Origin of the sequence: Polynucleobacter sp. P1-05-14 (genome assembly GCF_018881675.1) — a bacterium.
Taxonomy (GTDB): Bacteria; Pseudomonadota; Gammaproteobacteria; order Burkholderiales; family Burkholderiaceae; genus Polynucleobacter.
Genome location: NZ_JACVPV010000017.1, coordinates 57,672 through 115,342 on the forward strand (window position 1 = coordinate 57,672; position 57,671 = coordinate 115,342).

The window sequence follows — 57,671 nt, forward strand, 5'->3', positions numbered from 1 at the left end:
ATTCAAACTCTTGAGCCCTTAGAGACTCTGATTGTTACCGGCTTTTACTCAGATCAAATTGAAGCAGAAATCAAATTAATCAAGCAGTTCGTAGCAAGCCCAATCACTTGGGTAAAAAATCTCCAGCCAGAATTGGGTCAAGCCTCTTCAATACGTCTTGGTCTTGAATCTCTAAGGAGTGACTACGATGTGTTGACGATTGCTTTATGCGATCAACCCAGCATAGCGAGTACTGAGATAGAGGCATTGCTAGGGCAATTTAATCAAAGAGCCGCAAACCAGGAAATCATTCTGCCAATGGTGAATGGTCAGCGAGGTAACCCGGTATTGTTTTCAAGAAGGGTGATCAATCAAATTTTATCTATTCCCGGAATGGTTTGCAGGCCCTATATGAATGAGCATCCAGAGTTGGTCAAATCATTTACAACCGATAACAAGGCCTATTTAATGGATGTCGACACGCAATCTGACATCCAGAAACTAGGGCTTGATCCTATTTAATTAAAACCAATTAAATCTCCGCAATGAGTTCAATTTCTACACAAGCACCAAGCGGGATTTGAGCGACACCAAAGGCGCTACGTGCATGTTTGCCAGCGTCGCCAAAAACTTCAAACAATAACTCTGAGCAGCCATTCACTACCAAATGTTGTTCTGTGTAGCTGTCAGTGGAGTTCACTAAGCCCATGACTTTAACGATGCGCTTTACTTTATCTAAAGAGCCTAAGTGGTTTTGTAATGTAGCAATCAAGTCGATCGCAATAGCGCGGGCAGCGGCTTTCCCAGTTTCTGTATCCATATCTTTACCGAGCTTACCGACCCAAGGCTTACCATCACGTTTGGCGATATGACCAGAAAGAAATACGGTATTACCAGTGGTGGCAGCCATGACATAGGCAGCAGCAGGAGGTCCTGGTGGCGGTAAATCGATGCCGAGGGTCTTAAGGCGTTCGTTAATGGTTGTGCTCATATGTGGTTTCTGTAATTAAATTGAAAAAGAAATCTTACTTGGAAAGTTGACGCATGGCACTTTCAAGGCCATTCAGAGTGACTGGGTACATACGATCTTTCATGAGGTTTTGCATGATGTCGATTGATTGACGGTATTGCCAGATGGATTCAGGCTCTGGATTGAGCCATGCAAAATGGGGGAAGTGATCAATCAGTCTATTAATCCAAACCGACCCAGCTTCTTTGTTGTTGTACTCGACAGAACCGTTAGGGCTCAATATTTCATAGGGAGACATCGTCGCATCTCCAACAAAGATGAGCTTGTAGTCGGGCCCATATTTATTAATGATGTCTTGCGTTGCAGTCACTTGATCGCGTCTACGGCGATTGCTTTGCCATAAATTTTCATAAACGCAGTTATGAAAATAGTAATGCTCTAAGTGCTTAAATTCAGCTTTAGCGGCAGAAAACAATTCAGCAATGCGTTGGATATGATCATCCATCGAACCGCCGACATCCATCAGTAGCAAAACCTTGACCTGGTTATGTCGCTCGGGTCGCATTTGAATATCAAGCATGCCTGCATTGGCAGCTGTTGAATGAATGGTTTTATCTAAATCCAACTCTAAAGTAGATCCCTCGCGAGCAAAGCGACGCAAGCGCCGTAAAGCGACTTTTATATTGCGTGTACCTAATGCTAGATCGCTGTCGTAATCCTTAAATTCTCGAGCTTCCCAGACTTTGATGGCCGTTCTGTTGCCAGCACTCTCGCCACCAATACAGATGCCTTCGGGGTGATAGCCGCTGTGACCAAAGGGTGAAGAACCACCTGCGCCAATCCATTTATTGCCACCGCCATGCCATTCTTTTTGCTCTTTTAAAAGCTCCTCAAGCCGCTTCTTTAAGGCATCCGGACCACCTAACTTCTGCAGCGCAGCTTTTTCTTCATCCGTTAGTACGTGTTGAAGTTTTTTCTCTAACCATTCCAGTGGAATATCTGGTGAGAGCGCAATGATTTGTTCAATCCCGTTGAAGTAGCTGCCAAATACTTGATCAAACCGATCAAAGTGTTGCTCATCCTTAACCAAGGTTAAGCGCGATAACTGGTAAAACTCATCAATCGAGGGGTTAATAACACCCGATTTCAAACCCTCCAAAAGAGTTAAAAACTCTCGCACTGAAACAGGCACCTTGGCCTCTTTCAGATTTAGAAAGAATTGAATCAACATGTCAGAAGTCTTCTGGCTAACAAGTTAGCGATGATTGCGATTCATCATGACCAAGCGCTCAAATAGATGAATATCTTGTTCATTCTTAAGTAGAGCCCCGTGCAAAGGCGGTACGACAATCTTTTCATCGCTGCTGTGCAGCGCTTCAGGCTGAATATCTTCCGCCAATAAGAGCTTTAGCCAGTCTATTAACTCGGATGTAGAGGGCTTCTTTTTTAAGCCCGGCAACGAGCGTATCTGGTAGAAGGCCTTGAGGGCAGCATCCAAAAGATCCTGTTTGATATTGGGGTGGTGCACATCCACGATGCTTTGCATCGTATTGGCATCCGGGAAGGTGATGTAATGAAAGAAGCAACGACGTAAGAAGGCGTCGGGTAATTCCTTTTCATTATTTGACGTAATGATGACAAGCGGGCGATGTTTTGCTTTAATCAATTCACGAGTTTCATAGACATAAAACTCCATACGATCAATTTCGCGCAATAAGTCATTCGGAAACTCAATATCTGCTTTATCGATTTCATCGATTAGTAATACAGTCGGCTCATCTGCTTCAAAAGCTTGCCAAAGAACACCTTTGACAATGTAGTTCCGAATATCGTTTACTTTTTCATCGCCTAATTGGGAGTCTCGCAAACGGCTTACGGCATCGTACTCATATAGACCCTGCTGAGCCTTTGTGGTTGATTTGATATGCCATTGCAACAGCGGCATATTGAGGGCAGCAGCTACTTCTTCAGCGAGCATGGTTTTGCCAGTACCGGGCTCACCTTTAATGAGAAGGGGACGCTGCAGAGCAATGGCCGCATTGACTGCCAATTTCAGATCATCAGTGGCTACATAGCTTTGGCTACCAGCAAAGCGATTTGGGGAGTGCGAGGTGGATTTACTCATGGACATACCTAAATAAAGACTGGATTAAGCGTTCAAGTATAGGTAAATAAGGGGAATTTTTCAGTGTTTCTACTGATTTTGGCCTCTGAAATGACGGGAAAGGCATCTGTCCGCTATACTCTTTCCAAATTGATCTAAATCAAACTCATTAATACTGATTTCTATGAAAAAACTCTCATTTCTTCCTCATTTGGCCGTTGCTGCAACTTTAGCTTTTGCAGGTTCAGTTGCTCAGGCTGATGAAGTTAAAGGTAATGCCGCCGCTGGTAATGCTAAGGTTTGGCTTTGCGTTGGTTGTCACTCTATCCCTGATTACCGCGCTGATTACCCATTGGTATACAAAGTGCCTATGTTGGGCGGTCAAAATGGCGCCTATATTGCTACTGCTTTGTCAGAGTACAAAAAGGGTGAGCGCAAGCATCCAACGATGCGCGCTATCGCTGCCAGTTTGTCTGACCAAGATATGGCCGATATTGGCGAATACTATGCTGCGCAAACTGCCAGCACACCGAACAACCCATTGAAGTGATTCATTGATAAAGATACATAGAGATACTTTTATGAAATTTGCACTAATTACAGCAGTTTTGCTCTCCAGCATTGGTTTGGTAAATGTAGCAAACGCTGCTAACGTAGATAAAGGTCAGGCATTGGTAGAGAAGGGCAATTGTGCTTCTTGCCATGGTGTCGGACTCAATGCCCCAATCTTGCCGGCTTATCCAAAGTTAGCTGGCCAGCATTCCGATTACTTGTATTACGCTCTGAAAGCATACAAAGTAGGTAACGGCAACCCTCAGTATGGTCGTAATAACGCCATCATGGGCTCACAAGTTCAAGCCTTTAGCGATGCTGATATGCAAGATATCGCTGCTTATGTTTCCAGCTTGCCAGGTAATTTTGTTATTAAAAAGTAAACCTTGCTAGCTCAGGCTACTTAGATTAAAGGCTTAGAATATCTTTCTAAGCCTTTATTTTTTATAGGTTTTATCTTAACGCTTCCAGCCCTTGGGCAAGGTGTTTGCGCATCACCGCTTCAGCAGCATGCTCATCTCGTTTGAGAAGTGCTCGAAGGATTTCTCGATGCTCAACTAATGAGTTTTGCAGTCTACCGGTGCTGGTTAATGAGTCTCTACGATGTAATTTAAGTACTTTACGTAGATCAGCAATAACGCCATTCATCCATTTATTGCCTGCAATTTCTTGTATTAGCTCATGAAACTTGCCATTTATCTCAAAAAACTGCTCAATATCACGGTCAGCAGCTGCTTTCTCTAGGCGGTGATGCAGGTGGTCCAGCATATTTAGCTCTGCTTCAGTCGCTTTAATCGCCGTCTCCTTAGCTGCTTGACCCTCTAAAAGGGAGAGAATCGTGAAGATTTGTTCTAGATCCTTTCTGGCTACCTCAGTCACATAGGCACCACGACGCATCTTGATCGTTATCAGCCCTTCCGAGGCTAAAACCTTGATTGCTTCACGCATAGGGGTGCGACTAATCCCAAACTGTTCTGCGAGAGATTGCTCATCCAGCCAGCTTCCTGGAGCCAATTGTTTGCTAAATATTTGCTCCCGCAGGCGGTCAGCAACATCCTCATATAAGGGCCTATTATTCAGTTTTGTATTCATAATTATGAATACATGATAGCTAGACAAATGACAAATAGTCAAGCAGAATGTAAGGATATTTCGATGCAATGCAGCAAAAATTAACCGGGAGTTTTTGTGAGTTCTAAAGAAAATAATTCATGGCCATCATTTCCAGACGCCAATCTAGAGGCCTGGAAAAAGTCAGCGCAAAAATCGGCACCTAATGGTGATGTTGATTCCTTGGGCTGGAAAACCCCGGATGGGATTCATTTAAAAGCCTTATACACATCATCTGATGTAGAAGGCCTTAATTACACCGATACATTGCCTGGATTTGAACCATTTGTACGTGGCCCTCAAGCAACGATGTACTCGGTTCGTCCTTGGACCATTCGTCAGTACGCTGGTTTTTCAACTGCAGAAGAATCCAATGCGTTTTATCGCAAGGCGCTTGATGCAGGTGGTCAAGGCGTATCCGTTGCTTTTGACTTAGCCACTCATCGCGGCTACGACTCCGATCATCCACGCGTTACTGGTGACGTTGGTAAGGCCGGTGTTGCCATTGACTCTGTTGAAGATATGAAAATCTTGTTCGATGGCATTCCATTGGACAAGGTATCTGTTTCGATGACGATGAACGGTGCTGTATTGCCGGTACTGGCTGGTTACATTGTGGCTGGTGAAGAGCAGGGCGTAAAACAGGAGCAGCTATCAGGAACTATTCAGAATGACATTCTGAAAGAGTTCATGGTGCGCAACACCTACATCTATCCACCAGAGCCTTCGATTCGTATTATTGGCGACATTATTGAGTACACCGCTAAGCACATGCCGAAGTTCAACTCGATTTCTATTTCGGGTTATCACATGCAAGAAGCTGGCGCTAATCAAGTTTTGGAATTGGCATTCACCTTGGCTGATGGTAAAGAGTATGTAAAAACAGCGCTTGCTAAAGGTTTGGATGTTGACGGCTTTGCAGGTCGCCTCTCATTTTTCTTTGCTATCGGTATGAACTTCTACCTTGAAGTTGCCAAATTACGTGCTGCCCGTTTGTTATGGTGGCGCATTATGAAATCATTCGAGCCAAAGAACCCTAAATCATTGATGTTGCGTACGCACTGTCAAACATCAGGCTGGTCCTTGACTGAGCAAGACCCATATAACAACGTGGTGAGAACAACTGTTGAAGCTATGGCTGCGGTATTTGGTGGCACGCAATCTTTACACACCAACTCATTGGATGAGGCGATTGCCTTGCCTTCTGAGTTCTCCAGTCGTATTGCGCGTAACACGCAGTTGATTCTGCAAGAGGAGACGCATATTCCTAGCGTGATCGATCCCTGGGCAGGCTCCTACATGATGGAAAACCTCACTCAAGAAATGGCTGACAAAGCCTGGGAAATTATTCAAGAAGTAGAGGCCATGGGTGGCATGACCAAGGCGGTTGAAAGTGGTTGGGCCAAGCTCAAAATTGAAGCTGCTGCTGCAGAAAAACAGGCCAAGATAGATTCGGGCTCTGATGTCATTGTGGGTGTGAACAAATACAAGCTTGGCAAAGAAGATCTTGTTGATGTATTAATGATCGATAACGATAAGGTCCGTGAAGGTCAGGTTGCACGCCTTAAGGATATTAAGGCTAAGCGTGACTCCAAAAAAGTAGAGGCTGCGTTAGAAGCGTTGACTAAGGCTGCTGAGGATAACTCTGGAAACTTATTGGAGTTATCTGTTAATGCAATTCGTTTACGAGCAACTGTTGGTGAAGTATCTGATGCATTAGAAAAAGTTTACGGGCGCCATCGCGCCGATACTCAAAAGGTGACCGGTGTGTATGCAGCTGCTTATGACTCAGCCGAAGGCTGGGCAAAACTCCAAACTGAAATTGCTGATTTTGCAAAAGACTTTGGTCGTCGCCCTCGCGTGATGATCGCAAAGCTGGGGCAAGATGGCCATGACCGTGGTGCAAAAGTGGTTGCTACAGCCTATGCTGACTTGGGTTTTGACGTGGATATCGGGCCTTTATTTCAAACTCCAGAAGAATGTGCGCGCCAAGCGATCGAGAATGATGTGCATGCTTTGGGGGTTTCTACATTGGCTGCTGGCCATAAAACATTAGTGCCAGCCATCATTGCCGAATTAAAAAGACAGGGTTCAGACGACATCATCGTATTCGTTGGTGGTGTGATTCCAAGGCAAGATTACGAGTTCCTCTACGAGGCAGGTGTAAAGGGCATTTACGGTCCAGGCACTCCAATTCCGGCTTCGGCCAAGGATGTGCTCGAGCAAATCCGCAAGTCTGTTAAACCAGCTTAGTACGGGCCATAGGCATGCTCGAAGCCGCTGATCAAGCCCTGGTGAATGATCTCACTGGTGCGCCATCGCTAAAACAGCGACGCGCATTAGCGAAGATCATTACGCTGCTTGAGTCAACTCGACTGGATCATCGTCATCGCGCTGATGAGGTGTTGAATTCTTTGTTGCCAAAAACAGGTAATTCATTTCGTCTGGGAATTTCAGGTGTTCCAGGAGTTGGTAAGTCGACCTTGATTGAGACTTTAGGCCTTTACCTCATTGATAAAGGTCATCGAGTCGCTGTATTGGCGATCGATCCTTCATCTAGCATCTCTGGTGGTTCTATTTTGGGTGATAAGACCCGTATGGAGCGTCTATCCGTTCTGGAGCACGCCTTTATCCGTCCAAGTCCATCGTCTTGTACGCTGGGTGGTGTTGCAGAGAAGACGCGTGAAGCTATGTTGGTTGCTGAAGCGGCAGGTTTTGATGTGATTATTGTTGAAACAGTCGGCGTAGGTCAGAGTGAGATTGCCGTTGCGGGTATGACAGACATGTTCTTATTAATGCAACTCCCCAATGCTGGCGATGATCTGCAGGCAATTAAAAAAGGCGTAATGGAAATTGCCGATCTGATCGTCATCAATAAAGTAGACATCGATCCTGATGCCGCAATGCGTGCTCAATTATTTATCACCAGTTCGTTACGACTACTGGGTTTCCAAGGAAATCCAGATCATGTATCCCATAACAAAGAGTTTTGGCACCCGCAAGTCATGACCTTAAGTGCTTTAGAAGGTAATGGCGTTCCGGAGTTATGGGAAAAAGTTTCTCATTTTGAATTCCTGCAAAAGGCCAATGGGAAATTTGACTCCCGGCGCAAAGAACAATCAGGCGCATGGATGTGGGATCGCATCGATGCAGGATTAAAAAACGCATTTCGTAGTAATGAAGCCGTTCAAGCGCTTCTACCAAGCTTGGCAGCACAGGTAAACCAAGGAACTATGGCAGCTTCAGTGGCGGCAAGACGGCTACTGGAAGCCATGGGGCATGAATTTTTCTAAGGAGCAAGAAATGAAGGAAATCATTCAACAACTCGAAGCTAAGCGTGAGCTTGCTCGATTGGGTGGCGGGCAAAAGCGCATCCAGGCTCAACATGCGAAGGGCAAATTAACCGCTCGTGAGCGCATTGAGCTTTTGCTTGATGCAGGCACATTCGAAGAGTGGGATATGTTTGTTGAACACCGTTGTCATGATTTTGGCATGGCTGATCAAACCGTTCCTGGTGATGGGGTCGTAACTGGTTACGGAATGATTAATGGTCGCCTCGTATTTGTGTTCTCACAGGACTTCACCGTTTTAGGTGGTTCCTTATCTGAAGCTCATGCGGAAAAGATTTGTAAGATCATGGATCAAGCGCTCAAGGTGGGCGCTCCTGTAATCGGTCTGAATGACTCTGGCGGTGCGCGTATTCAAGAGGGTGTTGCATCTCTTGGTGGTTATGCAGAGATTTTCCAACGTAATGTGACCGCATCTGGCGTGATCCCCCAAATTTCCTTGATCATGGGGCCTTCAGCTGGTGGCGCTGTGTACTCTCCAGCCTTGACCGACTTTATCTTCATGGTCAAAGACAGTTCTTACATGTTTGTAACGGGCCCTGAAGTAGTGAAGACCGTTACTCATGAAGATGTTACTGCCGAAGAATTAGGTGGTGCAGTGACTCACTCAACAGTATCTGGTGTTTGCGATTTGGCTTTCGATAACGATGTTGACGCGATCATGATGCTGCGTCGTTTCTTTAATTACCTGCCCTTATCCAATCGTGAGAAACCACCTTTGATCAAAGGTGCGAACCGTACAGAAGAGCCTGATTTTTCACTAGATACCTTAGTGCCATCCAATCCAAATCAACCTTACGATATGAAAGAGTTGATTGAAAAGATCGTTGATGATGGCGAGTTTTTTGAATTGCAACCTGATTACGCAAAAAACATCGTGATTGGCTTTGCTCGTATCGAAGGCCGTTCGATTGGTATTGTTGCCAATCAACCACTGATTCTGGCTGGTTGTTTGGATATTAAGGCATCCATCAAGGCTGCACGTTTCGTACGCTTCTGTGATGCATTCAATATTCCTGTAGTGACCTTAGTCGACGTTCCTGGCTTTATGCCTGGCACTGCACAAGAATACGGCGGCATTATTAAGCATGGTGCGAAATTGCTCTATGCCTACGCAGATTGCACCGTACCTAAGGTGACTTTAATTACTCGTAAAGCTTATGGTGGCGCCTATGACGTGATGGCTTCTAAGCATTTACGTGGTGACGTCAACTTTGCCTGGCCTTCAGCAGAAATTGCCGTGATGGGCCCTAAGGGCGCTGTTGAGATTATTTTCCGTGAAGAGAAATCAGATCCAGAAAAAATCACTGCACGTGAGGCTGAGTACAAGTCGAAGTTTGCCAACCCTTTTGTGGCAGGTCGTCGCGGCTACATCGATGATGTCATTCTCCCGCACGAGACCCGTAAACGGATTGCTCGTTCACTAGCGATGCTCAAAGACAAAGACTTGAAGAATCCTGCGCGTAAACACGGCAATATTCCTCTGTAAAGGCGCTGACAAATTATGACTACGAAAATGTTTAAGAAAATACTGATTGCTAACCGCGGCGAGATTGCTTGCCGTGTGATGATGACCGCTAAAAAAATGGGCATCAAGACTGTTGCTGTTTATTCTGAGGCAGATAAAGAGGCGCGTCACGTACAACTGGCAGATGAGGCTGTTTGCATTGGACCGGCACCTTCGCGTGAATCTTACTTAGTAATGGACCGCATTATCCAAGCCTGCAAAGATACCGGCGCTGAAGCGGTGCATCCTGGCTACGGCTTCTTATCTGAGAATGAGCAGTTTGCTAAGCGTTGCGAGGAAGAGGGCATTTTCTTTATTGGCCCTAAGCATCAATCCATCGCTGCTATGGGTGACAAGATCGCATCTAAGAAGCTTGCTTTAGAAGCCAAGGTAAATACTATTCCTGGTTATAACGAGGCGATTGACACCACTGAAGAAGCGGTCAAAATTGCTCAAGGTATTGGCTATCCCGTCATGATTAAAGCTTCGGCAGGCGGTGGTGGTAAGGGTTTGCGAGTTGCATTTAATGACAAAGAGGCTGCTGAGGGTTTTGCAGCCTGCAAAACAGAAGCGATGAACAGCTTCGGTGACGATCGTATTTTTATCGAGAAGTTTGTAGAGGGTCCGCGTCATATTGAGATTCAGGTTTTAGGTGACTCCTTTGGCAATGTGGTTTATCTCAATGAGCGCGATTGCTCTATTCAGCGCCGTCATCAAAAGGTGATTGAAGAGGCGCCTTCACCCTTTATTGATCCAGTGACTCGTAAAGCTATGGGCGAACAAGCGGTTGCATTAGCTAAGGCCGTGAACTACCAGTCCGCCGGTACCGTTGAGTTCGTTGTAGGAAAAGATAAGTCTTTCTACTTCCTGGAAATGAATACCCGTTTGCAGGTTGAGCATCCAGTGACCGAAAGTATTACCGGCCTTGACTTGGTCGAGCAGATGATTCGTGTTGCTGCAGGCGAGAAGTTGGAATTCAAGCAAGAAGATGTGAAGTTAGATGGATGGTCGATGGAGTGTCGAATTAATGCTGATGATCCATTCCGCAATTTCCTTCCATCAACTGGCCGCTTAGTGAAGTATCGTCCACCAGAATCTGTTAATGGAGTGCGTGTAGATACCGGTGTGTATGAGGGCGGTGAAATCCCAATGTATTACGATTCAATGATTGCTAAATTGATTGTTCACGGCAAGGATCGTACAGAAGCAATTGAAAAGATGCGCGCAGCATTAAATGATTTCGTGATTCGCGGCATTCATTCCAATATTCCATTTCAGGCGGCCTTATTGCAACACCCTCGCTTTGTAAATGGCGACTTTACAACTGGCTTTATCGCTGAAGAATATCCAGAGGGCTTTAAAAAGGATTCTGTACAGCCCGCTGATCCTAAGCGTTTGGCAGCATTAGCTGCGTTTATGCGCTATCGCTATCTTGAGCATATTAAGATGATTGATGGGCAATTAGCTGGCCATGAAATGATCATTGCAAAGAAATTCGTAGTGGTTACTGGTAAAAAAACCGGCTCCATGAATGATCCGTATGAAGTGCCTATTCGCGTTGAATTGAAAGACGGCATCTATTCTGTATACATCGATGATGCTGATGGTGTGAGCCGTTATGACATTGTGAGTGACTGGCGTCCTGGGCAGATTTGTCTGCACGCAACCATTAACGGTACACATAAGATTACTGCACAAGTAGAGCGTCGTGGCGTTAAGTATCTGTTAATTCTGGATGGCGCCCATTTCGAATGTATGGTTCTGAGCCCTTTGGGCGCAGAGTTACAACGTCGCATGCCTGTCAAGTTACCGCCAGATACTTCTAAATTAGTAATGTCTCCAATGCCAGGCCTATTAACGAAAATTGCTGTCAAGGCAGGTGAAGCGGTTACCGCAGGTCAGAAACTAGCCTCAATTGAAGCGATGAAGATGGAAAATACGCTATCCGCTATGCAAGATGGTGTGGTTGCTGAAATCTGCGCTAAAGAGGGTGATAGCTTGGCGGTGGATCAATTAATTATCCGCTTTGAGTAACCAGGTTAATGACTATGAGCACTAAGCCATTTAAGATTTTAGGTATTCAGCAAATCGCAATAGGCGGCGAAAATAAAGATCGACTCAAGAAGTTGTGGGTTGATATGCTCGGATTTGAATACAAAAGTACTTTTGTCTCTGAGCGTGAAAACGTAGATGAAGATATTTGTGCGATTGGTTCAGGTGCCTATGAGATAGAGGTTGATCTGATGCAGCCATTTGACATCGAAAAGAAACCAGCTGTACATCAGACACCCCTGAACCATATTGGTTTGTGGGTGGATGACCTCCCTAAAGCGGTTGAGTGGCTCTCAGCCAATGGCCTGCGCTTTGCTCCAGGGGGCATCCGCAAGGGTGCTGCAGGCTATGACATTACTTTTGTGCACCCCAAGGGGAATGACGAGTTCCCGATTAGCGGTGAAGGGGTGCTCATTGAGCTGGTTCAAGCGCCTCCTGAGGTGATTGCAGGATTAAGTTCATAATTTGGTTTTGTAATTAGCAAACAGGATTCAAATTGGCAAATATATTGGCCATCGACACCTCTTCAGCGTGGTGTTCGGTGGCTTTATCTTTAGGTGATAAAGCACCAGAGTTCAGGCATGAAGCTGTTTCAGCTGGTGCCAGCCAACTTCTATTGCCCTGGGTTGAGTCGCTGCTAGCTAATGCAAAACTGTCTTTAAAAGATCTTGATGCTATTGCTGTTGGTATTGGTCCCGGCGCATTCACGGGGGTTAGATTGGGTGTGGCTGCAGTTCAAGGCCTGGCAATTTCAAATAATCTTCCGGTCATATCCGTATGTAGCTTAGATGCAATAGCCGCGCAAATTACCAGCGCCGAGATTTATAAAAAGACCAAGCCTCAACGCTTCATGATTGCCATTGATGCACGCATGGAAGAAATTTATTGGGCGAACTATGAGTCTCAAGCTACTCAATTACCAAAACGCGTGAGTGATATTCACCTCACAAAGCCTGAAGTGCTTAACTTTGATGGCTTGCAACTCATAGCTGGTAGCGCTTTAAATGCCTACAGCAATCGTATGCCCCTATTTGATGGTCCAAAGGATGTCGAGATCTCAATCTCTGCATTGGGTGTCTTAGAGTGCGCCAACCAATCGTTTAAAGAAGGTTTGCAGGAAGATGTTCGACTGCTTGAGCCAATGTATGTGCGAAATAAAGTGGCATTTACCACTGCAGAGCGTGAAGGGGGGATGAAATAATGTCTGATATTTCCCCGGCAGGAGGTATTGCAGAGCTCTCGTTCATGCCAATGCAAGTTGTAGACTTAGATGAAGTTCTCAAGATAGAGTCCGTCTCGCACATTCACCCTTGGACAAAAGGTAATTTTTCCGATTCTTTAGCTGCTGGACATTGGGCTTATTGCATTCGTCCGCAAGTAGACCAAATGGTGAAGGGTAGTTATTTGGATCCAGCAGTGCTTTGGGCTTACTGCATCCTTTTTCCCGCGGTAGATGAATTGCACCTTCTCAATATTACGGTCTCGCCTCATTTGCGCAAGCTTGGGCTAGGCCAAAGAATGATGGCTGCGATCGAGGGTGTAGCAGCCCAACAAAAAATGCCCCGAATTATCTTAGAGGTAAGGCCAAGCAATACCGCTGCAATAACGCTCTATCAAAAATTGGGTTACGAGCAAATTGGTGTGCGTAAGAATTACTATCCAGCCAACCTGGAGACTGGATCTCGAGAAGATGCGCTCGTTATGGCCAAATCGATTAAGCTAGAGCCATGACCAATACTCATTCAGCCTTCTTAAAAGAGATGGGCATCACCGAATGGACTTCTCGGGATGTCATACAGGAGACAGCCTCAGTAACCGAGCAGACTAACGCTCAAGCCTCTCCTGAGCTTGCACAGTCAACTCCAAGAGTTTGCTATGGAATGTGGTGGTTTTTTGGTAGTGAACCACAGGGGGATGCTCAAATCTTATTTCAAAATATGATTCGTGTTTTGGGACTGGCTAAAAATGAGTGGGCTTGGAAAAATCCAGGGCATAGTCTGAGTCAGTTGAGTGCCCCTGAGATGCCTGTTATAGCAATTGCCTTCGGTGGGCCTGCTGCCCAAAAAATCACTGGTGAAAGAGATCCATTACCGCAGTTGCGTGAAACAGTTTTAGCTTTAAATACTGGCAATGAAGAAGAGATTCCAGTAATTGCTTCATTTGAACTCAATCAAGTACTTGCAAAACCAAATGATAAGGCATTGCTCTGGCAGGATATGTTGTTAGCGAGATCTGTGCTGCAAAACAGTTGATCTAAGCGTATGCAAGTCTATTGCTTGTGTTCGCCGATCAGATGCATGGAGTCATACTCCGCTTGATTTCTGGCGTGGCGTTTAATCACTAGCCACATTATTAGGCTAACAATCAAACCAAATCCGATAATCACAAATTGAACTGGTATATCCAGCCAGATCAGCAGAGAATAAATTAACAACATCACCAAAACAGAGATGTTCTCGTTAAAGTTCTGTACTGCAATGGAGTGGCCTGCAGACATCAGGACGTGACCACGATGCTGCAACAAGGCGTTCATTGGCACTACAAAGTAGCCCGCCAACCAACCTACTAGTATTAATAAAAAATAAGCAGGCAATAAGTTCAGAGATATCTGCAACTTGCCCATTGTAAGGATGCTTATATTGGGAAGCATATCTGAGTTATAGACTGCCATGACGCAGACCACTAGGCCCATAGCAATGCCATAGGGCAGTACCTTTAGGGATTTACGAAGTGGAATACGCCAAGCTGCATATACAGCACCACCGGCAACGCCTACAGCGGAAATGGCTTGCAAAATAGCCCCCTGGGATAGGTTCATATGCAAAGCCACTTGCGCCCACTTAATGACAATAAATTGCAGAGTTGCACCAGCACCCCAAAACAAGGTTGTTACTGCTAGGGAGATTTGACCTAAGCGATCATTCCAGAGTGTCTTAAAGCAAATGGCAAAGTCTTTGACCAATTCAATGGGATTGGTTTTCTGAGAAACGTATCGTGCGCCGGTATCGGGAATCCTTAAGTTAATGAGTGCGGCAACGACATAAATCATCATGATGATCAGAATTGCCGACTCAGCTGGCGTATCAATGCCAGTATCAAATGTAGGCATGTCAAGGGCTAAAAGACTTTGAGATACGGTGCTACTAATGAGAACGCCACCCAAAACGGTGCCCATAATGATTGAGCCCACCGTTAAACCTTCGATCCAACCATTGGCAGCAACTAATTTTTCAGGTGGCAGAAGTTCGGTCAGAATCCCATATTTAGCTGGTGAGTAAGCGGCGGCACCTAGGCCAACGATGGCGTAGGCCATTAAAGGATGGCTACCGAACAACATGGTCACGCAGCCAACAAACTTAATAGTATTGGTGATGAACATGACATTGCCCTTGGGGCGGGAGTCTGCAAAGGCACCTACAAAGGCGGCCAGAAGAACGTAGGACAATACAAAGAACAATTTGAGCAGCGGCGTCATCCAGGCCGGAGCTTGAAGCTGGGCCAAGAGCGCAATAGCGGCAATTAGGAGAGCATTATCGGCAAGCGACGAAAAAAATTGCGCCGCCATAATGATGTAAAAGCTACGGTTCATTCGTACAATCTAGTCATTACTGCAATTAAAGCATGAAAGGAGGGGTGAAAATGGGTGATTCAGCTAACGGCCTGATTAATAGACCAATTTTGGCATCTATTGATATTGCCGCCTTTCAGCATAATTTAAACCGAGTTCGGGAATTGGCGCCAGAATCCAAAATTTGGTCTGTTATTAAAGCCCGAGCCTATGGCCATTGTTTTGAAGCTGCGCTAAAGGGTCTGTCCTCTACCGATGGCTTTGCCTTGTTAGACATACAGGACGCCGCCTGGCTAAGGGAACATGGCTGGCAGGGGCGCATCCTCCTTTTAGAAGGTTTATTTCATGAAAATGAGCTAAGCCGAGCGGAAGATTTAGCGTGTGACCTTGTGGTCCACTGTGATGCTCAAGTAGATTGGCTGGAGCGATTTAAAGGTAAAAACCATAAGCCTTTAAGTGTTTTTCTAAAGATGAATACCGGCATGAATCGCTTAGGATTTAAGCCCGAGGTTTATCGAACTGTTTTCCATCGCTTGCATGCTACTGGTTATCACATGCATCACATGACCCATTTTGCCAATGCGGATCAAGTGGATCAGTTACCTTCAGTTGGCGGTCAACAAGAGTTATTTAATGAAACGATTGCTGGTTTAAAGGGTGCGACATCGCTAGCAAACTCTGCAGCTATTTTGTGGCATCGCCACGCCTTAGGCGATTGGGTACGCCCAGGCATCATGCTCTACGGCGCATCACCAACAGGACTGCATGCTGATATTGAGCATGCCAACCTCAGAGCGGTCATGCAACTTCATAGTGAAATTATCGATATTCAAGATCTTCAAAAAGGTGATCGCATTGGTTATGGTGGTCGTTATGAAGCGCCTCATGCAATGCGTGTTGGCATTGTGGCTTGCGGCTATGCTGATGGGTATCCACGTCATGCTAAAGATGGCACGCCAGTTTGGGTTGGCAATCGTAATCATGGGATCATTTGCCCTCTGGTTGGAAGAGTCTCTATGGATATGCTGGCGATTGATTTAAGCAATGCGCCAAATGCAGGCATCGGTAGCGTAGTTCAACTCTGGGGTGACAAAGTTCCAGTCGATGATGTGGCGCAAATGAGTGGAACCATTGGTTATGAGTTGCTTTGTGCTTTGGCGCCTAGGGTTCCTGTTGAGATCCAGTAGATAAAGAAAATGCCAAGCCAGTAAATAAAAAATCCTCCACAGCGGAGGATTTTTGTTGATATTGAAACAATCTTACTTATTCCAGAACTGCCACCATCTGCGTTCTTTTTGAACACGTTGACCGGTGATCATCATTTGACTGTCTGGGAAGTTTAATTTGAAGACGCGGGCTGAATCATTGCTGAGATCGACCATACCAAGCTTCTCATAAGACTTAGTGAGTATGTAGAGCGCTTCTTCAACTGCAGGTGCGCGATCGTAATCACGTATAACTAGCTGAGCGCGATTGGCTGCGGCCAGATAGGCACCACGTTGATAATAAAAGCGCGCAACAATCACATCCGCCTCAGCAAGAGAATTCACTATATAGCGCATGCGATCTAATGCATCTGGAGCGTACTTGCTGTCTGGGAAGCGTTCCACTACTACCTTGAATGACTCAAAGGCCTCTTTTGCGGCTTTAGGATCGCGCTCACTGAGATCCTGGCCAGTGAACTTACCAAGCCATCCCAAGTCATCATTAAAAGTAATGAGACCTTTCAAGTAATAAGCGTAATCTAGACTTTCGCTACCTTGATGTAATTTAATAAAGCGATCAATCGCAACCAGTGCTTGAGTTTGTTCTTGCGCTTTCCAGTAGCAATAAGCAGAGTTAATTTGTGCTTGTTGTGAATAGGGACCGAAAGGAAAGCGTGCCTCTAATTTTTCAAAGTACTTGCCGCACTTAGCAAAGTCAGCATCATTGAGTTTGTCAGTGGCTTCAGAATAGAGTTTTGCCTCTGACCAGATGTCTGTGTCATCTTTGCTGCCATCGCTACCTGCGCATCCACCCAAAAGCATTAATGCGAACACGAAGGCTAAAAGCAGGGCAAAAGGAGTGCCACTTATATGGAAGCTCTTTTTTTGTGAGGAAGAATTCCCAGCAAGCCTTAAACTGGCGTCTGATATTACGTCGGACATAACTGAAAGGCTCTCTAAGCGTGGCATTGCCGCAAACTCCTGAATCGAATCCCATTGATTATATCGATGATGAGGATTTCATCTCCCTAGATATCCCTTTGGAGATGGCTGGCGAGCGCTTGGACAAGGTGCTAGCAGGGTCTTTGCCTGATTATTCACGTAATCGCCTTAAGGCTTGGGTTGAAGCTGGCGCCGTTATGGTCGATGGAAAGGTTACTAAAGCCCGTTATTTGCTCCATGGCGGCGAGAGTGTTAAGGTTTTCCCACAGGAAATGCCCGAGCAGTTTGCCTTCAACCCTGAAGATATTCCCCTGGATGTGGTCTACGAGGATGAGGACATCATTGTGGTCAATAAGCCGCCTGGCCTCGTGGTACACCCAGCAGCGGGAAATTGGTCCGGAACCCTGTTAAATGGCCTCTTATTTTATTATCCTGAGCTCAAATCGCTCCCCAGGGCGGGAATAGTGCATCGCCTGGATAAGGACACTTCAGGCCTCATGGTCGTGGCGAGAACATCTCAAGCCCAAACCTCCCTAGTACGTCAACTTCAAGAAAGAACGGTGGGACGTCGCTATTTGGCTTGGGTGTGGGGTGATGCCCCCAGTCAAGGCAAAGTCCTGGCTTCGGTTGGGCGTGATCAGCGAGATCGCCTAAAGATGTCCGCAGGCAGTCCCCAAGGAAAACCAGCAGCTACTTTATTTCGACGCTTAGCCAAGGGTTTGGTTGGAGAGGCTGCTGTCACATTGTTAGAGTGTCGCCTGGAAACAGGGCGCACGCATCAGATTCGTGTTCATCTTGAATCACTCGGTTTTCCATTGGTGGGCGACCCGGTCTACCGCAAAAAGGTTCCGGGTGTAGCTAAAAATCTGTCATTTAATCGCCAGGCCTTACATGCCTTTGCTTTAAGTCTTCAACATCCGGTGAAACATGAGTTGATGACTTGGTTCCGCTTGCCACCACAGGATTTATTGGACTTATTACCGCAAGTTGGAATGAGTGACGAAGTTCTTCCGAAAGAATCTGTTGTGTTGGCCTCTATTGAAAATGAGGCACGCTGATGAGATTGGTTGCTCCTCAATGGCCCGCCCCAAAGTCGGTGCGCACAGCAGTCAGCACAAGGTTAGGCGGGGTAAGTCAAGCTCCATATGATTCTCTAAATCTGGGCGATCATGTGGGCGACCGCGTTGAAGATGTTTTGGCCAATAGAGCTATTTTTACTAAAGACATGCCGGGTGAGCCTATCTGGTTAAAGCAGACTAACCAAACAACAGTAAGCACTCCGAAAAGTCGAGACTTAAACCGGGGGCTGGCAATTGAGGCTGATGCCTCGGTTACTAATGCTCTTGAAGAGGTCTTGGTCATCATGACGGCAGACTGCTTGCCAGTGTTATTTACTAACTCCAAAGGGACTGCCGTTGGTGCTGCACATGCTGGCTGGAGGGGTCTTTGTGCTGGAATTCTGGAAAATACGATTACTGAGTTGCTCAAAATTTCTGATGGATCCACTGCGGCAGACTTCATGGCTTGGCTAGGACCAGCAATTGGACCTGAATCATTTGAGGTTGGAGAGGATGTTGTGAAGTCATTTCAAGACTCCGGCCCTCCTGTTCCAAAGAATGCATTCACTGAAATATCCCATAAACCTGGAAAGTTTCTGGCGGATATCTACATGCTGGCTCGAGCGCGTTTAGAGGCTTGCGGCATAAAAATGATTTTCGGTGGCGAATACTGCACTGTTCGAGATCAGCAGCAGTTTTTCTCTTATCGTCGTGATGGTGAGACTGGAAGATTTGCCTCAGCTATCTGGATTGAAAAATAGCTTGTGCACAAAAGCATGCGGGTTAGTACTAGCCCGTGCACCAAGCTAGGGTTATTGCGTATAACTCTATAGTGCTTAAGGGCGGAGAATGTCTCTAATTAATTGAAGAGACTACTATGTTTGCAGGCATGAATACTGGTGCAACACCATCTTTGGCACCGCATCATATGGCGCTAATTCCGCCAGAGCGTTTATCTGAAATCCAAAAAGAATATTTCACTGAATTAGCGCACATTGCAACCAATCCTGAAGCGATTGAGGTTAAAGATCGTCGTTTTGCAGGTAAGGCCTGGCACTCATCCTGGAGCAAAGTCATTGCTGCTACTTATTTACTTAATTCCAAGCATCTCATGGAGTTAGCAAAAGCAGTTGAGACGGACGAAAAGTCAAAGCAGAAAATATTATTTACTACTGAGCAAATGATTGATGCTTTGTCACCATCTAACTTTATTGCCACCAATCCAGAGGTATTAGAAAGCATTATTAGCTCCCAAGGACAATCAATTCAAAAAGGGATTGTTAATTTATTGGGGGATATGAAAAAAGGTAAGGTCTCTCAAACAGATGAATCTGCTTTTGAAGTGGGAAAAAATATTGCCACTACAGAGGGTCATGTGGTGTTTCGTAATGAGTTATTCGAGTTAATTCAATACACGCCATTAACAGAACAAGTATTTGAACGCCCTTATTTAATGGTGCCACCGTGCATCAATAAGTATTACATTCTCGATTTACAGCCTGATAACTCTGTAGTGCGTCACATGGTTAGCCAAGGCCATACCGTGTTTTTGGTTTCTTGGAAGAACCCAGATGCTTCCATGGCAGAAGTAAGTTGGGATGATTACGTAGGCAAGGGTGTTATCAAGGCAATTGAAGTCGTAAAAGAAATCGGCGATATCAAGCAAATTAATATTTTAGGATTTTGTGTTGGCGGGACCTTAACCAGCTCTGCGTTGGCTGTCCTGGCAGCCCGAGACGAGCACCCAGCAGCAAGCTTGACGCTCCTAACCACCTTATTGGATTTCACGGATACCGGAATTCTGGATGTCTTTATCGATGAAGGCATGGTGGAGATGCGCGAGAACTCTATTGGCGGTAAGGGCGGTAAGTACGGCATGATGTCAGGCCTCGATTTAGGCAATACCTTTTCATTCTTGCGTCCGAATGATTTGGTATGGAACTACGTAGTGGAGAACTACCTCAAAGGTAATTCACCCCCACCATTTGATTTGTTGTATTGGAATGGCGACTCTACCAATCTTCCTGGCGCAATGTACTGCTGGTACCTTCGACATACCTACTTGCAGAATGATTTAGTGAAGCCCGGTAAAGTAAAAATTTGCGGTGAAAAAGTGGATCTCGGAAAAATCAATTGCCCCGCATATTTATATGCATCCCAAGAAGATCACATTGTTCCTTGGAGGTCTGCTTACGAATCGACTCATCTTCTGAAAGGTAAAAATCGTTTCGTATTAGGCGCTTCTGGACATATTGCGGGTGTGATCAATCCTCCGGCTAAAAATAAGCGTTATTACTTTGAAAATAACAAGATTGCTCCAACAGCCCAGGATTGGCTAGAGGGGGCAAAACAAATTCCAGGAAGTTGGTGGCCTGATTACACCAAATGGCTTGCGCAATTTGGCGGTGAAATGAAACCAGCAGGTACTACTTTTGGAAATGCTAAGTACAAAAAAATGCAAGCGGCACCTGGCGTGTATGTAAAAGAAAAAGCAACGCCAGAACTCAATTAATAATTAACGAAGGTTTTAAAAAGGGGAAAGTAATGTCTCAAAAAGTCGCATATGTAACTGGTGGTATGGGTGGTATTGGTACCGCTATCTGCCAACGTTTAGCTAAAGATGGCTTTAAAGTGATCGCAGGCTGTGGTCCAAATTCTCCGCGTAAAGATCGCTGGATTGGTGAGCAAAAAGCCTTGGGCTATGATTTTATTGCTTCCGAAGGTAATGTTTCCGATTGGGATAGTACGGTCGCTGCCTTTGAGAAGGTTAAGGCTGAAGTAGGTCGTGTAGACGTATTGGTAAATAATGCCGGCATTACCCGTGACAGCGTTTTCCGCAAAATGACCCCAGACGCATGGAAAGCTGTGATTGATACCAACCTGAATTCCTTGTTTAACGTTACCAAACAAGTGATTGATGGCATGGTTGAAAATAACTGGGGCCGGATTATTAATATTTCCTCTGTCAATGGTCAAAAGGGCCAGTTTGGTCAGGCGAACTATTCCACTGCAAAGGCAGGCCTGCACGGCTTTACTATGGCCCTAGCTCAAGAAGTTGCCACTAAGGGCGTTACTGTAAATACGGTGTCCCCTGGTTATATCGGCACTGATATGGTTAAAGCTATCCGCGAAGATGTCCTTGAGAAGATTGTTTCTGGCATTCCAGTCAAGCGTTTGGGCACTCCTGAAGAGATTGCCTCTATCTGCTGCTGGATAGCTTCTGAAGATGGTGGCTATGCTACTGGTGCAGACTTCTCCTTAAACGGCGGTATCCACACTGGTTAATATTGCACTGCAACAATTAATTCAGTATTTGTAGTACGTGCAGTACGCAACACAGCATATTTACCTTTTGGTCAACTTAAGGCTAAACTACGCTGATGTTGCGATGCAGTAAATAGTAAGGAAAATACATGGTTACCCGCGCTAAACGAGCTGGCGAAGATCGGCTCATTAAGAAGTATCCGAATCGTCGTCTCTACGACACCCAGACAAGTACATACGTCACGCTATCTGACATCAAAAACTTGGTTATGGCTAATGAAGTATTTAAAGTAGTTGATGCCAAAACTGAAGAAGATTTAACGCGCAATATATTGCTGCAAATTATTCTTGAGGAAGAGGCTGGTGGCGCACCAGTATTTTCATCACAAATGCTTTCGCAAATCATTCGCTTTTATGGAAACTCCATGCAGGGTTTGATGGGTAACTATCTTGAGAAGACCATGCAATCATTTGTGGACATTCACAATAAGCTTGGCGATCAAACGAAGGGTCTCAGTGCTGGCAGTACACCAGAGGCATGGTCACAAATGATGAATCTCCAAAACCCGCTGATGCAAGGCTTGATGGGTAACTACATGGAGCAAAGTAAAGATCTCTTTATCAAAATGCAAGAACAGGTGCAGGGTTCTCAAAATATTTTTGGAAACTTTCCATTTACCCCTCAGCCCAATAAAACTGAAAAAGAATAGTTGTGGCTGGGAAAATTGGATTTGTATCCTTAGGATGCCCTAAGGCGCTTGTAGACTCTGAACTAATCCTGACGCAATTGAGTGCTGAGGGATATGAGACTGCCAAGGATTATTCTGGCGCTGATCTTGTAGTTGTGAACACCTGTGGCTTTATCGACTCCGCCGTGGAAGAAAGTCTTTCTGCTATTGGTGAGGCGCTCGCTGAAAATGGCAAAGTCATTGTGACTGGTTGTCTGGGTGCGAGAAAAAATGCTGACGGTAGCGACCTCATTTCAAGCATTCACCCCAAAGTCCTCGCCGTTACAGGCCCTCATGCTACCGACGAGGTAATGCAAGCCATTCATTTGCATCTGCCTAAGCCGCATGATCCCTTCACGGATTTAGTTCCCCCGGCTGGTGTCAAGCTCACCCCTAAGCATTACGCCTATCTCAAAATTAGTGAAGGCTGTAACCATCGCTGCACTTTCTGCATCATTCCCAATATGCGTGGTGATTTGGTTTCACGGCCGATTGGTGAGGTGTTGCTTGAAGCAAAAAGATTATTTGAGTCTGGCGTAAAAGAGTTGCTAGTTGTTTCTCAGGATACAAGTGCCTATGGTGTTGATATTCAATATCGCACTGGCTTTTGGGATGGCAAACCAGTCAAAACCAAAATGTTTGATTTGGTCAATTCGTTAAATCAAATTGCGCGTGAACATCAGGCCTGGGTCAGATTGCATTACGTTTATCCATATCCACATGTGGATGATGTTTTGCCTTTGATGGCGGAGTTCTCAGAGCATGGTTATGGTGTTCTTCCGTATTTAGATATTCCACTGCAGCATTCGCACCCAGATGTCCTCAAGCGCATGAAGCGTCCTGCGAGTGGTGAGAAGAACTTGGAGCGTATCTTGGCGTGGCGCGAAGCTTGTCCTGATTTGGTTATTCGCAGTACCTTTATTGCAGGCTTCCCTGGAGAGACCGAAGAGGAGTTTGAACACCTTCTTAATTTCTTGGATGAGGCGCAAATTGATCGGGCCGGTTGTTTTGCCTACTCTCCTGTTGATGGCGCTACTGCAAACCAATTAGATAATCCAGTTCCTGCTGAATTACGAGAAGAGCGGCGCGCTAGGTTTATGGCTAAAGCCGAAGATATTTCCATCAAACGGCTTGCTAAAAAAATAGGCAAACGCATTCAGGTCATCATTGATCGGGTAGATGAATCTGGCGGAATTGGCAGAACCATTGGCGATGCCCCAGAAATTGATGGTCTAGTGAGGGTTTTGCCCCCTAGCAAGCCTTCTAAGCGCTATCGTGCCGGTGAAATCATCAAGGCTACTGTGATTAGCTCCCAAGGGCATGACCTAATAGCCGAAACTTGACGAATGCAATAAAACTGATAGTAGGATTACTTACTTAGTACAAAGTCAGCCCAACAATTGGGCTTAGCAAAGGGGATTGATATGAGTCGTGATGTCGTTGTCTTAAGTGCAGTTCGCTCCGCAATTGGTACATTTAACGGTGCTCTGAGTAGTTTTGAGCCTTCCGAGCTCGGCGGTATCGTGATGAAAGAGGCGGTAGCACGTTCAGGCGTAGATCCTGCTTTGATTAATTACATTACTGTGGGCAACACCATTCCTACAGATAGCCGCTATGGTTATGTAGCACGGGTTGCATCTATCCAGGCTGGCCTGCCAATGGAATCAGTGGCAATGGCATTAAATCGTTTGTGTAGCTCTGGCTTGCAAGCAATCGTTACAACTGCACAGCAAATTATGTTGGGTGATTGTGACTATGGTGTTGGCGGTGGCGTTGAAGTTATGTCCCGCGGCATGTATGGCTCTCCAGCGATGCGAAGTGGTGCACGCATGGGCGATACCAAAATGATCGACTTGATGGTTGGTATTTTGACTGACCCATTTGGTGTTGGTCATATGGGCGTTACAGCAGAAAATCTCGTTGAAAAATGGAAGTTAACACGTGATGAGCAAGATGCTCTAGCCATGGAATCTCATCGTCGTGCTGCCAATGCAATTAAAGAAGGTCGCTTTAAATCTCAGATCGTGCCAATCACTATTAAAACTCGTAAGGGTGATGTAGTGTTTGATACCGATGAGCATGTGAAGCCTGAAACTACGATGGAAACGCTTGCCAAGATGAAGGCAGTGTTCAAAAAAGAGGGTGGTTCCGTAACGGCTGGTAATGCATCGGGTATTAATGATGGTGCCGCATTCTTTGTATTGGCTGATGCTGAAACTGCAAAGAAAGCTGGTCATAAGCCTATCGCTCGCTTGGTGTCTTATGCAGTTGCTGGTGTTCCAAACCACATCATGGGTGAAGGCCCAATTCCTGCAACCAAAATTGCGCTTGAACGTGCTGGCTTGAAATTAGATCAAATGGATGTCATTGAATCTAATGAAGCCTTCGCAGCACAAGCTTTAGCGGTTACCAAGGGCTTAGGTTTAGATCCAGCCAAGACTAACGTCAACGGTGGTGCAATCGCTTTGGGTCACCCAATTGGCTGTTCTGGCGCTGCGATTGCTACTAAGGCAATCCATGAGTTACACCGCGTTCAAGGTAAATATGCTTTGGTAACAATGTGTATTGGTGGTGGACAAGGTATTGCTACTATTTTTGAACGCCTGTAAGAGCAACGCGCGCAACAATTACCCTGATCTCTTGGGTAAAAGCTTAAGAGATCAGTAGTAAAGCAGCATCTAAGCCGACTCGGTCAAAAGCCGCGTCGGCTTTTTCTTTGACAACAGGCTTTGCTTGGTAAGCAACGCTGATGCCTGAGCCATTCATCATTATCAGATCATTGGCACCATCACCCATGGTGATGGCATTTGCTTTTGTGCAGCCAAGGCGAGCACAAGCTTCGTCTAGATGAGCGGCCTTCGCTGCGCCATCGACAATGTCGCCAAGAACCTTGCCGGTAAGATTGCCATCGATGATTTCTAGCGTATTCGCCTGAGTTTGCTTGAAGCCAAGCTCTTGACGTAATTTTTCAGTAAAGAAAGTAAAGCCGCCTGAGACAAGCAGGGTGTACAAACCACGTTCATGAGCCCCGGATAAAAGTTCTGCTGCTCCCGGGTTGGGTCGTAAGCGCTCTCGATAAACAGATTCGAGTGCATCAGCATGTACACCTTCTAAAAGTGCAACACGCCTTCTCAGGCTTTCTTTAAAGTCTTTGATTTCACCACGCATAGTAGCTTCAGTAATTTCAGATACAGCGGACTTCTTGCCTGTGAAATCAGCAATTTCATCAATGCATTCAATATTAATCAGCGTTGAATCCATATCCATTGCTAGTACGCGGATATCTTGTGGCAAGAGATCTGGCTTTAGAAAGCACAGGTCGGTATTAAACCTTGCTGCGATAGTTCGCAGATGCTCCCGTTGTACTGTATCCAGATGGGCGCTTGATGCAAAACGCTCAGAGTAGTAGCTACCATTACTGATTTGACCGCCGTTAGAGTGCAATGAAATGCCAAACTTTAAGGCCTGATCTTTTAATGAAAATACAAGCTTATCGGCAATCGGTTCTCTAGATAACGTTACAAGGGCTTGGTGTTTGGGCATGGCTTAATCATATCGGATTGTTAGCTTACTTTTGCAGAGCTCAACACTGCGGAATCGTTGAGGCGTCGCAAGATATTGCGTATAGCGTCAAGGCGTTGTTCTAGCTTCTCGAATTCACGGTCTTTTTGAGGAAGCACCTTAAGCTTATCTTGGCCATTAAGTTGAATATGCTTAGAGGACTGGATAAGCTGAATAATCTTCATTGGGTCAATCGGCGGATTTGGGATAAATTGAATCTGAATCGAGGTAGGTGTTGCATCAATCTTTTTAATGCCAAAACCAGTCATCTCTAAGCGTAGACGATGAGTTTCATAAAAGGATTTTGCCTGATCGGGAAGGTCGCCGAAACGATCAACCAGTTCTTCACGCAATCCCATGAGCTCAGAAAAGTCGTTTGTACCTGCAAAACGCTTATAAAGCGATAGGCGCTCATGAACATCAGGGCAGTACTCTTCTGGGAATAAGGCAGGAACGCCAAGATTTACATCGGTGGTTGCTTGCAATGGTGAAAGTAAATCAGGCTCCTTTCCACTGCGAAGGGACTTAACAGCACGATTGAGCATCTCGGTATACAGCTGGAAGCCAATCTCATGAATTTCACCGGATTGTTTGTCGCCTAGGACCTCACCAGCACCCCGAATTTCTAGATCATGCATAGCTAAATAGAAGCCAGAGCCCAGCTCTTCCATGGCTTGAATGGCATTAAGACGCAACTGCGCTTGCTTACTGAGTGCCTCAGGATCTGGCACTAGTAAATAAGCATAGGCTTGGTGATGTGAGCGACCTACACGGCCACGCAGTTGGTGTAATTGAGCTAAACCAAACTTATCGGCGCGGTGCATGATGATGGTGTTAGCTGTGGGTACGTCAATGCCAGTCTCAATAATCGTGGTACACAGCAAAATATTGGTACGCTGGGTAACAAATTCACGCATGACAGATTCCAGCTCGCGTTCATGCATCTGTCCGTGCGCAACACTAATACGTGCCTCCGGAATCAGCTCTTGTAAAGCATGCTTGCGATTCTGAATCGTTTCAACTTCGTTATGCAGGAAGTAGACCTGGCCGCCACGTTTAATTTCACGAAGCACGGCCTCACGAATAACGCCATCTCCCTCTCGACGAACAAAGGTCTTAATTGCCAAACGTTTCTGAGGGGCAGTGGCAATAATAGAGAACTCACGTAATCCTTCCATAGCCATGCCCAAGGTTCTTGGGATGGGCGTAGCAGTTAGCGTCAGAATATCGACTTCAGCACGCAATGCCTTAAGAGCATCTTTTTGCCGTACTCCAAAGCGATGCTCCTCGTCCACAATCACTAGGCCAAGATTGGCAAATTGCGTCTCCTTGGAAAGTAACTTATGTGTGCCAATAATGATGTCTGCATCACCTTTGGCAATGGCCTCTAGGGCTGCATTAATTTCCTTGGTTGTTTTAAAGCGTGACAATTCAACAATGCGGACCGGCCAATCGGCAAATCGATCTTTCCAGGTAGCCACATGTTGCTCAGCTAGTAGGGTGGTTGGCGCCAAAATGGCGACTTGTTTGCCGCCCATGACTGCAACAAAGCTTGCTCGGAGCGCTACTTCGGTCTTCCCAAAGCCAACATCTCCGCAGACTAAGCGGTCCATTGGCGTGCCGCTCGTCATATCACCAATAACGGCTGCAATAGCATTGGCTTGGTCTGGAGTTTCTTCAAAGCCAAAGCTTTCTGCAAAAGCAGCATAGTCATGGGCTGAGAATTCAAAAGCATGACCCTTGCGTATCGCTCTAGCCGCATATAGACCTAATAGCTCTGCTGCGGTATCTCGAATTTGTTGGGCGGCCTTGCGTTTGGCCTTATCCCATTGGCCCGAACCTAATTGATGCAGTGGTGCTGAATCGGGGTCAGAACCTGCATAACGTGTGACCATCTGTAATTGCTGAACAGGAACATACAAAGTTGCCTGTCCTGAATATTGCAAATGCAAGAACTCTTCAAAAATTGGCGCCTCTTTAGGCGTAGCTAAATTCAGAAGTACTAAACCCTGATAGCGACCAATGCCATGTTCAGCATGAACTACGGGATCGCCGATCTTTAGTTCAGACAGATCCTTAAAGAGCATGTCAGGATCAGCATTCTCATTGCTTTTACCTTTACGCCTCTGTCGTGCTGTTGTAGTAAATAACTCTGCCTCGGTAATAACCAGGAGATTTTCAGCTGGCCATGAAAATCCATTAAAGAGCGGTGCAGTGACCAATCCAAATAATGATTCGCTTTTAATAAACTCGGCAATACTTTCAAAGCTCTCTGGCTTTAGCGGATAGAGCGGTTTGCCGTCGAATCCGGCAATCGAATTACTCTCATCAAAGAGTTGTCGAATTGATTCTTTACGTCCTGCACTGTCGCTACAAACTAATACACGAACCTTTTCAGATGACACTACTTTGCGTAGAAGGTTGATCGGATCAGTATCGCGACGATGCACGGCAATATCCGGTACCGCTAGGAATTGACTTTTCTCAGCGCCGTCCTTCTCAAGCGTTAGTCGTGCATACGATTTAGAGGTAGTGAAAAATTTGTCGACATCAAGAAATAATTCTTTTGGAGGGAGAATGGGGCGATCAAGATCGTGTTTGAGGAACTCATAACGAGAAAGCGTGTCCTTCCAAAACCCTTTGATGGTTTCTTCAACATCACCAATGCTGACAAGCCATACAGGATCACCTGAGCGTGGAAAGTAATCAAAAAGGTTGGATTTCTCTTCAAAGAAGAGGGGTAGGTAGGATTCAATACCTGCACTAGGTATGCCTAGGTTGGCATCTTTGTAAATAGAGCAGCGACTCGGATCACCCTCAAATACTTCTCTCCAGCGACCTCTAAAAGCGGTTCGTGAAGCATCATCAAATGGAAATTCATGGCCAGGAAGTAGACGGACTTCCTTGACGGGGTAAAGGCTTCGTTGCGTATCCGGATCAAATGCCCGAATCTGTTCAATTTCATCACCAAAGAGATCCAATCGATATGGCAGATTCGATCCCATTGGAAATAAATCAAATAAACCACCCCGAATACTATATTCACCGGGACGCATTACAGCGCTCACAGGATCATAGCCAGCTTGTTGCAGTTGCAGCTTTAGTGCAGCTTCATTCAGTCTGTCACCTTGCCGAAAGAAAAAAGTATGGCCAGATAAAAAGTTCGGCGGACCCAATCTTTGCAAAGCAGTTGTCACTGGAACTAAAACAATATCGCAACTACCATTCAGTAATTCATACAGAGTGGCAAGCCGTTCAGAAACCAAATCTTGATGTGGTGAAAAATGGTCATAAGGAAGAATTTCCCAATCAGGCAAAAGCCGGGTTTTTAGCTGCGGAGCAAAAGCGGGGATTTCTTCCAGAAGCCTCTGGGCTTCCTGGGCTTGAGCGCAAAAAATGACCATCACTGAAAACTGATCACGGTAGCGCAGGGCGGTTTGAGCGATTAAAGCGGCATCTGCCGAGCCCACCAGCCCTGAAAAGGTAAAGCGCTGCCCAGCCCGCGGAGCAGGTATAGGGGGTGCTAGATTTAATGCATCAGACATCTGCGCTCATTATAGAATCAGGTATGCACCCTGGAAATCATTCCATTAAGAAATGCCATGCCCTTTTGCCAACAGCAGGTACTGGCTCGCGCCTAGGTGGTGAGTTACCTAAGCAGTTTCAGCAGCTAGCCGGCAAGCCCATGGTCTCTTATGCTCTAGAAGCCTTTAAGGGATCTCCGCTGATCCAGTCTATTTGGATTGGTGTCAGCCCTGGCTTTATCGAGAACCCCATCTTAGGAACTATCGCTAACGCTGGGGCCGATATACATGTTGTAGCAACCGGTGGACCAACTCGACAAGAAACAGTCCGAAATACTCTAGCTGCAATGCTAAAGGCAGGCATTGCTGAGGATGACTGGATACTGGTTCATGATGCAGCTAGACCAGGTATCACCCCGGCATTAATTGAGAAACTCATTCACTCAGTACAGACATCTAATAGTGGTGGCATCCTAGCTGTTCCCTTGGCTGATACTTTAAAACAGGCTGATCTAGATTCGGTGATTGCTGGAAACATCCCGCACTCAGAGAGAACTATTCCACGCGAGCATCTCTGGCAAGCGCAAACGCCACAGATGTTTGGATTAAAACAATTGCATGATGCCCTTCAGGATGCTATCCGCCTTGAAGCTGACGTTACTGATGAGGCTAGCGCAATCGAGTTAACTGGAGCTAAACCTTTATTGATTGAAGGTGCCGCTCGTAACTTTAAGGTTACCCATCCAGCCGATTGGGAGTTAATGCAATTGCTGTTAAGTTCCCGCGCCAAACAATGAGAAATCCAATATGACTCAAAGCAATCCCCATATTCCGCAATTTCGCATTGGTCAGGGTTACGATGTGCATGCATTAGTAGCAGACCGAAAGTTGATTCTGGGTGGAGTCCACGTGCCTTATGAAAAGGGTTTATTGGGACACTCCGATGCTGATGCCTTACTGCATGCATTAACTGACGCTTTATTGGGGGCTGCGGGCTTAAATGATATTGGGCAGTTATTTCCGGATACTGATCCTCAATTTAAGGATATGGATAGTCGAATCTTGCTCAGAGCGGCCTTGCAAAAGATCCAGGCAGCGGCATTTCAGATTGGCAACGTAGATGCCACGATTATTTGCCAAAAGCCGAAATTGGCGGATTTTTTGCCAGAAATGGTCCGCAATATTGCTGCAGATTTGGCTGTGACCCCCAGTCACGTCAATCTTAAGGCTAAGACAAATGAATCCCTGGGCCATTTAGGTAGAGGCGAGGGCATTGCCGTCCACGCCGTTGCTTTGCTCTACAAGGCCTAAAAGATTCTCTAAAACCCTAGGCATTGTAGAATTACGGTCTTTAGAGTGAAGTCTAGGCTTGGCAGTTTGCGGATATCGCGAGGATGGCGAAATTGGTAGACGCACCAGGTTTAGGTCCTGACGCCAGAAATGGTGTGGGGGTTCGAGTCCCCCTCCTCGCACCACAAGATTGCTACTTGGCTTGGACTTCACATTTCCAGATTTCAATTAAGAGACGAGAATGGCTGTGCAGATAGAAAATTTAGGTTCACTAGACCGCAAAATGACTTTGGAATTCGCTCGTGCCGATTTGGCAAAAGCGCGGGAAGCCCGTTTAGCTAAAGTTGGTAAGACCATGAAAATGGCCGGCTTCCGCCCAGGCAAGGTACCAAAGAATCTCGTTGAAAAACAACATGGCATGCAAGTGGACTTCGAGCTCCAGTTTGATAAAGCTGCTGAACTCTTTTATGACCAAGCCCAAAAAGAAGGTGTTGCTTTAGCTGGTCAACCACGTCTTGAGCCAAAGAGCGAAATCGATGCCGACAAGATTGTTTTTGATGCCTTCTTTGAAGTGTTGCCAGAAGTAAAAATTGGTGACTTTAGTAAGGCGGAAGTTACCAAACACACAACCGATATTGGCGAAGCAGAAATTGACCGCGCCTTAGATGTGCTGCGTAAGCAGCAGGTTCATTACCACCCACGCGGTGAGGCTGGTGCTCATGGCGATGGCGGCTCTAATCTTGCAGCTCAAAATGGTGACCAAGTGGTGATTGATTTTGTTGGCAAGATTGATGGAGTTGAGTTTGCCGGTGGTAAAGCAGAAAACTTTGAATACGTTCTGGGTGAAGGTCGCATGCTGCCTGAGTTTGAAGCTGCAACATTGGGACTTAAAGTAGGTGAGAGCAAATCTTTCCCATTAAGTTTCCCTGCTGATTATCACGGTAAAGACGTTGCAGGCAAAACTGCTGAGTTCACTATTACTGTGAAATCAGTAAATTGGCCGCATCTACCAGCTGTTGATGATGCATTTGCATTGTCTTTAGGCGTTACTGAAGGCGGCGTTGCGAAAATGCGTGCTGAAGTAAAAGAAAATTTAGATCGCGAAGTGAAGCGTCGCATTACTTCTTTACTCAAGAATGAAGTGATGGACAAGCTCAATAGCTTGTGCGAACTCGATGTTCCTAAGTCTTTGCTTGCCTCCGAGCAAGAGCGCTTAGTTGAAGGCGCTCGTCAAGATTTAATGCAGCGCGGTGTTCCGAATGCTAAAGATGCCCCTATTCCTGCTGAAATTTTTGCAGAGCAAGCTACCAAGCGTGTTCGTCTTGGCTTGATTCTCAGCGAGTTAGTTAAAAAGCAAAACTTAGCTGCTACCGCAGACCAAATTAAAGCTGAAATTGACGAGCAAGCTGCTACATACGAAGATCCAAAAGAAGTGGTGCGTTGGTTCTACAGCAATCCAAGTCGCTTGAAGGATATCGAAAACCTCGTGCTTGAAGATAATGTGATTAAGTATTTCACATCCCAAGCCAAGGTAATTGATAAAGCGGTTACCTTCGAAGAACTCAGCAAGCTAAACTAAGTCAACTACTAAGTCATCCATTTACCCACAAGAGGTTTCGTTATGATCTACAACCATTCTCAGTCTGAAAATCTAGAACCAAAAGGCTTGGGCTTGGTTCCAATGGTGATTGAAACCTCTGGTAGAGGCGAGCGTGCTTACGATATTTACTCTAGATTATTGCGTGAACGAGTAGTTTTTTTGGTTGGGGAGGTCAACGACCAAACTGCTAATTTGGTAATCGCGCAATTGCTGTTCCTTGAGAGTGAAAATCCAGATAAAGAAATTTCTCTATATATCAACTCTCCAGGCGGTTCAGTTTCTGCAGGATTGGCTATCTACGACACAATGCAATTCATCAAGCCGCATGTCAGCACATTGTGCATGGGCATGGCTGCAAGTATGGGTGCATTCTTATTGTGTGCTGGTGAAAAAGGTAAGCGCTATGCTTTGCCAAACTCACGCGTCATGATTCATCAGCCCTTAGGTGGTGCACGTGGCCAAGCCTCTGACATTGAGATTCAAGCTCGTGAGATTTTGTATTTGCGTGAGCGCTTGAACAAGATTTTGGCCGACCGTACTGGTCAATCAATCGATACGATTGCCAAGGATACTGATCGCGACAACTTTATGTCTGCAGAGCAAGCTCGTGATTATGGCTTGATCGACAAAGTTATCGAGAAGCGTCCTTAACCCTTCATAGATATATACAGAGCCTATTTTGAGCGATACCAACACTACGAATTCAGCAGACAAAGTTCTGTATTGCTCCTTTTGCGGCAAGAGCCAGCATGAAGTTAAAAAACTCATTGCTGGCCCATCTGTTTTTATTTGCGATGAGTGCATTGATCTTTGCACAGACATTATTCAAGAAGAAATTGCCAAGCTTCCCAAGGAAGAGGGTGATGATTCTTTGCCAACACCACATCAAATTCGTGAAAACTTAGACCAATACGTTATTGGTCAAGATCATGCCAAAAAAACATTGGCAGTTGCCGTATACAACCACTACAAGCGCCTACAGTATTTGCCTAAGCCTAAAAAAGAGAAGTTGGATAAGGATGGCAAGCCAGTAGAGGGCTCAGAAAAAAAAGAATCTAAGCTCCCTGCTAAAGCAATGGTTGATGGTGTAGAGCTTGCAAAGAGCAATATCCTATTGATTGGGCCAACTGGTTCAGGTAAAACATTGCTAGCGCAGACATTGGCTCGCATGCTCGATGTGCCATTCGTAATGGCTGATGCAACAACCCTAACTGAAGCAGGATATGTTGGTGAAGACGTTGAAAACATCATCCAAAAATTATTACAAGCGTGCGACTACAACGTAGAAAAAGCGCAGCGCGGCATTGTCTATATTGATGAGATCGATAAGATTTCACGCAAGTCAGACAACCCATCTATTACTCGCGATGTATCTGGTGAAGGTGTTCAGCAAGCGCTGTTAAAGCTGGTTGAAGGCACGATGGCTTCTGTGCCACCGCAAGGTGGACGCAAGCATCCCAATCAAGATTTCTTGCAAGTAGATACAACGAATATTTTGTTTATTTGTGGTGGTGCATTTGATGGACTTGAAAAAGTCATTCAGCAGCGTACTGCTAAAACAGGTATTGGATTCAATGCAACTGTTCCTGGTAAAGATGACCGCGGTGTAAGTGATCTCTTGATTGAAGTTGAGCCAGAAGATCTTATTAAGTTTGGCTTGATTCCAGAGTTGATTGGACGCTTGCCCGTTGTTGCGACTTTGGCTCAATTGGATGAAGAGGCTTTAATTCAGATTCTGACTGAACCTAAAAATGCCTTAGTTAAGCAATATCAGGCGCTTTTAACTATGGAGGGCTCTGACCTCGAAGTACGTCGCGAGGCATTATCTGCCATTGCCAAGAAGGCAATCGCCCGCAAAACTGGTGCTCGTGGCCTGAGATCCATCCTTGAAGGTTCTTTGATGGATGTCATGTATGACCTGCCATCCTTGAAGAATGTCCAAAAAGTTGTGATAGACGAAAGTAGCATTGCTGATGGCGGAAAACCACTTTTAGTCTACAAACATGATGCTGATCAGGCGGATTTAAGCAAAAAAGCATAAATTCTTAGGGTTTTTGCTATTTTTGGGGCATTTTTGCCCCGTTTTTGTCTTTTTACCCCTTGTTTTTCTCTAAAGCCCACCCATATAGGTAGTATGCTATTTATGAATAATGTCTGTATTTAGTGGTTGTTAATTCAATTGCTACTAATGAAGACTTTTGAGGTTTGATTACTTTGGAGGATTTGCCCCATGCCTGGCCACTTATTACTACCCTCTGAACCGATTCAACTACCTTTACTCCCTTTAAGGGACGTAGTTGTATTTCCCCATATGGTGATTCCACTCTTTGTGGGTCGCCCTAAATCGATTAAAGCGCTCGAAGCGGCTATGGAAACGGGCAAAAACGTTCTTTTGGTGGCTCAAAAAACGGCTGCTAAAGATGAGCCCGTCATTGAGGATCTCTATGAGGTGGGCTGTATCGCCAATATTTTGCAGATGCTCAAGTTGCCTGATGGCACTGTAAAAGTGCTTGTTGAAGGTGTTCAGCGCGCTGAAGTTAGTCAAATTGAAGATAGTCTTGGTTACTTCAATTGCGAAGCTACACCAACTGCCATCAATGCAATTGACGCGCATGAAACAGAGGCTTTGCGTCGCGCAATCATGGCGCAGTTTGATCAATACGTAAAACTCAATAAAAAAGTTCCTCAAGAGATACTCTCTTCTCTGGGCGGAATAGATGATCCAAGTCGTTTGGCTGACACCATCTGTGCGCATCTACCTGTGAAGCTAGAGCAAAAACAACGCTTACTTGAAATGATGGATGTTGTACAACGCTTGGAAAGTTTGTTGGCTGATCTGGAAAGTGAGATTGATATTCTTCAGGTTGAGAAGCGTATTCGTGGACGTGTAAAGCGTCAGATGGAAAAGAGTCAGCGCGAGTACTATCTCAATGAACAGGTAAAAGCGATTCAGAAAGAGTTGGGTGAAGGCGAAGAGGGCGCTGATCTCGAAGAGCTCGAGAAGCGTATCAAGGCTGCGCGCATGCCTAAGGAAGCATTGAAAAAGGCAGAATCAGAACTTAAGAAGCTTAAGTTGATGTCGCCCATGTCAGCAGAGGCAACAGTCATCCGTAACTTTATTGATACGCTGGTGAATCTACCCTGGAAGAAAAAAACCAAGATTAACAACAACCTTACTAATGCTGAGAAAGTATTGGATGAGGATCACTATGGCTTGGATAAGGTCAAGGAACGCATTTTGGAGTACCTAGCAGTTCAACAACGTGTTGATCGTGTCAAGGCCCCAATTCTTTGTTTAGTCGGCCCTCCTGGTGTTGGTAAAACTTCTTTAGGTCAATCTATTGCGCGTGCGACCAATCGAAAATTTGTCCGCATGGCCTTAGGCGGTGTGCGTGATGAATCTGAGATTCGTGGTCACCGTCGTACCTATATTGGTTCGATGCCTGGTAAGATTTTGAGTAGCCTTACCAAGGTGGGCGTTCGCAATCCTTTATTCCTTCTGGATGAAGTAGACAAGATGGGTATGGATTTCCGCGGTGATCCAGCTAGTGCCTTGTTGGAGGTTTTAGATCCAGAACAAAATCACACCTTCCAAGATCACTATGTAGAGGTTGACTTTGATCTCTCAGATGTGATGTTTGTCGCTACCTCGAACTCCTTGAATATTCCTGGCCCATTGTTAGATCGTCTTGAGATTATTCGCCTGGCTGGCTATACCGAGGATGAAAAGACCAGTATTGCTGTGAATTATTTGATTCCTAAACAAATCAAAAATAATGGCTTAAAGAAGGACGAGCTCAAGATTGAAGATAGCGCAGTTCGTAATATGATTCGTTACTATACGCGTGAGGCTGGCGTGCGTTCTTTAGAACGTGAAATCAGCAAGATTTGCCGCAAAGTAGTAAAGCTATTGCTCTTAAAAAAAGAAGCTGCCCCGATTGTTGTGAATGCGGATAATTTAGAGAAATTCTTATCGGTACGCATGTATGACTTTGGTTTGGCCGGAAAAGAAAATCAAGTTGGTCAGGTTACCGGTTTGGCTTGGACTGAAGTGGGTGGTGATTTGCTCACCATCGAAGCTGCTGTGATGCCAGGTAAGGGTGTTATTACCCGCACCGGTTCTATTGGCGATGTGATGAAAGAATCCGTTGAGGCTGCTAGAACAGTAGTTCGCTCTAGATCTAAACGACTTGGCATTACGGATGAGGCTTTTGAGAAGAAGGATATTCATATTCACTTCCCAGATGGCGCAACACCAAAGGATGGCCCATCTGCTGGTATTGCGATTACGACAGCCTTGGTATCCGTCTTTACTGGGATTCCGATTCGTTCAGATGTCGCCATGACAGGTGAAATTACGCTTCGTGGTGAAGTATTGCCTATTGGCGGATTAAAAGAGAAACTTTTGGCTGCTCATCGCGGTGGCATTAAATTAGCCTTAATTCCCGAAGAGAACGTCAAGGACCTGATTGATATTCCCGACAACGTCAAAAATGCAATCGAAATTATTCCGGTTCGCTGGATCGATAAAGTGTTGGAGCTGGCTTTAGAGCGTATGCCTGAAGCTCTGCCAGATCCTACGCCCGAAGAGTTGGCTAAAAAGGCTTCAGAGGCTAGTAAAGCAAATGAAAAGGGTGTGGCCTCAGACGTTCTTAAGCACTGAAAATAGGGCGATTTTTCGTTAAATTCTCCTCGTGGTTAGAGGTCGGTTTAGCGAAAAATCCACCCAAAACCCACGCTTAGGTTACAATCTCAGCTGTAATAATTTGGGGCGCTTAGCTCAGTTGGTAGAGCGTCTGCCTTACACGCAGAATGTCGGGAGTTCGAGCCTCTCAGCGCCCACCAAACTATTACCTCTTTTCTTTTTCTTAGCCTACTCAGGCATTTCAATACCCATCAGCCCAGCGCCTAGTACACTCGTGGTATTCATCTTTTTTACTAGCGAACTTTTACATGTTTGATACCGTCCGTAAGCACCAGCGAATTCTTCAGTTTGTTTTAATGCTTTTGATTGTTCCATCCTTTGCGTTCTTTGGAATTTCTAGCTATTCCAGCTTCCTGGACAAAGAGACTGACATTATCAAAGTTAACGGCAAACCTATTACTGCTCAAGAAGTGGATTCAGCTGCGAAACGTCAAGCTGAGCGCGTTGGTGGAAATGCGCAGATTGCTCAAAGCCTCCAATTTAGACAAGCAATTTTGAATGAGTTACTGCAACAACGCATCCTTGGGTTTGCAGTCAGCAATTTGCGTTTACAAGTCGGGAAAGAAGCCCTCGTGAAGAGCTTGCAAAATATTCCGCAGATTCGCGCACTATACAAACAAGATGGTAGTTTCGATGATGCGCGCTTTAAACAGCTCTTGGCTAGCAATGGCTTAAATGAAGAGCAGTTTTATGCGAGCCAGGCTTTTGACTTAAAAATTAGCCAATTGGTGAACTCTGTAGCCCGTACGGAAATCGCCAGTCCAAAATTATCTGAAATTGTTTCAACCCTGTATGAGACTGAGCGTCAAGTTCAGGCGCTATCCTTTGATGCAAAAGATTATTTAAGCAAGGTAAATCCCTCCCAAGAAGACCTTCAGGCCTTCTATACCGCCAACACGAAGTTATTTGAGAGTCCAGAGTATGTGGATGTCGAGTACATCATTCTCAAAGCTGATCCAAAAGAAGATGCCAAAGTATTTAGCGATAAAGCAGATCAATTTGCCAATATCACTTATGACCAGTCAGACAGTCTTAAGCCAGCAGCAGATAAATTAAAGCTCAATGTCCAAACCCAAAAGGGTGTCACTCGCTCTGGAGCAATGGGTGTTGCAAAAGATCACCCATTGGCCAATCCTAAGGTAGTCCAATCTTTATTTGGCGATGAAGCTGTTAAGAACAAACGTAATATTGAAGCAGTGCAAACATCCCCTGGTGTTTTTGTTTCAGCACGTGTTATCACCTTCCACCCAGCACAAACTTTGCCATTTAAAGATGTGGCGGCAGAAGTGAAACGTCAAGTTAGCCAGCGCATGGCTGAAAAGCTTGCCATCAGCGCAGCAGCTGAGCGCTTAGCTTCGCTAGAAAAAGATCCTAAAAGTGCAGCCGGTTTTGCAAGCCCAATTTGGGTTTCTCGCAATAAGCCTGCAAACTTAATTGGCGGAGCGCTTGATGAGGTAATGTCCACTAACCCTGATAAATTTCCTGCGCTGGTTTCTGTTCAGAATCCTGGGGTCGGCACTATTCTGTATCGTGTTGATCAGCTAAGGCAGCCCACAGGTGCAGATGCCAAGGTCCACAAGGCACAAGCGCAACAAATCCAAGCATTGGCAGCTCAGTCTGAATTTGCTGGGTTTATGGCTTATTGGCGCGATGTTGCTGGGGTTAAGCTAATTAATCCCCTTAAGCCGCCATCATCTGGTGCGGGCAGTTAAGCTGTATCGCTAAATTACTTATTGACTCTTCAGCAGTGTTTGATATGGGGCCATAGCGCCCCATACATTTTTAAAGAGAATGACTTGCGCCTTTTCGTTAGGATGCATGCGATCTGCTTGAAATAAATTGATGTCAGAGGCAACATTCTTAAGAAAAAACGGTACAAGCTCAACCTGTTCCTGACGAGCAAGCTTGGGATATAAATCATGAAACTCCTTCGTGTACTCCTGGCCATAATTTGGTGGAATTTGTATGCCAAACAAAAGGACTTTGGCCCCAGAGGCCTTGCTTAACTGAATCATCTTGCGTAAATTCTTTTCTGACTCCTGGATAGATAGACCGCGCAATGCATCATTTGCTCCGAGTTCCAATAGAACGATGCCCGGCTTTTTTTGCTCTAGTTGTTTTGATAATCTGGATAAACCACCAGCGCTAGTTTCGCCACTAATGCTGGCGTTAAATATGCCCCAGGGGCTTCTCTGTCTTTGGAGTTGATCCTCTAGCAGCCTTACCCAGCCGGTACCTCGAACCAATCCATACTCAGCTGAAAGGCTATCGCCCATAACTAGTATTGTTGGATTTGTCTGAGCTTTTGTGCCAAAAGGAATAAACAGGCAAAATAGGGCAGTTGCCATTAATGCGGCTTGCAATTTTTTACTCAAGAAGTTCAACCAAATATATTGATTCATTTATGAGTATTCCAGTGAAGGTCCTTAGCGCAATACATCTAGGTAAAGAAGTTTTATCTAGTAATGGATCATTAACTATTTTGCACGACATTAGCTTTGACGTCTTTGAGGGTGAAAGCATCGCCATCACCGGAGCTTCGGGTTCTGGAAAAAGTACTTTACTTGGACTTCTGGCTGGATTAGATGCGCCCTCTAGTGGGCATGTTGAGTTGGTCTCTCAAAATCTGAATCACCTGGATGAAGATGGGCGGGCAAAATTAAGGGGGCAAAAGGTTGGCTTTGTATTCCAATCCTTTCAATTGCTGCCTCATTTGACAGCCCTTGAAAACGTCATGCTGCCAGCTGAGCTGAACAGTATGGCAAAGCCCAAAGAAAATGCTCTGGTCTGCCTGGACCAGGTGGGTTTAAGTGAGCGAGCCAATCATTTCCCCAAAACTTTATCAGGCGGAGAGCAGCAACGGGTTGCTCTGGCAAGGGCTTTCATCATGAAGCCGGCGATTTTGTTTGCCGATGAGCCTACGGGCAGCCTTGATGAGGGTAGCGGGAATCGGGTTATTGAGCTGCTTTTTGACCTAAATCGAGCCAATCATTCTACCCTTATTTTGGTCACCCATGACAAGGCCCTGGCTAATCGGTGCCAGCGGCAGTTACACCTTCAAGGTGGGCGATTGTTGTAGGCAAAACCTTATAATCTAGGGATGTCTTTTTTCCACTTTTTGTCTGGCGCTGATGCGCTTTCCCCCTTTCGCCAACAGCGACTTTTAGCTACTTTGGCTGCCCAAGGGGTTGATCTTGAGTCTATTGAAGCTCAATACCTTCATTTCATATGGTCAGAGGCTGAGCTAAAAGCCAAAGACCAAGAAGTCATGGCTAGTTTATTGACCTATGGCCAGCCGTTTCATTCCAAAATACATCCAGGAAAGTCTTGGTTCGGAACTGGTAAGGGTGAGAATCAAGGCGCCATCGTTATCCCAAGATTTGGGACCTTATCTCCTTGGGCTAGTAAGGCTACTGATATAGCTTGTCAATGTGGATTAGATGTGTTGCGGATTGAGCGTGGCGTACAGTTTTCATGGAAAAGTAAAAAGGCGTTAACTCCAGAGCAAAAAAAATTAGTGCTAGCTGCGATACACGACAGAATGACCGAAACGGTGATTGATTCTACGGATGCAGCCAATGCTTTATACCAATCTCTCGAAGACAAGCCTCTAACTCGCATACCAGTGATGACTGAAGGCAGAGTTGCCCTTGATAAAGCTAATCAGGAATTAGGCCTTGCCTTATCTGATGATGAGGTAGCGTACCTTGTCGAAAACTTTATCCGCCTGCAACGCAACCCATCAGATGTTGAGTTAATTATGTTTGCGCAAGCAAATAGCGAACACTGTCGCCATAAGATATTTAATTCCAGCTGGACAATTGATGGGGATGATCAAGAACGCTCTTTATTTGCCATGATCCGCAATACACACCAATTGCATCCAGAGGGAACGATCATTGCGTATTCTGATAACTCCGCAGTCATGGTTGGCTGTGAAGCGGAAACCTGGGTTCCTCAAGGCAAAGATCAGCTCTACGAAAAAGATACTCGCCTAGTCCATACTCTCATGAAGGTGGAGACACATAATCACCCGACTGCAATTGCTCCTTTTCCTGGGGCATCTACAGGTGCGGGCGGTGAAATTCGTGATGAGGGAGCAACTGGCATTGGTGGCCGACCTAAAGCTGGTCTGACCGGTTTCTCAGTTTCCAATTTGAATATTCCAGGCACAGACCTTCCTTGGGAGAATCTGAAATACGGTAAGCCTGAGCGCATTGCTACACCTTTACAAATCATTATTGAGGGGCCACTAGGCGGCGCTGCATTTAATAATGAGTTTGGCCGACCAATCTTGGGTGGTTACTTCAGAGTCTTTGAGCAAACATTAGATGGCATACGCCGCGGCTATCACAAGCCCATCATGATTGCTGGTGGCATTGGAAGTATTGATTCTATTCATACTGAAAAAAAAGCAATTAAAGCAGGGCACCTATTCATTCAATTGGGCGGTCCAGGTATGCGAATCGGCATGGGCGGTGCTACGGGTAGCTCTGTTGCAACCGGGACTAATACTGCCGATCTTGATTTTGATTCTGTACAGCGAGGCAACCCAGAAATGGAGCGTCGCGCGCAAGAAGTGATTAATGCATGCCGCGCTCTGGGTGACCGCAATCCAATTGTTTCTATACATGATGTGGGTGCGGGCGGTATCTCTAATGCATTCCCGGAGCTTGCAGATGGAGCTGGATTGGGGGCTTCATTTAAACTTCGGAGCGTTCCACTCGAAGAAAGTGGCATGAGTCCTGCAGAGATTTGGTGCAATGAATCTCAGGAACGTTATGTTTTGGCAATTGATGCCAAGGACTTAGATTTATTTAAATCATTTTGCGAACGTGAACGCTGCCCCTTTGCGGTAGTTGGAGAAGCGACTACTGAACGTCAACTGAAATTAAGTGACTCAAAGCAGACGTTATCTGATGATGCAGCGCTGCCAATTGATATGCCGATGGAAGTTTTGCTTGGTAAGCCTCCAAAGATGCATCGCAACGTTACAAGAGTTGACCAGGAGTTCAAAGAATTAGATGTAACTGATGCCGATCTTGCCCAATCAATAGCCTGGGTCTTGCAACAACCTACCGTAGCTAGCAAATCTTTCTTAATTACGATTGGTGACAGAACTGTTGGCGGTCTAAATGCCAGGGATCAGTTTGTTGGTCCATGGCAAGTACCAGTAGCTGATTGCGCCGTAACCCTGATGGATTACAAGGGGTATCGCGGCGAAGCTATGTCCATGGGTGAAAGAACTCCATTAGCGGTTATAGACGCACCAGCAGCCGCACGCATGGCAGTGGGTGAGGCGATTACCAATCTCTTGGCTGCAGATATTGCCAGCCTCGAAAGCGTAAAACTTTCTGCAAACTGGATGGCAGCATGCGGATCTCCTGGCGAGGATGCTAAGCTTTATGACTCCGTTAAAGCAATCGGCATGGAGCTGTGTCCTGCGCTTGGAATATCGATCCCAGTGGGTAAAGACTCTCTATCTATGTCTACCGCATGGCAAGATGGTGATGAGGCCAAGAAAGTAGTCGCACCCGTATCTTTAATTATTTCTGCTTTTGCATCTGTGCTTGATGCCCGTAAAACATTGACACCTCTGCTTCAATTAAAGGGCAAAGACGGATCTCCACAAGAGACTGAGCTGATCTTGATTGATTTAGGGCGTGGCAAGAATCGTATGGCGGGAAGTATTTTGGCTCAAGTACTTGATCAGTCCGGAAAGTCAGTGCCTGATATTGATCATCCAGAAGATCTCAAGGCTTTGGCCGCCGCCATAATTGAACTGCGGAAAGCGAATAAGCTTTTGGCCTATCACGACCGTTCTGATGGTGGGTTATTTGCCGCCGTCGCTGAAATGGCTTTTGCCTCTCATTGCGGAATTTCGCTCAACGTAGATATGATCGCTATGGACGCTGGACAGGAGCCTGATTATGGTGATGCCAAGAATTGGGCGCACCAGGTTTCTGGTCGCCGCCATGAGCAAACGATGCGCGCATTATTTAACGAAGAGTTAGGCGCAGTAATTCAAGTTCGCAAAGAAGATCGTGATGCGGTGTTTGCCGTATTGAGAAATTTGGGCTTAAGTGCTCATAGCCATGTGATCGGCAAACCCAATACCAACGGTCGTATTGAAATTTGGCGTGATGCTAAAAATATTTTTGCTGAGCCGCGTGAGGTGCTGCAAAAGATCTGGACCAATACTAGCTATCAAATAGCCCGTTTACGTGACAATCCTGCCTGTGCTGATAGTGAATTTTCGCTCTTGGACAATGTTGCCGATACAGGGATGAATCCTAAACTCACATTCAATCCTTCTGAAGATATTGCAGCGCCGTTTATCACTAAGAATGTACGCCCTAAAGTAGCCATATTGCGAGAGCAGGGCGTGAACTCCCATGTTGAAATGGCATATACAGTAAATTGGGCTGGATTTGATAGCTATGATGTCCACATGTCTGATTTACTCAGTGGCAAGGCTAAATTAGAAGACTTTAGAGGGCTTATTGCTTGTGGTGGCTTTAGTTACGGAGATGTATTGGGGGCTGGAGAAGGCTGGGCAAAAACAATTCTGTTCAACCAACAGCTTCGTGATCAGTTTTCTAAGTTCTTTGAGCGTCAAGACAGCTTTGCGTTAGGTGTTTGTAACGGCTGCCAAATGATGAGCAATCTCTCGGGAATTATTCCGGGTGCAGAAGCATGGCCTAAATTTACACGCAATCAATCAGAGCAATATGAAGCGCGCTTAGTGATGGCTGAAGTAATGGCTTCGCCTTCCATATTCACCCAAGGAATGGAAGGCAGTCAGATACCCATTGCCATTGCTCATGGTGAAGGGTTTGCCAATTTCAGTCAACAGGGCAGCTTAGAGCAGATTCAAAAGCAGGGCTTAGCTTCATTCCGCTTTGTGGATCATCAGGGCAACCCAACAGAAATTTATCCAATGAATCCAAACGGGTCTCCCAATGGTTTAACTGGGGTCACGACACCCGATGGTCGTTTTATGGTCATGATGCCTCATCCCGAGCGTGTATTTAGAGCTGTGCAGATGAGCTGGTGTCCGCCTGAATGGTTGGATACCCCTGATGGTGCTAGCCCTTGGCTACGCCTATTCCGCAATGCCCGTCGTTGGGCGAATTAAGTTGTCTGCTGATGGATTAATGGAGCCGGTCACTTTTTCTGAAAGTGGCGGCGTTCGTTATCTTCACTTTGGTACGGACTCCATTCAGGGAGCGATGCGTATTCGTGATCCTGATGAGATTTATTTAGAGTACAACCAGCAGATGATGGCCTGGCTATTATTTTTGGAAACTAAGCCCGGTATGCGGATAGCCCAGCTAGGTTTAGGTACCGGCGCATTAACAAAATTTCAACATCGATATTGCCCAGCTGTGAAAACTACCGTAGTAGAGTTCAATCCCGCTGTAATCGTTTCTGCAAGATCTATGTTTTTTACACCTGACGATGATCGCCGCTTAGAAACTCTACAAGCTGATGCAAAACTATTCGTCAAGAATAAAAAGTATCAAGACTGCTTTGATGCTGTTCAGGTTGATTTGTATGATGCCATTTGCGATGGTCCTGCGGCAAGCTCTTTGGATTTTTATAAAGGTTGCTACGATATTCTCAAAGGGCCCGGTGTGATGACGGTGAATTTATTCTCGCGACACAAAAGCTTTGATATAAACCTTAAGAATATCTGCGAAGCTTTTGATAACAGGGTGCTCTTATTTCCTGAGTCCCATGATTGCAATGTCGTCGCAATCGCATTTAAGGGCCCTAAGCTCGAGGCGGAATGGAAGGATGTCTCAAAACGGGCAAAACTGATCCTTGAAAAAACTGGGCTCCCTACTAATAAATGGGTTTCAGGCATTAGTCGGGAGAATGCCCGACAAGAAGATAAGCTTTCGATCTAATACTTCGAAGCAAAAGAAAAAGGCGATCGTTTGATCGCCTTTTTTTGCCGCTCAACCTATTGCTAGGTTGAGCGTATTGCGTATTACACGGTCACAGTATCTGCAACATCGCTAAATGACTTGAGCTTGTCAAAACTCATGTATTTATAAACATCGCCAGCTTTAGCATCAAGAGCCTTCACTTGCTCCAAATACTCTGCAGGAGTAGGTAGGCGACCCAAGAGTGCGGCAACAGACGCCAATTCAGCAGAAGCCAAATACACGCGAGTATCGATACCCAAGCGGTTAGGGAAGTTACGAGTAGAGGTTGATACAGCTGTGGAGCCCTTGCGGATCTGCGCTTGGTTACCCATACAAAGTGAGCAGCCTGGGCTTTCCATGCGGGCACCAGCTGCGCCTAACATGCCGTAGTAGCCTTCTTCCATCAAGACCATAGCATCCATCTTAGTTGGAGGCGCTACCCATAAACGGGTTGGCATATCTTTCTTACCTTGTAGCACCTGACCAGCTGCGCGGAAGTGGCCAATATTGGTCATGCATGAACCAATAAATACTTCATCAATCTTGTCACCCGCAACTTCAGACAACACTTTCACATCATCCGGATCGTTAGGGCATGCAAGGATAGGCTCTTTGATTTCATCGATATTGATTTCGATAATCTCTGCATAGTCAGCATCTGCATCAGCTTTAAGAAGCTGAGGATTAGCAATCCAAGCTTCCATGGCTTTGATACGGCGACCAAGAGTACGCTTATCTTCATAACCATTAGCAATCATCCACTTCATCAAGGTGATATTTGATGTCATATATTCAATAATTGGCTCTTTGTTCAAGTGAACAGTACAGCCGCCAGCAGAGCGCTCAGCAGAAGCATCAGACAATTCAAACGCTTGCTCAACTTTTAGGTCAGGTAGACCTTCAATTTCAAGAATACGACCCGAGAAAATGTTCTTCTTGCCTTGTTTCTCAACGGTCAACAAACCTTTTTTGATTGCATATAAAGGGATGGCATTTACTAGATCACGTAAGGTGATGCCAGGCTGCATCTTGCCTTTAAAGCGCACCAATACAGACTCAGGCATATCTAATGGCATCACACCTGTAGCAGCTGCGAAAGCAACTAGTCCTGAACCAGCAGGGAAAGAAATGCCAATTGGGAAGCGAGTATGGCTATCGCCACCAGTTCCACAGGTATCTGGGAGGAGTAAGCGGTTCAACCAGCTATGGATCACGCCATCACCTGGTCGCAAGGCAACGCCACCACGATTCGTCATGAATGGCGGCAACTCATGTTGAGTGCGAATATCTACAGGTTTTGGATAAGCTGAGGTATGACAGAACGACTGCATTACGAGATCGGAAGAGAAGCCAAGGCAAGCCAAGTCCTTCAATTCATCGCGCGTCATTGGGCCTGTTGTGTCTTGTGAGCCAACAGTAGTCATATGCGGCTCGCAGTACGTTCCGGGCCGAACACCTTGGCCCTCTGGTAAGCCACATGCTCTACCAACCATCTTTTGAGCCAAGCTGAAACCCTTCTTGTTATCAACAGGATTAACTGGAAGGCGGAATTCAGTAGAAGCAGGCAAGCCCAGGGCAGCCCGTGCTTTAGCAGTTAAGCCACGGCCAACGATTAAAGGAATGCGTCCGCCAGCGCGTACCTCATCCAGAATGACAGGCGACTTCAATGTAAAGCTGGTAATTTCCTTACCGTTTTTGAATACCTTTCCTTCGTATGGGCGAAGTTCTATTTCATCACCCATATTCATTTGAGAAACATCTAATTCAATTGGCAATGCTCCGGAATCTTCCATTGTGTTGAAGAAGATCGGGGCGATATTGGTGCCTAAGCACACACCACCAAAACGTTTGTTTGGTACGAATGGAATATCTTGACCTGTCCACCACAGAACAGAGTTTGTTGCAGATTTACGTGATGAGCCTGTACCAACAACGTCCCCAACGTAGGCAATTTGATTGCCTTTTTTCTGGAGAGCAGCAATTTGCTTCATAGGACCACGAACACCAACCTCATCTGGCTCAATGCCAGGACGAGGGTTCTTGAGCATGATGGTTGCATGTAGCGGAATATCAGGGCGGCTCCATGCGTCAGGCGCAGGAGAAAGGTCGTCGGTATTGGTTTCACCGGTTACCTTGAAAACAGTTAACTTCATGCTTTCTGGAACTGCAGGGCGGCTAGTAAACCAGTCCGCATTGGCCCAACTTTGCATTACCGCTTTAGCATTTGCATTGCCTTTTTCAGCAAGCTCTTGAACGTCGTTGAAATAATCAAACATCAAAAGTGTTTTCTTGAGCGCTTCTGCAGCAGCAACTCCGCACTCAGAGTCAGATAAAAGCTCTACTAACGGTTTGATGTTGTAACCACCTAGCATCGTGCCCAAAAGTTCGGTAGCGCGAACGCAGGAAATCAATGGAGATGTTTCTGTACCTTTGGCAACAGCGTCTAAGAACTCAGCCTTTACTTTGGCTGCATCGTCTACACCAGCAGGAACACGGTTAGTGATTAATTCAACTAGCTCAGCTTCTTTCCCGGCAGGTGGGTTTATTAGCAATTTCACCAGTTCAGAGGTTTGATCCTTGGTTAAGGGCAGGGCTGGAATACCGAGAGTTGCGCGTTCAGCGACGAGGGCGTTATAGGCTTCTAACATTATGTTTCCTATGAGGTAAAGGTGATCAATAGAAAGGCCAAAAGGGAATTTTCTCCCGTTTTGCCAAATTATAGTTGCTAAATCAAGTCTTATATAAGAGTTTAAACCCTAAAAAATCGGCAAATTAGCCAAAATCAGGGCTTTATTTGTGCCTATGACTTGAAAAACGGTCAATTACACAACTTGCTCTTCTTTAAGGGCCCAAACCAGTGCAACTACCCAGCCAATCAGGGACCACCCTAAAAACAGGTTTAAGGCAAAAATAGCTCCTGTATTTGCCCTTTTTTTGTGAAATGCAATAGCAAAAGGGAGGAAATAAAAGAGGGAGAGAATACTGATTAATATCGCAAATAAAAGGCGCATAGGTATTAAATCATTAGATTTGGGTAGACGAGATCCTATATTAACGATTTTGAAATTTCCCTACCCCTGATGGCTATCGTTATAATTACTTTTTCCAACAGAGCTTAAGCGATGACCAAATACGTTTTTGTCACTGGTGGTGTGGTTTCTTCTTTAGGGAAAGGAATTGCAGCTGCCTCGCTTGCCGCGATTCTTGAATCCCGCGGCCTGAAAGTCACCCTCCTAAAATTAGATCCCTATATTAACGTTGACCCGGGGACCATGAGTCCACTGCAGCACGGAGAGGTTTTTGTAACCGAAGATGGTGCTGAAACTGACTTAGACTTGGGTCACTATGAGCGCTTTGTTTCTGCAAAGATGCGCAAAAGCAATAACTTCACCACTGGCCAGATTTATGAGTCAGTCATCAGCAAAGAACGTCGCGGCGAATATCTTGGAAAAACAGTCCAAGTGATTCCGCACATTACAAATGAAATCCAAGCTTTTGTAGAGCGCGGCGCTAAAGCTAGTCATGATGGCAAAGCAGATGTTGCTATTTGCGAAATAGGCGGCACTGTTGGCGATATTGAATCACTACCGTTCTTAGAGGCTGCAAGACAGATGAGCTTGCGTCTACCTTTGCATGATTGCGCTTTTGTTCATTTGACTCTTGTGCCATATATCCATAGTGCTGGTGAGTTAAAAACTAAACCAACGCAACACTCCGTTCAGAAGCTTCGTGAGATCGGCATCATGCCGACAGTATTGCTCTGCCGTGCTGATCGCCCAATTCCGGAAGATGAGCGCGCAAAGATTTCTTTATTTTCAAACGTACGTGAAGAGGCAGTGATTTCAGTTTGGGATGTAGATACGATTTATAAGATTCCTGAGATGCTCCAAGCCCAAGGCATGGATGATTTAATTTGCCGCCAACTAGACCTCAAAGCCAAGCCAGCAGATCTTTCTGTATGGGCCAATCTAGTTTATGAAATGGCCAATCCACAACATGAGGTCACCATTGGTATGGTTGGCAAGTATGTGGAGCTAACGGAGTCATATAAATCACTGATTGAAGCATTGCGTCATGCAGGCATACATACGCATACCCGTGTCAATATTAATTACATCGATTCCGAAGTCATTGAAAAAGATGGAATTGATTGTTTGCAAAACTTGGATGCGATTTTAGTTCCAGGTGGCTTTGGTAAACGTGGCACCGAAGGCAAAATTGCTGCCATTCGTTATGCACGCGAAAACAATGTTCCTTATTTAGGTATTTGCTTGGGTATGCAATTGGCCGTAATTGAATTTGCACGACATGTAGCGAATCTTACTAAGGCGAATAGTACTGAATTTGATCCTCAGTCAGAACAGCCTGTTGTTGCCCTGATAACCGAATGGTTGGACAGAGAAGGGCGAGTAGAGAAACGCACTAACGACTCTGATTTGGGCGGCACTATGCGTCTTGGGTCGCAACGCTGTCCGGTTAAGGCTGGAACCTTAGCCCATCGGATTTATGGTTCCGAAGTAAATGAGCGCCATCGTCATCGTTATGAGGTAAACAACACCTATGTGCCTCAGCTAGAGAAATCTGGTTTGATTATTTCAGCTAGAACCCCCAATGAAGAGTTGCCAGAGATGATGGAATTACCAACATCTATGCATCCTTGGTTCTTCGGTGTGCAGTTTCACCCTGAATTTACTTCAACACCGCGGGATGGGCACCCTTTGTTCTCAGCCTTTATTAGCGCTGCACTTGAGCACCAAACAGCCGCTGAAAAGCAAGCTGCATAAAGGAAGAATATGAGAGCATTTAAGCTATGTGGCTTTGACGTCGGTCTAAATCAACGTTTCTTTTTAATTGCTGGCCCATGTGTCATTGAGTCAGAGCAATCAGCTATTGATATTGCGGGTCAATTGAAAGAAATTACTTCTGCTCTAAATATCCCGTTTATCTACAAGTCATCGTTTGATAAAGCCAATCGTTCATCAGGAACGTCTTTTCGAGGTTTAGGCATGGAAAAGGGCTTAGAGATTTTGGCTAAGGTTAAAAAACAAGTTGATGTTTCTGTACTTACAGATGTTCATGACATCAGTGAAATTGCTGCCGTAGCTAGCGTTGTAGATGTATTGCAGACTCCTGCATTTTTATGCAGACAAACTGACTTCATTCGTGCCTGTGCTCAAAGTGGCAAGCCCGTGAATTTTAAAAAGGGTCAGTTTCTTTCGCCGCACGAGATGCTGAATGTTATTGAGAAGGCTCGAGTAGCTGCCGCTGAAAAAAATCTTCCAGATCAATTTATGGTTTGCGAACGTGGCGCCTCCTTTGGCTACAACAACCTGGTTTCAGATATGCGTAGCTTGGCAATTCTGCGGGAATCTAACGCGCCAGTAGTATTTGATGCTACTCATTCAGTTCAATTGCCTGGAGGTCAAGGCAACTCTAGCGGCGGTCAACGTGAATTCGTACCCGTTTTGGCGCGTGCTGCTGTAGCAGTCGGCATTAGCGGCCTATTTATGGAAACCCATCCTGATCCAGCAAAAGCGCTATCCGATGGACCGAATGCTGTTCCATTAGATCGCATGAAAGAGTTGCTTGAGTCTTTGGTGGCTATCGACAGCGCTGTTAAATCATCGGGAAGTTTTTTAGAAGACAGCTTTAAATAAGTTATTAAAACCCATTTCATATTGTTTTAAGGAGAAGGTGCATGAGCGCCATTGTTGACATCATCGGTAGAGAAGTTCTGGATTCACGCGGTAACCCAACGGTTGAATGCGATGTGTTGCTTGAGTCAGGTGTTATGGGTCGTGCGGCCGTACCTTCTGGAGCGTCCACAGGGTCGCGTGAGGCAATTGAGTTGCGCGATGGAGACAAGACGCGTTACTTGGGTAAGGGCGTCCTCAAGGCTGTTCAAAACATCAATATTGAGATTGCAGAATCCATCCTTGGGCTTGATGCTAGTGAGCAAGCCTTTCTTGATCGTACCCTGATTGAATTGGATGGCACTCATAACAAAGCACGCTTAGGTGCAAATGCAACGCTTGCGGTTTCTATGGCCGTAGCCAGAGCAGCAGCTGAAGAAGCGGGTCTACCTTTATATCGTTATTTTGGCGGCTCTGGCGGTATGCAGTTACCAGTCCCTATGATGAATATCGTTAATGGTGGTGCACATGCCAATAACAGTTTAGATATTCAAGAATTCATGGTGATGCCAGTTGGCGCCGAAAACTTCCGTGACGCACTACGTTGTGGTGCAGAGATTTTCCATGAACTCAAAAAGATCTTAGGTGCTCAAGGTATGCCGACTACTGTTGGTGATGAGGGTGGTTTTGCACCAAACTTCAAGAGTAATCACGAATGCTTGCAGACCATCATGAAAGCAATTGAGGGTGCAGGCTATACGGCAGGCGAAGATGTTCTATTGGCCCTAGATTGCGCAGCTAGTGAGTTCTACAAAGATGGCAAATATCACTTGTCAGGCGAAGGTCTCCAATTAAGCTCAAGCGAGTTCTCTGATTACCTTGGTAACTTGACAGACCAGTTCCCAATCGTCTCGATTGAGGATGGCATGCATGAAGGTGACTGGGATGGTTGGGCTGACATTACCAAAAAGCTTGGTAAGAAAATTCAATTGGTTGGCGATGATTTGTTTGTTACTAACACCCGCATCCTCCAAGAAGGAATAGACAAAGGCATTGCCAACTCTATTCTGATTAAGATTAATCAAATTGGCACATTGACAGAAACGTTTGCTGCTATTGAAATGGCTAAGCGCGCAAACTACACTGCAGTGATTTCCCATCGCTCTGGCGAGACTGAAGACAGCACCATTGCAGATATTGCTGTTGGTACCAACGCAGGTCAAATTAAAACTGGTTCTTTATCTCGCTCTGATCGGATTGCTAAATACAATCAGTTATTGCGTATTGAAGAAGATCTGGGCGATGTGGCAACTTACCCAGGTAAATCTGTTTTCTATAACCTCAAACGCTAATTCAGAGTACTTAATAGCTTATGCGGATCGTCATCTACTCTATGCTGGTATTGCTGATAGCAATCCAGTACCCACTTTGGCTGGGTAAGGGTGGATGGCTAAAGGTTTACGAGATGGAGCGACAGGTAGAGCTTCAAGACGCTAAAAATAGTCTCTTGGCTCTTCGTAATACAAAGCTATCCGGCGATGTTAAAGATTTAAAAGATGGTACTCGAGCAATTGAAGAGCGTGCCCGCGTTGAGCATGGCTTAATTAAAGAGGGTGAGTTTTTTGTGCAAATCTTGCCGGCGGATAAGACATCAACTTCCCAAGCCACAAAACAGTAACTTTTTAATGACTGCTGGATGGGGGTCTTGTGGCATCACTCAATAAATCTGTTTTAAATACCTGCAGGCAATCAACCGCATCAAAGCGGTATGGTTTTGCACAGAAATCACAGATGGTCTCCACGGCTCCCTGCTCCGCAAGAATGCTTTGAACCTCTTCTTCACCAAGCATTCTCAAAATATCCGCAACCTTAGCGCGAGAGCATCTACAGGCAAAACGAATGGGGCGAGCAGGGAAGCTGCGAACTCCATTCTCGGCGGACTCTTCCAAAAATAAACGCCTCAAAATAGTCTCTGGTGGAAGTGTTAATAATTCTTCATTAGTGATTGTTTCCCCAAGCGTTTGAATGCGTGACCAGCCTTCAGCAGCAACCTGTTGATCCAAATGGGCATGACCTCCTGAATTTGGTAGGCGCTGTAGCAATAAACCGCCGACATGGGTATCGCTGGAAGCAAGCCAAATGCGCGTGTCCAATTGTTCGGAGTTTTGCATATACAGGGCTATAGCCTCTGCAGCGCTGGTGACCGGCTTAATGACTGCGCCTTGATGATCTTGAAGCGCTACGATGCCTTGATAGGGCGCCTGTCCTGGTTCGCGGTCTGCTGGATCCAGGGTGATTACTAGTCTTCCGCTCCCACTCACATCCAGTAGATAGGCTAATGTTGCGTCGGGCATTATTTCAGAGGGGTCAACTGAGAGCTTGACTGTAGCCCTCATGGATAAATCAGACTTACATTCCACAACCAGCAGCTGAATAGGGCCATTGCTTTGCGCTTGAATTATGAGGGTCCCATCAAATTTAAGGCTAGCACTTAGAAGGGTGGCTGCACCAACAAAGTCACCCAGAATCCGACGGACGGCAGGGGGGTCATTACGACGCTCTAGCACGGCCTGCCAGGCGCTTCCAATCGAGACTATTTCCCCGCGAACTGGGGCGCCATCACACATAAAGACTAGTAATTCATTCATAGAGCAAAGTATCCACTTTTTTTCGGTTTTAGTCTCAGTAAGCGCGACCTGAGATAATGCGGTTTATGCATATCCGTACACGTTTCGCCCCAAGTCCCACGGGCTTTATTCATCTGGGAAATCTTCGCAGCGCTCTTTATCCGTGGGCTTTTGCGCGCCACAATAAGGGTGACTTCATTCTTCGTATTGAAGATACTGACCTTGAGCGCTCATCACAGGAAGCAGTTGACGTCATTATCGAAGGAATGGCGTGGCTTGGCCTCGATTTGGATGAAGGTCCGATCTATCAGATGCAGCGTATTGATCGATACCGTGAAGTAGTAAAACAAATGTTGGATTCTGGATTGGCCTATCCCTGCTACATGAGCGAAGAAGAGCTCAATAAACTCCGTGATCAGCAAATGGCAAGTAAAGAAAAGCCTCGCTATAACGGACTTTGGAGACCTGAGCCTGGCAAAACATTGCCGCCCGTTCCCGAAGGTGTAAGCCCAGTAATCCGCTTTAAGAATCCAATTGGCGGGTCAGTCATTTGGAATGACGCTGTCAAAGGTCAAATAGAAATTAGCAATGATCAGTTGGATGATTTGGTTATTGCTAGGCCAGACGGAACACCTACCTACAACTTTTGCGTGGTGATTGATGACATGGATATGAACATCACCCACGTCATTAGAGGTGATGACCACGTCAATAACACCCCAAGACAAATTAACATCATGAGGGCCCTTGGCGGATCCCCGCCTGTTTATGCCCATCTGCCAACCGTGCTTAATGACGCCGGTGAAAAAATGAGTAAGCGTAATGGCGCAATGAGTGTGAGAGATTATCAAAGAGCAGGTTACCTTCCTGATGCAATCCTGAATTACCTTGCAAGACTTGGCTGGTCTCATGGGGATGCCGAGGTATTTACAAAGGAACAGTTTGTAAATTGGTTTGATTTAGAAAGTCTAGGGCGCTCACCAGCGCAACATAACCCAGAAAAATTACTTTGGCTAAATCATCAATATATTCAGAATTCCGATCCAGTAAAACTAGCAGCTGCTACTAAGCCATTTGCACATGAGATGGGTATGGATACCGAAGCTGGCCCAGACTTTGTTCAGGTGGTTAGCCTATTAAAAGATCGAGCCAATACCCTGATTGAGATTGCCGAGGGTGCAAAGCTTTTTTATTTGCCGGCACCCAATTTAACTGCTGATCAAATTAAGGAAAATATTGCCGAAGCCGTTATGCCTGTCTTAAAAGATTTGGTTGAAGCTATTTCAACCGCTGAACCGACTAAAGAAGCTTATGCAGCTGTTTTTAAGCAAATATTGGCAAAGTACCAAATCAAAATGCCGGCACTAGCAATGCCCGTTAGATACGCATTATTTGCCACCACACAGACCCCAGCGATTGATTCTGTACTGGTTGTGTTGGGCAAGGAGGAGGCTGTCAAAAGGCTTTCTAAGGTGGTCCAATAGAGAATTTGCGCACCTGCACAAAAATAGGATAAAATCTTGGATTGTTTTGAGTGTCTTGTAGTTTTATCGCGGGATTTCGGGGGTATAGCTCAGCTGGGAGAGCGCTTGCATGGCATGCAAGAGGTCAGCGGTTCGATCCCGCTTATCTCCACCAAGCATTTAAAATAGTTTTATGTAGTAGTCCAGGTCCCCATCGTCTAGAGGCCTAGGACATCACCCTTTCACGGTGAGTACGGGGGTTCGAATCCCCCTGGGGACGCCAGATTCTTCTGGTAGAAGTAAAGTTGTATGATGTTGTGTTACGCGATGTATTTGGAGCGGTAGTTCAGTTGGTTAGAATATCGGCCTGTCACGCCGAGGGTCGCGGGTTCGAGTCCCGTCCGTTCCGCCAAGACAAATTAAAAGCCCCCTTAATCGGGGGCTTTTTCTATTCGTAGCCAGCTCTTAATTTAAGAACTTTGCGATTTTCGCTGGTTGCTGGATCGAAGTGATGTCGCTCGACGGCGCTAGTCTGGGCTACAAAGTTCAACACCTCGTTCAGAACAATTTCGCGCTCATTATCGATTGTGACAATATGGTAACTATTTCCCAGCCATATAACTCTACGTACCTCTGACTTACAGTGCTCAAGGATTTCTTCTGCCGACCATGCAGAGCATGTATCGTCCTCTACGGACTGAATCAAGAGCAATCTGCAGGTGAGGTTTTGTAAGCTATTTTTAGTGCTAGCCATCAGCCCCTTAGCTTCATGCAGATGACGTGCTGAAATAGAGGCGGCGCCTACCTCGGACACCTTGGAGGTTTTGAATTTTTCGCTAATCCGACGACGTAAATCAATATTCTTAACGCCAAAGGGCTCACGCTCAGAGTATTCCCAATTACGCAGCCCTAAAAAATACAAAAAATCGAGGATGGGTCTATAAAACGGCACAGACCAACCATCATATTTAAGTACGGGTGACATTAGCGCTAGAGAAGAGATGTCTGTTCTTTGTGTGGCCACTAGCGTTGCCAATGTAGCGCCCATGCTAATTCCTGCTAGATTGACTGTCGCGTAGATTTCCTTTTGCGCGTCAATAATTTGATGTAGTTCCTGAACCCAGCCACCAAATTTGCTTGCGGGGCTTCCAAACAAAAAGCCTGGAATTTCTGGAATTAAGACGTCATGACCCGCAGCCTCAAGAAAGCGGGGTAGTTGTCCAAGTTCTAAGCCGCTGCCATTAAGGCCAGGAATAAGAATGGTGAGATCCTGCTTTGCGTGAGAGATAACTGGCTCTAACATCGAAATATGGGCTTATTCAAAGAGATGGGTTAGGATACACCGAAATAGGTAAAAAAAGATGAGACATAACTTAAACGCAAAACGCTGGTGCCCAAATAAGAGCTATGGTTATTTGGTAGCAGTATTTGGGGTTCTGATCGCCTTTTCTCTCCGCTATGTCCTTCACCCCTTTCTAGGCGGATCTTTACCTCTATTTTTCTTTCAAGTGAATACCATTTTGATTGCGTTTTTTTTCGGCATCTTCCCGGCGTTCCTTACGCTTGTGCTCAGCGCCCCATTGTTGATCTTTTACTTTATGGAGCCTTTTGGCGCTCTTTCGGTAGTTGATCAAAGAGATGTAACTACCTTGTCTGTTTATCTCTCTTACACCCTTCTAACAGGTGTCTTAGTAGAGCTTCTTCGCCGTGAGCAGTACAACGCAAAAATGGCTGTGCTAGTTAGCGAAACCAGATTAAAGCTCATGGTTGAGGGTGATCAAAAAATGCGTAGCGTGATGAGAAGATCACTCACTAAAGATTCTGGCGAGTAAAAAACGTCCCGATACGGAAGGATTGGCCTGACCTTTGACTCTGCAAAGGCCAGGTTTAGTGGGTTACTTCTTGGGCGCGCTAATTGATGCAGCCATTGCATCAAAGTAAATCACTTTAACTTGCTCACCCACGTTAACATCCGCCAACAGAGCAGGGTTCTTGACGGTAACGGTTGTGATCTTGCCGCTTGGGCCCTTAACGGAAACCAGTTTTTTCTCGCGATTTACTTCCACAATATCAGCGATGATGGTTGTTTTATTGGTAATCGTCTCAGATGGTTTTTCATTGGTCTTAGATTTGGTTGCCGTGTTGGTTTCAACTTTTGAGCGAACGCCATCACTTTTAGTCTTCATCAACTCAATAGCCACGGCGAGCTCGTAATTTACATTAACTCGATCACCTTTTTTAATCTGAGCAAAGTTAGTGATGTCAGGACCAGCGACAAACTTAGATTCACCATCTTTGTTTTTAAAGGTAATAGTGCGAGTCTTCTTGTCAATTTTGACCACTTCACCTTCAAATAGCTGATAACGATTTTCTGTGACGGCAGCATCGATCACTGTTGGTTTGGCTGCAGGGGCAGATTGAGCGAAAGCTGTGGAAGTTCCAACAAAAAGGGTTGCAATAACCAAAGCAATCGGAGCATATTTAATATTCATTATTTTTCCTCATTTATAAAAGGTACTAAATTCAATCTTAGCCTATTTTTAGAGCTATATCGGCCCATAAAGTTAGATATTCGTTGACAAGGCTTAAATAGTCATCTTTTGTTAATATCTCCCATCACATTGTTTTGCCTGATTTTTTAAACAAGGAATATAAATGCCACAGTTTGCCGCGAATCTCACCATGCTTTTTAATGAAGTGCCATTTATGGAGCGTTTTGAAAAAGCGGCGAAGTCTGGATTTCAGGCCGTTGAATTTCTCTTTCCTTATTCTTTCTCTGCTGAAGATATCAAGCAAAATCTGGAGCAAAATAAACTCAAATTAGTTCTCCATAATTTACCTGCAGGTGATTGGGAAGCTGGAGAGCGTGGCATTGCCTGTTTGCCAGATCGTGTTGCAGAATTTCAGGAGGGCGTTGCTAAAGCTATTAATTATGCAAAGGCGCTTGA

Annotated in this window: 50 protein-coding genes and 5 tRNA genes (2 of these 55 cut by a window edge); 41 read left to right on the forward strand and 14 right to left on the reverse strand. The window is 45.5% G+C overall.

What is annotated here, in order from left to right; translation table 11 throughout:
- Positions 1 to 501: the 3' portion of an NTP transferase domain-containing protein gene (locus ICN37_RS07820; protein WP_216156380.1), read on the forward strand. 150 nt of this gene lie to the left of the window's left edge; the window shows 501 of its 651 coding nt (coding positions 151–651); its start codon lies beyond the left edge, outside the window; the stop codon is at positions 499 to 501.
- A 10-nt stretch (positions 502 to 511) separates the two neighbouring features.
- Here ICN37_RS07820 and ICN37_RS07825 read toward each other — a convergent pair whose 3' ends face one another.
- The 3 genes from ICN37_RS07825 to ICN37_RS07835 are packed head-to-tail and all read right to left on the reverse strand — an operon-like array spanning position 512 to position 3,074.
- Positions 512 to 970: a RidA family protein gene (locus tag ICN37_RS07825; RefSeq protein WP_215322105.1), complete on the reverse strand. Its 459-nt coding sequence runs from the start codon at positions 968 to 970 to the stop codon at positions 512 to 514.
- Between the two features lie 34 nt (positions 971 to 1,004).
- A complete protein-coding gene (locus tag ICN37_RS07830; RefSeq protein ID WP_216156385.1) occupies positions 1,005 to 2,180 on the reverse strand; it encodes a VWA domain-containing protein in 1,176 nt (391 codons plus the stop codon).
- A 24-nt stretch (positions 2,181 to 2,204) separates the two neighbouring features.
- Entirely contained in the window at positions 2,205 to 3,074 is an 870-nt protein-coding gene (locus ICN37_RS07835) for a MoxR family ATPase (protein WP_215322113.1), read from the reverse strand.
- 163 nt (positions 3,075 to 3,237) lie between these two features.
- Between ICN37_RS07835 and ICN37_RS07840 the strand changes: the two genes are divergently transcribed.
- Together ICN37_RS07840 and ICN37_RS07845 are read left to right on the forward strand one after the other, a co-directional pair.
- On the forward strand, positions 3,238 to 3,603 hold the full coding sequence (locus ICN37_RS07840; protein WP_215322115.1) for a cytochrome c: 366 nt from the start codon (positions 3,238 to 3,240) through the stop codon (positions 3,601 to 3,603).
- Positions 3,604 to 3,634: 31 nt separating this feature from the next.
- Positions 3,635 to 3,988 (forward strand): cytochrome c, encoded by a 354-nt coding sequence (locus ICN37_RS07845; RefSeq protein WP_216156388.1) that lies wholly within the window; start codon positions 3,635 to 3,637, stop codon positions 3,986 to 3,988.
- 70 nt (positions 3,989 to 4,058) lie between these two features.
- Here ICN37_RS07845 and ICN37_RS07850 read toward each other — a convergent pair whose 3' ends face one another.
- Positions 4,059 to 4,697 carry a GntR family transcriptional regulator gene (locus ICN37_RS07850; RefSeq protein ID WP_216156392.1) on the reverse strand — a complete coding sequence of 213 codons (639 nt, stop codon included), beginning with the start codon at positions 4,695 to 4,697 and terminating at the stop codon, positions 4,059 to 4,061.
- Positions 4,698 to 4,793: 96 nt separating this feature from the next.
- Here ICN37_RS07850 and scpA point away from each other — a divergent pair, with 96 nt between their 5' ends.
- From scpA to ICN37_RS07890, 8 genes are read left to right on the forward strand one after another with little or no spacing between them, the layout of a single operon-like run.
- The gene (gene scpA, locus ICN37_RS07855) at positions 4,794 to 6,968 is read left to right on the forward strand and encodes a methylmalonyl-CoA mutase (RefSeq protein ID WP_215322120.1); all 2,175 of its coding nucleotides are present in this window, start codon (positions 4,794 to 4,796) and stop codon (positions 6,966 to 6,968) included.
- A 14-nt stretch (positions 6,969 to 6,982) separates the two neighbouring features.
- Positions 6,983 to 8,008 (forward strand): methylmalonyl Co-A mutase-associated GTPase MeaB, encoded by a 1,026-nt coding sequence (gene meaB, locus ICN37_RS07860; protein ID WP_215322122.1) that lies wholly within the window; start codon positions 6,983 to 6,985, stop codon positions 8,006 to 8,008.
- A 10-nt stretch (positions 8,009 to 8,018) separates the two neighbouring features.
- Positions 8,019 to 9,551: an acyl-CoA carboxylase subunit beta gene (locus ICN37_RS07865; protein ID WP_072582555.1), complete on the forward strand. Its 1,533-nt coding sequence runs from the start codon at positions 8,019 to 8,021 to the stop codon at positions 9,549 to 9,551.
- Between the two features lie 15 nt (positions 9,552 to 9,566).
- A complete protein-coding gene (accC, locus tag ICN37_RS07870; protein ID WP_255538496.1) occupies positions 9,567 to 11,603 on the forward strand; it encodes an acetyl-CoA carboxylase biotin carboxylase subunit in 2,037 nt (678 codons plus the stop codon).
- Between the two features lie 14 nt (positions 11,604 to 11,617).
- Complete coding sequence (locus ICN37_RS07875; RefSeq protein ID WP_215322123.1) at positions 11,618 to 12,085, forward strand: VOC family protein; 468 nt, start codon at positions 11,618 to 11,620, stop codon at positions 12,083 to 12,085.
- Positions 12,086 to 12,117: 32 nt separating this feature from the next.
- Positions 12,118 to 12,822 (forward strand): tRNA (adenosine(37)-N6)-threonylcarbamoyltransferase complex dimerization subunit type 1 TsaB, encoded by a 705-nt coding sequence (gene tsaB, locus ICN37_RS07880; protein ID WP_216156395.1) that lies wholly within the window; start codon positions 12,118 to 12,120, stop codon positions 12,820 to 12,822.
- Positions 12,822 to 13,352 (forward strand): ribosomal protein S18-alanine N-acetyltransferase, encoded by a 531-nt coding sequence (rimI, locus tag ICN37_RS07885; protein WP_215322127.1) that lies wholly within the window; start codon positions 12,822 to 12,824, stop codon positions 13,350 to 13,352. Before tsaB ends, rimI begins: the two co-directional genes overlap by 1 nt.
- Positions 13,349 to 13,873 carry a hypothetical protein gene (locus ICN37_RS07890; protein WP_216156398.1) on the forward strand — a complete coding sequence of 175 codons (525 nt, stop codon included), beginning with the start codon at positions 13,349 to 13,351 and terminating at the stop codon, positions 13,871 to 13,873. Before rimI ends, ICN37_RS07890 begins: the two co-directional genes overlap by 4 nt.
- A 17-nt stretch (positions 13,874 to 13,890) precedes the next feature.
- On the opposite strand, the gene lplT is transcribed toward ICN37_RS07890, so the two are convergent.
- Positions 13,891 to 15,210, reverse strand: coding sequence for a lysophospholipid transporter LplT (gene lplT / locus ICN37_RS07895; RefSeq protein ID WP_216156401.1), 1,320 nt, complete (start codon positions 15,208 to 15,210; stop codon positions 13,891 to 13,893).
- A gap of 50 nt (positions 15,211 to 15,260) precedes the next feature.
- Between lplT and alr the strand changes: the two genes are divergently transcribed.
- Positions 15,261 to 16,376 (forward strand): alanine racemase, encoded by a 1,116-nt coding sequence (alr, locus tag ICN37_RS07900; protein WP_216860941.1) that lies wholly within the window; start codon positions 15,261 to 15,263, stop codon positions 16,374 to 16,376.
- A 72-nt stretch (positions 16,377 to 16,448) separates the two neighbouring features.
- Here the strand turns inward: alr and ICN37_RS07905 are convergent, their stop codons facing one another.
- Positions 16,449 to 17,336, reverse strand: a complete 888-nt coding sequence (locus ICN37_RS07905; protein ID WP_216156404.1) for an outer membrane protein assembly factor BamD — start codon at positions 17,334 to 17,336, stop codon at positions 16,449 to 16,451.
- Between the two features lie 20 nt (positions 17,337 to 17,356).
- Here ICN37_RS07905 and ICN37_RS07910 point away from each other — a divergent pair, with 20 nt between their 5' ends.
- The 7 genes from ICN37_RS07910 (at position 17,357) to ICN37_RS07940 (ending at position 24,995) form a co-directional block, all read left to right on the forward strand.
- Positions 17,357 to 18,394: an RluA family pseudouridine synthase gene (locus ICN37_RS07910; RefSeq protein ID WP_216156406.1), complete on the forward strand. Its 1,038-nt coding sequence runs from the start codon at positions 17,357 to 17,359 to the stop codon at positions 18,392 to 18,394.
- On the forward strand, positions 18,394 to 19,155 hold the full coding sequence (pgeF, locus tag ICN37_RS07915) for a peptidoglycan editing factor PgeF (RefSeq protein WP_216156409.1): 762 nt from the start codon (positions 18,394 to 18,396) through the stop codon (positions 19,153 to 19,155). The genes ICN37_RS07910 and pgeF overlap by 1 nt, the downstream gene beginning before the upstream one ends.
- A 116-nt stretch (positions 19,156 to 19,271) precedes the next feature.
- Positions 19,272 to 20,906 carry a class I poly(R)-hydroxyalkanoic acid synthase gene (gene phaC / locus ICN37_RS07920; RefSeq protein WP_216156412.1) on the forward strand — a complete coding sequence of 545 codons (1,635 nt, stop codon included), beginning with the start codon at positions 19,272 to 19,274 and terminating at the stop codon, positions 20,904 to 20,906.
- Between the two features lie 32 nt (positions 20,907 to 20,938).
- Positions 20,939 to 21,679, forward strand: a complete 741-nt coding sequence (locus tag ICN37_RS07925) for a 3-ketoacyl-ACP reductase (protein ID WP_072582397.1) — start codon at positions 20,939 to 20,941, stop codon at positions 21,677 to 21,679.
- A 128-nt stretch (positions 21,680 to 21,807) separates the two neighbouring features.
- Entirely contained in the window at positions 21,808 to 22,368 is a 561-nt protein-coding gene (gene phaR, locus ICN37_RS07930; RefSeq protein WP_216156415.1) for a polyhydroxyalkanoate synthesis repressor PhaR, read from the forward strand.
- 2 nt (positions 22,369 to 22,370) lie between these two features.
- A complete protein-coding gene (gene rimO, locus ICN37_RS07935) occupies positions 22,371 to 23,729 on the forward strand; it encodes a 30S ribosomal protein S12 methylthiotransferase RimO (protein WP_216156417.1) in 1,359 nt (452 codons plus the stop codon).
- Positions 23,730 to 23,810: 81 nt separating this feature from the next.
- On the forward strand, positions 23,811 to 24,995 hold the full coding sequence (locus tag ICN37_RS07940) for an acetyl-CoA C-acyltransferase family protein (protein WP_216156420.1): 1,185 nt from the start codon (positions 23,811 to 23,813) through the stop codon (positions 24,993 to 24,995).
- 43 nt (positions 24,996 to 25,038) lie between these two features.
- Here the strand turns inward: ICN37_RS07940 and serB are convergent, their stop codons facing one another.
- Positions 25,039 to 25,929 (reverse strand): phosphoserine phosphatase SerB, encoded by an 891-nt coding sequence (gene serB / locus ICN37_RS07945; protein WP_216156423.1) that lies wholly within the window; start codon positions 25,927 to 25,929, stop codon positions 25,039 to 25,041.
- A gap of 20 nt (positions 25,930 to 25,949) precedes the next feature.
- Positions 25,950 to 29,492 carry a transcription-repair coupling factor gene (gene mfd, locus ICN37_RS07950; RefSeq protein WP_216156426.1) on the reverse strand — a complete coding sequence of 1,181 codons (3,543 nt, stop codon included), beginning with the start codon at positions 29,490 to 29,492 and terminating at the stop codon, positions 25,950 to 25,952.
- 23 nt (positions 29,493 to 29,515) lie between these two features.
- On the opposite strand from mfd, the gene ispD reads away from it, so the two are divergent.
- The 9 genes from ispD (at position 29,516) to ICN37_RS07995 (ending at position 38,778) form a co-directional block, all read left to right on the forward strand.
- Positions 29,516 to 30,268 (forward strand): 2-C-methyl-D-erythritol 4-phosphate cytidylyltransferase, encoded by a 753-nt coding sequence (gene ispD, locus ICN37_RS07955; RefSeq protein WP_216156429.1) that lies wholly within the window; start codon positions 29,516 to 29,518, stop codon positions 30,266 to 30,268.
- Between the two features lie 10 nt (positions 30,269 to 30,278).
- Positions 30,279 to 30,782 carry a 2-C-methyl-D-erythritol 2,4-cyclodiphosphate synthase gene (gene ispF, locus ICN37_RS07960; RefSeq protein WP_215322145.1) on the forward strand — a complete coding sequence of 168 codons (504 nt, stop codon included), beginning with the start codon at positions 30,279 to 30,281 and terminating at the stop codon, positions 30,780 to 30,782.
- Positions 30,783 to 30,859: 77 nt separating this feature from the next.
- A tRNA-Leu gene (locus ICN37_RS07965) sits at positions 30,860 to 30,946 on the forward strand.
- A 56-nt stretch (positions 30,947 to 31,002) separates the two neighbouring features.
- Positions 31,003 to 32,340 carry a trigger factor gene (gene tig / locus ICN37_RS07970; RefSeq protein ID WP_216156432.1) on the forward strand — a complete coding sequence of 446 codons (1,338 nt, stop codon included), beginning with the start codon at positions 31,003 to 31,005 and terminating at the stop codon, positions 32,338 to 32,340.
- Between the two features lie 42 nt (positions 32,341 to 32,382).
- Positions 32,383 to 33,012 (forward strand): ATP-dependent Clp endopeptidase proteolytic subunit ClpP, encoded by a 630-nt coding sequence (gene clpP, locus ICN37_RS07975; RefSeq protein WP_216156435.1) that lies wholly within the window; start codon positions 32,383 to 32,385, stop codon positions 33,010 to 33,012.
- Positions 33,013 to 33,040: 28 nt separating this feature from the next.
- Entirely contained in the window at positions 33,041 to 34,402 is a 1,362-nt protein-coding gene (clpX, locus tag ICN37_RS07980) for an ATP-dependent Clp protease ATP-binding subunit ClpX (protein WP_216156438.1), read from the forward strand.
- Positions 34,403 to 34,591: 189 nt separating this feature from the next.
- Positions 34,592 to 37,024 carry an endopeptidase La gene (lon, locus tag ICN37_RS07985; protein ID WP_216156441.1) on the forward strand — a complete coding sequence of 811 codons (2,433 nt, stop codon included), beginning with the start codon at positions 34,592 to 34,594 and terminating at the stop codon, positions 37,022 to 37,024.
- 106 nt (positions 37,025 to 37,130) lie between these two features.
- Positions 37,131 to 37,206 (forward strand) — tRNA-Val (locus tag ICN37_RS07990).
- Positions 37,207 to 37,314: 108 nt separating this feature from the next.
- On the forward strand, positions 37,315 to 38,778 hold the full coding sequence (locus tag ICN37_RS07995) for a peptidylprolyl isomerase (protein WP_216156444.1): 1,464 nt from the start codon (positions 37,315 to 37,317) through the stop codon (positions 38,776 to 38,778).
- 18 nt (positions 38,779 to 38,796) lie between these two features.
- On the opposite strand, the gene ICN37_RS08000 is transcribed toward ICN37_RS07995, so the two are convergent.
- A complete protein-coding gene (locus tag ICN37_RS08000; protein ID WP_216156447.1) occupies positions 38,797 to 39,468 on the reverse strand; it encodes an arylesterase in 672 nt (223 codons plus the stop codon).
- A gap of 2 nt (positions 39,469 to 39,470) precedes the next feature.
- Between ICN37_RS08000 and ICN37_RS08005 the strand changes: the two genes are divergently transcribed.
- Genes ICN37_RS08005 through ICN37_RS08015 form a run of 3 tightly spaced genes read left to right on the forward strand, consistent with a single transcriptional unit; the run spans position 39,471 to position 44,979 of the window.
- Positions 39,471 to 40,145, forward strand: a complete 675-nt coding sequence (locus ICN37_RS08005) for an ABC transporter ATP-binding protein (RefSeq protein WP_216156451.1) — start codon at positions 39,471 to 39,473, stop codon at positions 40,143 to 40,145.
- 21 nt (positions 40,146 to 40,166) lie between these two features.
- A complete protein-coding gene (purL, locus tag ICN37_RS08010) occupies positions 40,167 to 44,204 on the forward strand; it encodes a phosphoribosylformylglycinamidine synthase (RefSeq protein WP_216156455.1) in 4,038 nt (1,345 codons plus the stop codon).
- Entirely contained in the window at positions 44,149 to 44,979 is an 831-nt protein-coding gene (locus tag ICN37_RS08015) for a spermidine synthase (RefSeq protein ID WP_255533318.1), read from the forward strand. The genes purL and ICN37_RS08015 overlap by 56 nt, the downstream gene beginning before the upstream one ends.
- 83 nt (positions 44,980 to 45,062) lie before the next feature.
- Here the strand turns inward: ICN37_RS08015 and ICN37_RS08020 are convergent, their stop codons facing one another.
- Positions 45,063 to 47,648, reverse strand: a complete 2,586-nt coding sequence (locus ICN37_RS08020; protein WP_216156459.1) for a bifunctional aconitate hydratase 2/2-methylisocitrate dehydratase — start codon at positions 47,646 to 47,648, stop codon at positions 45,063 to 45,065.
- 174 nt (positions 47,649 to 47,822) lie between these two features.
- Positions 47,823 to 48,011 (reverse strand): superinfection immunity protein, encoded by a 189-nt coding sequence (locus tag ICN37_RS08025; protein ID WP_215322167.1) that lies wholly within the window; start codon positions 48,009 to 48,011, stop codon positions 47,823 to 47,825.
- 111 nt (positions 48,012 to 48,122) lie between these two features.
- On the opposite strand from ICN37_RS08025, the gene ICN37_RS08030 reads away from it, so the two are divergent.
- From ICN37_RS08030 to ftsB, 4 genes are read left to right on the forward strand one after another with little or no spacing between them, the layout of a single operon-like run.
- Positions 48,123 to 49,784 (forward strand): CTP synthase, encoded by a 1,662-nt coding sequence (locus tag ICN37_RS08030; protein WP_215322169.1) that lies wholly within the window; start codon positions 48,123 to 48,125, stop codon positions 49,782 to 49,784.
- 9 nt (positions 49,785 to 49,793) lie between these two features.
- The gene (gene kdsA, locus ICN37_RS08035) at positions 49,794 to 50,657 is read left to right on the forward strand and encodes a 3-deoxy-8-phosphooctulonate synthase (RefSeq protein ID WP_215322170.1); all 864 of its coding nucleotides are present in this window, start codon (positions 49,794 to 49,796) and stop codon (positions 50,655 to 50,657) included.
- A 41-nt stretch (positions 50,658 to 50,698) separates the two neighbouring features.
- Positions 50,699 to 51,985 carry a phosphopyruvate hydratase gene (gene eno, locus ICN37_RS08040; protein ID WP_215322172.1) on the forward strand — a complete coding sequence of 429 codons (1,287 nt, stop codon included), beginning with the start codon at positions 50,699 to 50,701 and terminating at the stop codon, positions 51,983 to 51,985.
- Between the two features lie 20 nt (positions 51,986 to 52,005).
- A complete protein-coding gene (ftsB, locus tag ICN37_RS08045) occupies positions 52,006 to 52,311 on the forward strand; it encodes a cell division protein FtsB (RefSeq protein ID WP_215322174.1) in 306 nt (101 codons plus the stop codon).
- A gap of 4 nt (positions 52,312 to 52,315) precedes the next feature.
- Here ftsB and ICN37_RS08050 read toward each other — a convergent pair whose 3' ends face one another.
- On the reverse strand, positions 52,316 to 53,281 hold the full coding sequence (locus ICN37_RS08050; protein ID WP_216156462.1) for an Hsp33 family molecular chaperone HslO: 966 nt from the start codon (positions 53,279 to 53,281) through the stop codon (positions 52,316 to 52,318).
- A 56-nt stretch (positions 53,282 to 53,337) separates the two neighbouring features.
- Here ICN37_RS08050 and gltX point away from each other — a divergent pair, with 56 nt between their 5' ends.
- The 4 genes from gltX (at position 53,338) to ICN37_RS08070 (ending at position 55,135) form a co-directional block, all read left to right on the forward strand.
- On the forward strand, positions 53,338 to 54,744 hold the full coding sequence (gene gltX, locus ICN37_RS08055; RefSeq protein WP_216156465.1) for a glutamate--tRNA ligase: 1,407 nt from the start codon (positions 53,338 to 53,340) through the stop codon (positions 54,742 to 54,744).
- A 78-nt stretch (positions 54,745 to 54,822) separates the two neighbouring features.
- A tRNA-Ala gene (locus tag ICN37_RS08060) sits at positions 54,823 to 54,898 on the forward strand.
- Positions 54,899 to 54,930: 32 nt separating this feature from the next.
- Positions 54,931 to 55,006: transfer RNA gene (locus tag ICN37_RS08065), tRNA-Glu, on the forward strand.
- 52 nt (positions 55,007 to 55,058) lie between these two features.
- Positions 55,059 to 55,135 (forward strand) — tRNA-Asp (locus tag ICN37_RS08070).
- Between the two features lie 36 nt (positions 55,136 to 55,171).
- Here the strand turns inward: ICN37_RS08070 and ICN37_RS08075 are convergent.
- Positions 55,172 to 56,026: a carboxylesterase gene (locus ICN37_RS08075; RefSeq protein ID WP_216156469.1), complete on the reverse strand. Its 855-nt coding sequence runs from the start codon at positions 56,024 to 56,026 to the stop codon at positions 55,172 to 55,174.
- Between the two features lie 58 nt (positions 56,027 to 56,084).
- Between ICN37_RS08075 and ICN37_RS08080 the strand changes: the two genes are divergently transcribed.
- A complete protein-coding gene (locus ICN37_RS08080; protein ID WP_215322180.1) occupies positions 56,085 to 56,555 on the forward strand; it encodes a DUF4118 domain-containing protein in 471 nt (156 codons plus the stop codon).
- Positions 56,556 to 56,618: 63 nt separating this feature from the next.
- On the opposite strand, the gene ICN37_RS08085 is transcribed toward ICN37_RS08080, so the two are convergent.
- On the reverse strand, positions 56,619 to 57,215 hold the full coding sequence (locus ICN37_RS08085; protein ID WP_216156479.1) for a hypothetical protein: 597 nt from the start codon (positions 57,213 to 57,215) through the stop codon (positions 56,619 to 56,621).
- A gap of 163 nt (positions 57,216 to 57,378) precedes the next feature.
- Between ICN37_RS08085 and hyi the strand changes: the two genes are divergently transcribed.
- Positions 57,379 to 57,671, forward strand: partial view of a hydroxypyruvate isomerase gene (hyi, locus tag ICN37_RS08090; protein WP_216156481.1) — the 5' portion only. It continues 487 nt past the right edge of the window; 293 of the gene's 780 nt are visible here — the first part of the coding sequence; the start codon lies at positions 57,379 to 57,381; its stop codon lies beyond the right edge, outside the window.

Coding starts and splice junctions, on each gene's coding strand:
- ICN37_RS07845 (WP_216156388.1), top strand. CDS start 3,635: ATGAAATTTGCACTAATTACAGCAGTTTTGCTCTCCAGCATTGGTTTG.
- pgeF (WP_216156409.1), top strand. CDS start 18,394: ATGAGATTGGTTGCTCCTCAATGGCCCGCCCCAAAGTCGGTGCGCACA.
- ICN37_RS07925 (WP_072582397.1), top strand. CDS start 20,939: ATGTCTCAAAAAGTCGCATATGTAACTGGTGGTATGGGTGGTATTGGT.
- kdsA (WP_215322170.1), top strand. CDS start 49,794: ATGAGAGCATTTAAGCTATGTGGCTTTGACGTCGGTCTAAATCAACGT.
- clpP (WP_216156435.1), top strand. CDS start 32,383: ATGATCTACAACCATTCTCAGTCTGAAAATCTAGAACCAAAAGGCTTG.
- ICN37_RS08080 (WP_215322180.1), top strand. CDS start 56,085: ATGAGACATAACTTAAACGCAAAACGCTGGTGCCCAAATAAGAGCTAT.
- purL (WP_216156455.1), top strand. CDS start 40,167: ATGTCTTTTTTCCACTTTTTGTCTGGCGCTGATGCGCTTTCCCCCTTT.
- ICN37_RS07940 (WP_216156420.1), top strand. CDS start 23,811: ATGAGTCGTGATGTCGTTGTCTTAAGTGCAGTTCGCTCCGCAATTGGT.
- ICN37_RS08025 (WP_215322167.1), bottom strand. CDS start 48,011: ATGCGCCTTTTATTTGCGATATTAATCAGTATTCTCTCCCTCTTTTAT.
- ICN37_RS07850 (WP_216156392.1), bottom strand. CDS start 4,697: ATGAATACAAAACTGAATAATAGGCCCTTATATGAGGATGTTGCTGAC.
- ICN37_RS07890 (WP_216156398.1), top strand. CDS start 13,349: ATGACCAATACTCATTCAGCCTTCTTAAAAGAGATGGGCATCACCGAA.
- ICN37_RS08015 (WP_255533318.1), top strand. CDS start 44,149: ATGGTGCTAGCCCTTGGCTACGCCTATTCCGCAATGCCCGTCGTTGGG.
- ICN37_RS07830 (WP_216156385.1), bottom strand. CDS start 2,180: ATGTTGATTCAATTCTTTCTAAATCTGAAAGAGGCCAAGGTGCCTGTT.
- ICN37_RS07825 (WP_215322105.1), bottom strand. CDS start 970: ATGAGCACAACCATTAACGAACGCCTTAAGACCCTCGGCATCGATTTA.
- ispD (WP_216156429.1), top strand. CDS start 29,516: ATGCACCCTGGAAATCATTCCATTAAGAAATGCCATGCCCTTTTGCCA.
- phaC (WP_216156412.1), top strand. CDS start 19,272: ATGTTTGCAGGCATGAATACTGGTGCAACACCATCTTTGGCACCGCAT.
- meaB (WP_215322122.1), top strand. CDS start 6,983: ATGCTCGAAGCCGCTGATCAAGCCCTGGTGAATGATCTCACTGGTGCG.
- ICN37_RS08050 (WP_216156462.1), bottom strand. CDS start 53,281: ATGAATGAATTACTAGTCTTTATGTGTGATGGCGCCCCAGTTCGCGGG.
- ICN37_RS07840 (WP_215322115.1), top strand. CDS start 3,238: ATGAAAAAACTCTCATTTCTTCCTCATTTGGCCGTTGCTGCAACTTTA.
- ICN37_RS08005 (WP_216156451.1), top strand. CDS start 39,471: ATGAGTATTCCAGTGAAGGTCCTTAGCGCAATACATCTAGGTAAAGAA.
- eno (WP_215322172.1), top strand. CDS start 50,699: ATGAGCGCCATTGTTGACATCATCGGTAGAGAAGTTCTGGATTCACGC.
- rimI (WP_215322127.1), top strand. CDS start 12,822: ATGTCTGATATTTCCCCGGCAGGAGGTATTGCAGAGCTCTCGTTCATG.
- ICN37_RS08075 (WP_216156469.1), bottom strand. CDS start 56,026: ATGTTAGAGCCAGTTATCTCTCACGCAAAGCAGGATCTCACCATTCTT.
- ispF (WP_215322145.1), top strand. CDS start 30,279: ATGACTCAAAGCAATCCCCATATTCCGCAATTTCGCATTGGTCAGGGT.
- accC (WP_255538496.1), top strand. CDS start 9,567: ATGACTACGAAAATGTTTAAGAAAATACTGATTGCTAACCGCGGCGAG.
- serB (WP_216156423.1), bottom strand. CDS start 25,929: ATGCCCAAACACCAAGCCCTTGTAACGTTATCTAGAGAACCGATTGCC.
- ICN37_RS07875 (WP_215322123.1), top strand. CDS start 11,618: ATGAGCACTAAGCCATTTAAGATTTTAGGTATTCAGCAAATCGCAATA.
- lon (WP_216156441.1), top strand. CDS start 34,592: ATGCCTGGCCACTTATTACTACCCTCTGAACCGATTCAACTACCTTTA.
- ICN37_RS08030 (WP_215322169.1), top strand. CDS start 48,123: ATGACCAAATACGTTTTTGTCACTGGTGGTGTGGTTTCTTCTTTAGGG.
- ftsB (WP_215322174.1), top strand. CDS start 52,006: ATGCGGATCGTCATCTACTCTATGCTGGTATTGCTGATAGCAATCCAG.
- ICN37_RS08000 (WP_216156447.1), bottom strand. CDS start 39,468: ATGAATCAATATATTTGGTTGAACTTCTTGAGTAAAAAATTGCAAGCC.
- ICN37_RS08085 (WP_216156479.1), bottom strand. CDS start 57,215: ATGAATATTAAATATGCTCCGATTGCTTTGGTTATTGCAACCCTTTTT.
- phaR (WP_216156415.1), top strand. CDS start 21,808: ATGGTTACCCGCGCTAAACGAGCTGGCGAAGATCGGCTCATTAAGAAG.
- gltX (WP_216156465.1), top strand. CDS start 53,338: ATGCGGTTTATGCATATCCGTACACGTTTCGCCCCAAGTCCCACGGGC.
- ICN37_RS07835 (WP_215322113.1), bottom strand. CDS start 3,074: ATGAGTAAATCCACCTCGCACTCCCCAAATCGCTTTGCTGGTAGCCAA.
- alr (WP_216860941.1), top strand. CDS start 15,261: ATGGGTGATTCAGCTAACGGCCTGATTAATAGACCAATTTTGGCATCT.
- ICN37_RS07995 (WP_216156444.1), top strand. CDS start 37,315: ATGTTTGATACCGTCCGTAAGCACCAGCGAATTCTTCAGTTTGTTTTA.
- ICN37_RS07865 (WP_072582555.1), top strand. CDS start 8,019: ATGAAGGAAATCATTCAACAACTCGAAGCTAAGCGTGAGCTTGCTCGA.
- ICN37_RS07905 (WP_216156404.1), bottom strand. CDS start 17,336: ATGTCCGACGTAATATCAGACGCCAGTTTAAGGCTTGCTGGGAATTCT.
- mfd (WP_216156426.1), bottom strand. CDS start 29,492: ATGTCTGATGCATTAAATCTAGCACCCCCTATACCTGCTCCGCGGGCT.
- ICN37_RS08020 (WP_216156459.1), bottom strand. CDS start 47,648: ATGTTAGAAGCCTATAACGCCCTCGTCGCTGAACGCGCAACTCTCGGT.
- tig (WP_216156432.1), top strand. CDS start 31,003: ATGGCTGTGCAGATAGAAAATTTAGGTTCACTAGACCGCAAAATGACT.
- lplT (WP_216156401.1), bottom strand. CDS start 15,210: ATGAACCGTAGCTTTTACATCATTATGGCGGCGCAATTTTTTTCGTCG.